The following is a 50,884-nucleotide window of genomic DNA, read 5'->3' on the forward strand; positions in this document are numbered from 1 at the left end:
GGCGGGCCAGGGTGCGCGCGGGGCTGGCGGCCATGTCGGAGGCGCGCTCCTGCAGGCGGCTCGGCGCGGCCTGCTCGGGCGCGTTTTCCAGGCTGGACAGCGTGTCTTCCGCCGTGGCCATGACTTCCACGCCATTGGCGGTGGGGCGGTTGGACAGGATGAGGGTGCCGTCCCCGAAGGCCATGCGCGCCTTGGCCAGGGCCTCACGCGAGGTGGGGGCGGTGAAGCGTTTGATGTTCATGCGGATGCACCTTTGAGGATCGGGCCAATGCGGATGGTGTGGGTTTCAGGGATCTCGCTGTGGGCGAGCACCTGCAGCCGGGGCGCGACGCGGCGCACCAGGCGGGAAATGGCGTTGCGGATGGCGTCGGGCACCAGCAAGCAGGCGGGCATGCCCAGTTCTTCCTGCTTCATAGCGACTTCGGCGGCCTTCTGCGTGAGGATGTCGGCCACGCCCGGGTCCAGCGAAGGGCCGGCGTTGTTGCTCAGGGCCTGCACCAGCAGGCGCTCCAGGCCAGGTTCGATGGCGATCACGTTCAGCTCGCGCGTCGGGCCGTAGATCTGCTGCACGATGGCGGGCGACAGCGCGATGCGCACGCGGCGGGCCAGTTCCACCGGGTCGGTGGTGGCGCCGGCATGTTCGGCCAGCGTCTCGATGATGGTGCGGATGTCGCGGATGTGCACAGACTCTTCCAGCAGCAGCTGGAGGACTTTCTGGAACGTTGCGATCGACACCATTTTGGGAACCACTTCCTCGATGAGCTTGGGGGCCAGTTTTGCCACGTGTTCCACGAGTTGCTGGGTTTCGGTGCGACTCAGGAGCTTGGCGGCTTGAACTTGCATCAAGTGTGACAAATGCGTCGCCATCACGGTTTCTGAATCAACGACCGTAAAACCCGCCATTTGTGCCGCTTCCTTCTGGTGTTCGTCGATCCAGTGGGCGGGCAGGCCGAATGCGGGGTCGGTCGTGGGCGTGCCGATCAGGGGGGTGGTGATGCCGCCGGGGTTGATCGCCAGGTGCATGCCGGGGAAGGCCTCGCCTTCGCCCACCACCACGCCGCGCAGGGTGATGCGGTAGGCGCTGGGCTTGAGTTCCAGGTTGTCGCGCACGTGCACGGCCGGCGGCAGGAAGCCCACTTCCTGCGCGAACTTGCGGCGCACGCCCTTGATGCGGGTGAGCAGGTCGCCCTGGCGGTTCTTGTCCACCAGGGTGATGAGCCGGTAGCCCAGCTCCAGGCCCAGCAGGTCCACGGGCTGCAGGTCGTCCCAGCTGGCTTCGCCGTCGTGCGCGGGCGGGGGCGCTTCCACCACCGGCTGCGGGGCGTTGGCGCGCTTCATCAGCGTCCAGGCGGCGTAGCCCAAGCCTGAGCCCATGATGAGGAACACGGCGTGCGGCATGCCCGGGATCAGGCCCAGCAGGATCAGGATGCCGGCCGTCACGCCCAGCACGCGGGGCGACATGAAGAGCTGTTGCACGATCTGGTGCCCCATGTCCTCTTCCTTGCCCACGCGCGAGATCACCATGCCGCGGCCACCGAGATCAGCAGGCCCGGGATCTGCGCCACCAGCGCGTCGCCGACGGCCAGCAGGATGTAGCTGTTGGCCGCCTGGCCGGCCGACAGGTCGTGCTGCAGCATGCCGATGGCGAAGCCGCCGACGATGTTGATCAGCAGGATCAGGATGCCGGCGACCGCATCGCCGCGCACGAACTTCGAGGCGCCGTCCATCGAGCCGAAGAAGTTGGCTTCTTCCGCCACTTCCAGGCGCCGGCGCTTGGCTTCCTTCTCGTCGATGAGGCCGGCGTTCAGGTCGGCGTCCACCGCCATCTGCTTGCCGGGCATGGCGTCCAGGGTGAAGCGGGCCGACACTTCGGCGATCCGCTCGGCGCCCTTGGTCACCACCACGAAGTTGATCACCACCAGGATGGCGAACACGATCAGGCCGACGGCGAAGTTGCCGCCGATCAGGAAGTGGCCGAAGGCCTCGATCACCGCACCCGCCGCGCCCGGGCCGGTGTGGCCTTCCAGCAGCACCACGCGGGTGGAGGCCACGTTGAGCGACAGCCGCATCAGCGTGGTCAGCAGCAGCACCGAGGGAAACGCCGCGAAGTCCAGCGGCCGCAGCATGTAGGCCGCCACCATCATCACCATCAGCGCGACGGCGATGTTCAGCGTGAAGAAGGTGTCCAGCAGCCAGGCGGGGATGGGCAGCACCATCAGCGCCAGGATGGCAACCACCAGCAGCGGGGCGGACATGCCCTGCACGGCCGAGGCGTTGGTGCCGGCCCACTGCCGGACGGATTTCATGGAGGGCGTCATGGGGCGGTCCCTGCGTCGGTGGTGCGGTTCAGCGGATCAAGTTCGGGCGGCACGAACGGGTCGGGCTGGGCCTCGGGCATGCGGCCTTCGCCGCGCATCGCGGCCTTGAGGCGGTAAACGTAGGCCAGCACCTGCGCCACGGCGGCGTACAGCGTGGCGGGGATGGCCTGGTCCAGCTCGGCATGCGCGTAGAGCGCGCGGGCCAGCATGGGCGACTGCAGCACCGGTACCGAATGCTGCGTGGCCATTTCGCGGATCTTGAAGGCGAGCAGGTCGGTGCCCTTGGAGATCACCTGCGGGGCGCTCATCGTGCCTTCTTCGTACTTGAGGGCCACGGCATAGTGGGTCGGGTTCATCACCACGAAGTCGGCCTTGGGCACGGCGGCGATGCTGGCGCGGTCGGCGATCTCGCGGGCGCGCTGGCGCTGGCGGCTCTTGGTCTCGGGGCTGCCCTCGGATTCCTTGTGCTCCTGCTTGATTTCCTCGTGCGACATCTTCTGGCGCGACTTGAAGAAGAACGCCTGCAGCGGCACGTCGACGACCGCCGCGAGAAACACCACCAGCAGCATGAGGCTCACGCCCGAGGTCATCCATTCGCCCACCCAGCGCAGAGCCACCGGCGAGGGCTGCAGCACCAGCATGGACAGCTTCTGGATGCTGTTGCCCAGGAAGTTCCAGGCCACGGCGGTGATCACGCCGGTCATGAGCACCATCTTGCCCACGTTGACCAGCTGCTGTTTGGACACGAGGTTGGTGAACCCCGAGATCGGGTTCAGCCGGCTGAACTGGGGCGTGATGGGCTGGAAGCTGAACACCCAGCCGCCGGCGCCGATGGCGCTGACCACGGCGGCGGCGCTGGTGAGAACGGCGAAGACGAGGCTGGCGACCACGCCGATCAGCGCCATCTGGTGCAACCGGGTGACCATGCTGCCCGTGGCCTGCACCGTGGCGGCGTTGAACACCAGTTGCTCGCGCACGGCCAGCTGCAGGTGTTCGGTCAGCATGGGCGCCAGCACGAGGACGCTGCAGGCGCCCATGCCGAGGACGGCGATGTGGGACAGGTCCCGCGAGCGCGCAGCCTGGCCGTCCTTGCGCGCTTTCTGGAGCTTGTGCTCTGTCGCGGGGAGGTCTTTGTCTTGGCTGGAGTCCATGGTGGCATGACGGCTGGTGGTCATGCCATTGTCGTGAGCGCCCCGGAAACCTAAAGCGCGAATAGACGGCTTGTCGGGCGGCTATTCAGGGTGGCGGCCGGTGGGGTGGGCCGGCAGGGGCGGGGCGTCATGCACGCCGTTGCATCAAAAATGATAGCAATATGCCCTAGTACTTACTGCCGTTGCATGCCAAAAGGCCATGAAATCCCATGTGGATATGCGGTGGACGCTCCTTTTTCAGGAGCGCCAGCGCCCGCCCGGCATCAGAAGCCCAGGCTGGCCAGCAGATCGTCCACTTGCGACTGGTCGGTGACCACATCGGGCGTGCCTTCGGGATCGACCACCGGGCCGGCCAGGTGTTCGTGGCGCGCTTCCACCACCGGGGCGACCTGCGCCTGCGCGGCCGGTGGGGCGGTCTGGATGAGCAACTGCACCAGCTGCTCTTCGATCGTGGCCGCCAGGTTGACCACACGGGCGATCACCTGGCCGGTGAGGTCGTGGAAGTCCTGCGCCATCATGATTTCGGTCAGGTGGCCGTCGGCTTCCTTGGTGACGCGCTCCACGTCGTGCAGGAAGTTCATGATCTCGCCCTTGGCGACGGCCGCCACGGGGTCCTTGACCAGCGAGGAGACGACGCGGCGGGTTTCCTCGGCGATGAAGTCGTGCTGGGCCTTGGCCTGCTCCACCCGGCTCAATACCTTCTCTGCCGCTTCTCCCGTGAGGCGCGCGATGTAGGAAAGTCGGCTTTGCGCATCGGGCAACTCGCCCATCGTGCCGCGCAGCTTGTCGGCGTAGCCGAGTTCGTTCAGCGAGTCGTGCAGCTGGCGGGTCAGCTGGCCGATCTTGTTGTGAACGGCGCCGGCTTCCGGAAGGTTGTTGTCCGAGGTATCCATGATCACAGGCCCATTTTCTTGAGGATCAGGGTGACTTTCTCTTCCAGCGTGGCCTTGGTGAACGGCTTGACGATGTAGCCGGCTGCCCCGTTCTGGGCGGCTGCCACGATGTCTTCCTTGCGGGCTTCTGCCGTCACCATCAGCACGGGCAGGTGCTTGAGCTTGTCGTCCTTCTTGATTTCAGCCAGCAGCTGGAATCCGTTCATGTTGGGCATGTTGATATCGGTGACGACGAAATCGAACTTGCTGTTGCGCAGTTTGTTCAGCGCCACCACGCCGTCTTCCGCCTCGTCGGCATCGGCAAAGCCGCTTTCCTTGAGCAGGTTGCGCACGATGCGTCGCATGGTGGAGAAGTCGTCAACGATCAAAAAGCGGAGTGCAGTGGTCACGTGGGACCCTTTCGGTCGGAAATTGCAGTGTGTATTGTCATGGGCCGCAGGTTTGGTGACAAGACGTTACGGCCGAGGGGCGGATGCCGGATTCTCGCGCTTTTCGGCGGTGAACTCCGTGGAAGTGATGGTGGCAGATTTCTTTCCGAGCAGCCGTTCCTCGGCTTCCTGGGTCAAAACCGTGATCGTGATGCGCCGGTTGGCGGGCGCGCGCGGCTCCTTGGGTTCCAGCAAATCGCTGGCCGCCAGCCCGACAACGCGGCCCAGCTTGGCATCCGGCATGCCGGCGGCCACGAGTTCGCGGCGCGAGGCGTTGGCCCGGTCGGCCGACAGTTCCCAATTGCTGTAGCCGCGGTCGCCGTTGCCGTAGGGCGTCGCGTCGGTGTGGCCTGCCAGGCTGATGCGGTTTTGCACGCCGCCGAGCGCGGTTCCGATTTCTCGAAGAATGTCGCGCATGTAGGGTTTTACCAACGCACTGCCGCTGTCGAACATGGGCCGGTTCTGGTCGTCCACGATCTGGATCTGCAGGCCATCGGGCGTCACATCCATGCGGATCTGCGAGCGATATTCATTCAGCTTGGGCGTTTCGGTGATCAGCGCATCGATTTTGGCCTGCAGCGCCTTGATGCGCATCTCGTCCTGGCGGGCGCGCTCGGCGCGTGCGGCTTCGAGGTTGGCGCGGCGGTTCGTCGACGTCTCCGAGTCGGAGCGCCGCACCTGTCCGTGCACCTTGGACAGGTCGTTGCCGCCGCCGGGAATCACGCTCGAGCTGTTGCCCGCACCGTCTCCCCCCTGCATGGACACCTTCAGCGGCGAATTGAAGTAGGCGGCGATGCCCTGCAGTTCGCCCTTGGCGGTGGAGCCCAGCAGCCACATCAGCAGGAAGAACGCCATCATGGCCGTCACGAAGTCGGCATAGGCGATCTTCCAGGCGCCGCCATGCACGGCATGGCCGCCCTTCTTGACGCGCTTGATGATGATCGGCTGGAGTTTCTTGTCGGCCATGGGGGCGTCTTCAGCCTACTTCTTGCCCTTCACGTGGCTTTCCAGTTCGGAAAAGCTCGGACGGTCGGTGGAGAACAGGACCTTGCGGCCGAATTCGATCGCGGTGGCGGGGTTGTAGCCCTGCATGCTGGCCAGCAGCGTGGTCTTGATGCATTGCAGTTCCTTGGCGGCATCTTCCAGCTTCTGCTCGACCAGGCCACCGAGGGGTTCCACCACGCCATAGGCCAGCAAGATCCCGAGGAAGGTGCCGACCAGCGCCGAGCCGATCATGCCGCCCAGCACGGAGGGAGGCTGGCCCACCGAGCCCATGGTGTTCACCACGCCCAGCACGGCGGCGATGATGCCGAAGGCCGGCAGCGCGCCAGCCAGGCGGGCCAGTGCCGCCACGGGGGCGTGTGCTTCCTGGTGGTGGGTTTCGATCTCGCTGTCCATCAGCGCCTCGATCTCGTGCGCGTTCAGGTTGCCCGAGACCATCATGCGCAGGTAATCGGTCATGAACTCGATCACATGGTGGTCGCTGCCGACCGTGGGGTATTTCTTGAAGATTTCGGATTCGTGGGGCGTCTCGACATCCTTTTCGATGGCCATCAGCCCTTCCTTGCGGGCTTTCTGCAGGATGTCGTAGAGCATCGCCATCAGTTCCATGTACCGTGCCTTGGTGTACTTGGACCCCTTGAGCGCCATGGGCAGCGCCTTCAGCGTGGACTTGAGCACCTTCGGCTGGTTGTTCACCACGAACGCGCCCAGCGCGCCGCCGAAGATCGTGATCATCTCGAAAGGGAGCGCTTTGATGATCACGCTCACATTCCCGCCGTGTACCACGTACACGCCGAAAATGCACCCGAGGCAGACCAGGTAACCGATGATTACAAACATGGGGCCATTCTGGCAGAGTCTTTTTGAAGCGCAAAAACGGAAATGCAGGCGGGATACACCCCAATTCGTTCCCCTTGACAAGTCCCGTTGCCCTGTTGGTGAAACCGGCCGCCCACCGCCAAAACAGGCGGGCAAACCATGGTTTATTGGGGCCACCGCAGGGGCCGGGAGCCCCTAAGATGGACCCCGGCCGTTTCGATCCACTGCCCCGATCCCACCCTTTTCCATTGCCTGCCGCCGATGTGCTCCATGCCCACTTCCACCGACGATGCTGATGTGCAAGAGCATGCCGACCTGCTGATCGCGCTCTTTCAGGCCGAGCAGTGCCTGGCGCAGCAGGATCTGGTGGGTGCCCTGACGAAATTCGCCACCGCCCTGGCTTTCGATCCACAGCGTGCGGACGTCTGGATGCATGTCGGGCGCACCTACCTCAAGATGGAAAACTGGGCGCAGGCCATTCCGGCGCTGGAGACCGCCCTGAACCTGCAGCCCGGCATGCCGGATGCGCAGCATGGCCTGTCGTTCGCATTGTTCAACCTGGGCCGGCACGCCGAAGCGTTGCAAATGATCGACGATGTGTGTCGCCGCGGCAACAACCCGGCCATGTGGGTCATGCGCGCCTTCCTGCATGACCAGATCGAGGGCAGTCCCGTCAAGACGCTGGAGGTCTACAGGGACTGGGGCCGGCGCTACGCCGATCCGCTGACGCGCAAGGCCGCTCCCCTCGTCGTGACCGATCGCCGCCCGAAGAAACGCCTCAAGGTGGGCTATGTCACGGCCGATTTCCGGGAGCACTCCATCGCGTTCTTCATGCTGCCCGTGCTGCGCCACCATGACCCGCAGGAGGTCGAGGTGCATGTGTACTCGGGCGGGCGGCGCGACGGCATCACCGATGCCCTGCAGCAGTGCGTGCCCCATTGGCACGAGATGATCCACCTGTCCGACGATGACCTTTACACGCTCATCCGCTCGCACGGCATCGACGTGCTGGTGGACCTGTCGGGCCACACCGCCGGCAACCGCCTGTTGGTCTTCGCGCGCCGCGCGGCGCCCGTGCAGGTGACGTGGCTCGGATTCATGAGCCCGCTGGGCATGAAAGCCATGGATTACCGCCTGACCGATGCGGCCATCACCCCGCCGGGCCATGAAGTCTTCTACAGCGAGCGGCTCTTTCGCCTGGCCTGCATGGCGAGCTACGCACCGCCCACCTATGCGCCGCTGTGCGAAGAGCCGCCAATGCTGCACAACGGCTACCCCACGCTCATCTCGCTGAACAATTCCGCCAAGGTCACGGACCGCATGCTGGGTGTCTGGGGGCGCATCCTGAAGGCGCGCACCGATGCGCGCCTCGTCATCATGGTGAAGGAGCGGTCTGCCGAGGCCGCCCAGGCCAACATGCAGATGCGGGTCGAGGCTCAGGGCCTGCCGCTGGACCGCGTGTTCGTGATGCACCAGCAACCGCTCAACCAGTTCATGGAACTGGGACATATTGCCGACGTGGCACTCGACACGGCTCCGATCTCCGGTGGCACCACGACGCTGCATGCCCTCTGGATGGGACTGCCGATCGTGTCGCTGGACGCCGAGCGCGGTGTGGACGCGAGCACCGCGCGCACGCTGCAGGGCGTGGGCTATCCCGATTGGGTGGCGCGCAGCGACGACCAATACGTCGAGCGGGCTCTGGCGTTCATGGCCGATCCGGAAACCCTGGCCCGCCTGCGCCACGAAACACGGCAACGCTTGTCCGCCTGCGCACTCATGGACTATGCCGCCCGCACGGCCGAGCTGGAAAAGGCGTTCCGGCTCATGTGGCTCAATTACCTGGAAGGCCGCGACCGTTTCCTGGATGTGTTCGCCGATCCGGAGCCGGTCCTGGCACGCCTGGGCGGCGGCGAGAAGCGTGCGCACGGCACGCCCTCCGTATGACCGCCGGCGCTCCCACCGATCCCATTCCTCTGCTGGTGCCGGATGTGCCGGACCCGGTGTCCCTCCTGCCCTATCTGCAGCGCATGCATGCCGCGCGCTACTACTCCAACGGCGGCCCACTGGTGCGCGAACTGGAGGACCGCTTTGCCGAGCGCTTCGGCCTGGGCGCAGAGCAGGTCACGACCGTGGCAAGTGCGACGCTGGGCCTGGAACTGGTGCTGCAATCGCTGGGGCTGCGCGCCGGCTCCCGGGTGCTCATGCCCACCTTCACGTTCGCTGCCACGGCGACGGCCGTGCTGCGTGCCGGCCACGTGCCGGTACTTTGCGATGTGGATGCCGACAGCTGGCTGCTGACGCCCGACATCGCGCGCGCGGCCCGTGCCACCGGTGCCGTGGATGCCGTACTGCCCGTGGCGGCCCTCGGCATGCCGCACGACATGGCGGCATGGCAGCGCTTCGAGGACGAAACGGGCCTCCCGGTGGTGATCGACGCCGCCGCCGGCTTTGGCAGCCAGTGGCTGGCAGGCGCTTCGGGCACGCTCGTGTTCAGTCTCCATGCCACCAAGTCGCTGCCGGCGGGAGAGGGCGGTTTCGTGGTCTCGTCCCGTCCCGGGTTGGCGGCGCGAGTGCGTCAGCTGGCCAATTTCGGCATCAACCTCGACCCGGCCAGCCACCTGCCGGTCGGTGCCCTGGCGGCAGTGGGCACCAACGCCAAAATGAGCGAGTTGCACGCTGCCGTGGCGCTGGCATCGCTCGCTTGCTGGGAGCAGGGCGCGCAGGCCCGGCGCGCGTTGCAGCGGGAAATGCAGGATGCCCTTGCACGCGCGGCGGACGGTCGGATCGCATGGCAGATGGCGGGCCCGGCCGGTGCCATTGCAGCACCGACGCTGTTGTGTGCACGGATGCCCGACGCTGCCTGCCGGGGACGGCTCGAGGCACTGTGTGCCGCGCAGGGCATCGCGACGCGTCGCTGGTACCAGCCTCTCATGCACCGCATGGAAGCCCTGTTGCCCTTCTGTACGCTATTGCCCACGCCCCAAGCGGATGCGCTCGCCGAGACCCTGATAGGCCTGCCGTTCTTTCCGAAGATGGATCCTGCGCAGATGCAGCGGCTCACCCGTGTGATGGAGCAGGCAATGCGCAGCTAGGAAGGGGCCCATTTCAGATCACTGTAGAGACAATGGGCTGTACGAGCCGCCGCTGGCTCGGCAGGCCCCAGACCGGTACCGAACTCGGGGCCGCGGTCCTTGCAACATCCATCCAGAAGAGTCGATCCATGCCGACCAGTGTCGTTTCCCCCCACTTCTATCGAGATCCCGATCACCACGCCCGCGAACTGGAGGGGCTGTTCCGCGAAAGCTGGGTTTTCGTCTGCATGCGCTTCGAACTCGACGGTCTCGTGCACCGCGGTGTGCAGGTGGGCGGGGTGTCGTTGTTGCTCCAGTGTGACAGCCAGGGGCGGCCGCGTGCCTTTCTTAATGTCTGCTCCCACCGACATGCCCAGTTATGCGAATCGGGCACGCACCGCGGGCCTGCGCGCTGCCCCTACCATGGCTGGGTGTACGACCGGGAGGGCGTTCCGGTCGGCATTCCGGCGAAACACTGCTTTCCCGAGGTGGTGGCCGAACCTGCGCGCTTTCGCCTGCAGGAATTCAACTGCGAGGCGGTAGGGCAGTTCGTGTTTGTCCGTATTTCCGAAAGCGGCCCGGCACTGCGCGAGTATCTGGGCGAGCAATACGCCTTTCTCGAGCGTGCCAGCGAGGGAATGCAAGGCTTGCTGGACGAGTTCCGAGAGCCGGTGGACGCCAACTGGAAAATCGTGATCGAGAATGCCCTCGAGGGGTATCACGTCCCTGCCGTGCATTCGCGAACCTTCATGCAGGTCGACGGCATGGACCGGGCCGAAACGGCACCCCGCTTCTTCCTCGAGGATCGCCGGCACAGCCACCTGGAGCATGCCGCCGATGCGCAGTGGGTAGCGCGGTTCGCCCGCATGGAGAGCAAGATCGGGCAGTGGCCCTGGCGCTTCGCGCATTACACCCACCACCATATTTTTCCGAACCTGACTGTTACGTCGTTCATGGGTTACAGCTTCCATGTCCAGTCGTTCGAGCCGACCGCGCCCCGCCAGACCACGGTTCACTCGAGGACTGTGGGCGTGGAGTTCACCGGGACCACGCCTGCCGGCGCCAAGATGATGGAACACATCCATGCCGACGGCCACGCCTTCACGCGCAAGGTGTTCGCGGAAGACGGTGGTATTTGCATTAAGGTGCAGGCGGGCGTCGATCAGGCGCAGCGCCCGGCCCTCGTGGGCGCCGGGATCGAGGACCGTGTGGCGCATTTCCAGGCGGCCTATGCCCGGGCGCTTCAGGGCTCCGAAACACCGATGGGCGGAAAAGCATGAAGGCCATCATCCTGGCGGGGGGGCTGGGTTCCCGCCTGAGCGAGGAGACGCAGCAAAAGCCCAAACCCATGGTGGAGATCGGCGGCCGCCCGATTCTCTGGCACATCATGAAGATGTATTCGCACCATGGCATCCATGACTTCGTGGTGTGCTGCGGCTACAAGGGCTACGTGATCAAGGAGTACTTCGCGAACTATTTCCTGCACATGTCCGATGTGACGTTCGATCTGGTGAACAACCGCATGGACGTTCACGAGCGGTATGCCGAACCCTGGCGGGTGACCCTGGTGGACACCGGCGATGCCACCCAGACGGGTGGCCGCCTGCGCCGTGTGCGGCGCTACGTGAGCGAGGAAGAGGCCTTCTGCTTTACCTATGGCGATGGGGTGGGCGATATCGACATCACGGCGCTCATCCGGTTCCACCGGGCGCATGGACGGCAGGCCACGCTCACCTCCACCCGGCAACCCGGCCGCTTCGGCGCGCTGGACATGGAGGGCGACCGCGTGCTGTCGTTCCGCGAAAAGCCCGATGGCGGCGGCGGCATGGTCAACGGCGGGTTCTTCGTGCTGTCTCCTGCCGTCTTCGATCTGATCGATTCCGACGAGACGGTTTGGGAAGGCCCTCCGCTCGAGGCGTTGGCGCGGTCTGGGCAGTTGCAGGCCTATCGGCACGAAGGCTTCTGGCAACCCATGGATACGCTGCGCGACAAGAACTATCTCGAACAGCTTTGGCAGGGGGGCTATGCGCCCTGGAAGTCATGGTGAGCGGTCCCGACAGCGGTTTTTGGTCCGGACGCAAGGTGTTCGTCACGGGCCACACAGGCTTCAAAGGCACCTGGCTGTCGCTTTGGCTGCAGCGTTTGGGCGCGCAGGTGACGGGGTATGCGCTGGACGCGGATTCCATGCCCGCGATGTTCGCGCTGACCCGGGCCGCGCAGGGCATGCATTCGGTCATCGGCGATGTGCGGGATGCGGCGTTGCTTGCGGGCGCGCTGGAGGCGGCGGCGCCGGAGATCGTGATCCACATGGCTGCACAGCCCCTGGTGCGCAAGTCCTACGCCGATCCGGTCGGCACCTATTCGACCAACGTCATGGGTACCGTGCACCTTCTGGACGCCGTCCGTCGCGTGCCGTCGGTGCGCGCCGTGGTGGTGGTGACGAGCGACAAATGCTATGAGAACCGCGAGTGGCTCTGGGGCTATCGCGAGGACGACGCATTGGGCGGGTTCGACCCTTACAGCAACAGCAAGGCATGCACCGAGCTGGTGGCCGCCTGTTACCGCGACTCGTTTTTCGCCCCGGCAAGGCATGCGGATCACGGTGTGGCGCTGGCCACGGCGCGGGCGGGCAATGTGATCGGCGGCGGTGACTGGTCCCGCGACCGGCTGATTCCGGACTTCCTGAGAGCCTCCTGCGGCGGCGGTCCGCTGGACGTGCGCAATCCCGCTGCCGTACGGCCATGGCAACATGTGCTGGAGCCCCTGGCCGGGTACCTCCAATTGGCGCAGAGACTCGTCGAGAAGGGTCCGGTGGCATCGGGCGCCTGGAATTTCGGGCCCGCCGAGCAGGACGTGCGAAGTGTCGGCGACGTCATTCGGCAATTGGCTGCCGCGTGGCCTGGCCCTGTCGAATGCCGTTTCGCGGCCGTGCCCGAGGGCGTGCACGAGGCGCAGATGCTCCGGCTCGACAGCAGCAAGGCCTGCTCTCTGCTGGGCTGGGGATCTCGGTGGTCGCTGGCGCAGGCCGTGGAGAGCATTGCCCAATGGCATTCCGCACACGCTCGCGGCGAAGACATGCGCCAGGTGACCGAGCGTCAGATCGAATCGTATTGCGCCGCTGAGCGCTGAAATTCTATGGACAAGTTGCACCACATCCGCGAGCAGATCGCCGCGCTCGTTGGCGAATACGCGGCCCACGCGTATCGCGCCCAGCCATTCCTGCCGGGCGCCACGGCCATTCCGCCCTCCGGCAAGGTCATCGGGGAGGCCGAACTGCAGAACATGGTGGCCGCGTCGCTCGACGGATGGCTGACCACAGGGCGTTTCAACGATGCGTTCGAAAAGCGCCTGCGCGAGTACCTCGGGGTGCGCCATGCGCTCACGACGAACAGCGGCTCGTCCGCGAATCTGCTCGCCTTCTCGGCGCTCACGTCTCCTGCATTGGGCCAGAGGGCCATCCGCCCGGGCGACGAGGTGATCGGTGTGGCGGCGGGGTTCCCCACCACCGTCAATCCCATCCTGCAAAATGGCGCGGTGCCGGTTTTCGTAGATGTGGAGCTCGGCACGTACAACATCGATGTCGCGCTGATCGAAGCTGCGATCTCGCCGCGCACCAAGGCCATCATGCTGGCCCATACCCTCGGCAATCCCTACAACCTGGAGGCGGTGCAAGCGCTGTGCCGCAAGCATGGACTGTGGCTCGTCGAGGATTGCTGCGACGCCCTGGGGTCCACCTACGGCGGACGGCTGGTAGGCACCTTCGGAGACATCGGGACCCTGAGCTTCTATCCGGCCCACCACATCACCATGGGCGAAGGCGGCGCGGTCTTCACCAACGACGATGAGTTGGCACGCATCGTCACGTCATTCCGCGACTGGGGACGGGACTGCTATTGCGGGCCCGGCAAGGACAACACCTGCGGAAAGCGGTATGGCTGGCAACTGGGCGATCTGCCGCCAGGCTATGACCACAAGTACACGTATTCGCACGTCGGCTACAACCTCAAGATCACCGACATGCAGGCGGCCTGTGCCCTGGCGCAGATGGACCGTTTGCCCGGCTTCATCGCGGCGCGGCAGCGAAATTTCGAGCACCTCTCCGGCCGGCTGAAAAGCTGCGAGGAGTTCCTCGTGCTTCCCCGGGCCACGGAAAATTCGCAGCCTTCGTGGTTCGGGTTCCCGCTCACGCTGCGCGAAGCGGCCGGTACCCGCCGCGTCGATCTGCTGGAGTACCTGGAGCAGAGCCGCATCGGCACGCGGCTGCTGTTCGCCGGCAACCTGACCCGGCAGCCTTCGATGCAGGGACAGACGTACCGTGTGGCCAGCAGCCTGGCGAATACGGACACGGTCATGGAGCACACGTTCTGGCTGGGCATCTATCCCGGATTGAGCGAGGCCATGATCGACTTTGTGGCCGATCGCATCGAAACCTATTTCGGCGTCAACTTCTAGCACCCACCATGCGCTTCGAAGAAAGCCCTTTGCCGGGCTGCTACCTGATCCAGCCCGAAGTGCGGCCCGATGAGCGCGGGCGATTCGTGAAGACCTTCAGCCGCGAGGCGTTCCTTGTCCGGGGGCTCGACTGCGACTGGGTAGAAGGCTTTTACAGCGTATCGCGGCGTGGCGTGCTGCGCGGGCTGCACTTCCAGTTGCCGCCGCACCACCATGCCAAGCTGGTGCATTGCAGCCACGGCCGCCTCTTCGATGTGGTGGTCGATCTGCGCCGCGGCTCGCCGACACAGGGCCGCTTTGCCACCTTCGAGCTGGACGCCGAGCTTGGCAACCAGGTCTACATTCCGGCGGGGTGTGCCCACGGCTGCTATGCACTGACCGAAGGCGCGACCATCGTCTATCACGTCACCTCGGCCCACGCACCTCGGCATGATGCCGGCATCCGCTGGGACTCTGCCGGCATTCCCTGGCCCGATGAGCATCCTGTGCTGTCGGTGCGCGACCGCGAGCACCCGCGGATGGAGGATTTCGCCAGCCCCTTCGAGATGCCGGAAGGACCGCCGAATGACCACTGAACGGCATGTGTTCCTGACGGGAGGGACGGGGTTCATCGGCCGGCACGTGCTGGCGTCTCTGCTGGAGGCGGGCCATCGCGTCACCGTCCTGAGGCATCCGGCCGACGCGCCTGCGTCGGTGCACCCTCGCCTTGTGTGGCTCAGCCGCGCCATGGACCAGTTGGCACCCGCCGATCTGGCCGGGGCGGACGTGCTGATGCACCTGGCGTCGCCCGGCGTCCCGCCGCAGCAGGCCGACTGGCAGACCCTATTCTACTGGAACGTCACCGTTTTGCTGCAACTGCTCGATACGGCGCGTGCCGCTGGCGTGAAGCGGTCGGTCCTCGCGGGTACTTTCGCGGAATACGGTCGCAGCGCGGATGCCTTCGACTTCATTCCGGCCAGCGCACCGCTGGCACCCGCGTATGGCTACGCGGCATCCAAGGCCGCAGGTTTCCAGGCTGCGCATGCGCACGCGATCGAACACGCCATGGAACTGTGCTACCTGCGGATCTTCTCGGTCTTCGGCGAAGGCCAGTACGCCGGGAACTTCTGGCCCGCGTTGCGTCTGGCCGCGTCGCAGGGACTTGATTTTTCGATGACCCCGGGTGCGCAGGTGCGCGACTACGTCCCCGTGGAAACGGTCGCCCGGGCATTCCGGCATGCGGCTGAGCGCCGCGATGTCGAGACGGGCAGGCCCTGGGTGCGCAATGTGGGATCGGGCAGGCCGGTATCGATGCAGGATTTCGCGCAGCACTGGTGGTCTGTCTGGAAGGCGTCGGGCCGGCTGCTCGTCGGCGCCCTGCCGTACCGGCCCAACGAGGTGATGCGCTGCGTCCCCGAGATGGAGGCCGATCTGTTCCTGTCTGGATCTGAGCATGAGGGGCAACGATTTGCTTGAATTGAACGAACTGGCCGCCCTGGAGGGCTCGCGCATCCTGATCACGGGTGCGGGCGGAATGCTCGGGCAGGCTTTCGCTCGCCGCTTGGCTGAGCAGGTACCCACTGCCCTGGTCGCGGCCCTCGACCGCCACGCGCTCGATGTGCGCCAGCGCGAGCAGGCCCAGGACTTGCGCGCCTGGCGGCCCGATATCGTGATCCATTGCGCCGTGTGTTCCGACGTCAACTGGTGCGAGGATCATGCGGACGCGGCGGCGCAGGTGCAGATCGAAGGAACCCGCCACGTGGTCGAGCTGGCCCGCGAATGCGGAGCCCGGTTTTTTTACCCGCAGACTTTCCTGATCTACGACGGAAGCCAGCCGGTGGACGAGGCCACGCCCCCCCGTCCTTTGAGCGTGTACGGACGCCTCAAGCTGGAGGCGGAGCACATCGTGCTGGAGGCGTCGCCGCAGGCGCTCACTGTGCGCATGGGCGGGTTTTTCGGAGAGCATGCGCGCGACAAGAATTTCGTCGGCAAGCTGATTCCGCACCTCGCGGGACTGCTGCGCTCCGGCGTGGACCGCATGGAGATCGGTGACCGCATCTGGCAGCCCACGCTCACGGACGATCTGGCCTACAACAGCCTGCTGCTGCTGGCGCGCGGCGAGACGGGCCGTTTCTGCATGGCTTCCCATGGGCAAGCCTCTTTCTTCGAACTGGCGCGGGAGATCGTGCTCCGATTGGGTCTGGACCGCCGCATCGAGATCGCGCGTGTTCCTGCGGAAACCATGGCCCACAAGGAAAAAGCCGTGCGCCCCGATGCGGTGGTGATGCGCAACGCCGCGCTGCAGGCCCGCGGGCTGGATCGTCAGCGCACATGGCAGGACAGCCTGGCCGCCTATCTCGACCACCCTTATTTCACTGGAATGTTCGCCCCATGAGCCTGCACCTGCTGAGCCCCTTCGTTCACCACGACATGTTCGGTCCGATGCGCAACCGCGTCGCCATGGCGGCCATGACGCGTGGTTTTGCCGATGCGCAGCACCGCTGCACGGCCGAAATCGCTGCCTACTACGCGCGGCGTGCCGCTGCCGGCGTATCGCTCATCCTGACGGAAGGCATCGTGGTCCATCCTTCGGCGGATGGTTACCGGAACGTGCCCCACCTGCAGAACGACGAGCAGGCCGACAGCTGGATCCCGGCCGTCCGGCAGGTGCAGGAGGCCGGCGGGCGCATCGTGGCGCAACTGTGGCATTGCGGGCGGATCTCGCACCCGGACTTCACTGGCGGGTTGGCGCCGGTCAGTTCCACGGACCGGCCAGCGGCGGGCATCAACCGCCAGAACGGCCAGCCCTACGGGCAGCCCCGTGCACTGCATGCGTCGGAGATGCCGGGCATCTACCGTCTTTTCGAGGAGGCCGCGCAGCGGGCCCTGAATGCGGGCTTCGACGGCGTGCAGGTCCATATGGGACATGGATACCTGATTGACCAGTTCCTGGATGCACGCATCAATGACCGGACCGATGCCTATGGCGGATCGGTCGGAAACCGCTGCCGCATCGTGCTGGAACTGGTGGAGCGCCTGTTGCCCATTTGCGGCCCCCAGCGCCTGATGATCCGCCTCTCGCCCGCACGGATGATGGGCGGACTGTACGAGTGGCCGGACCTCGACGACATGCTGCACCATCTCATCCCCCGGCTGGATCGCCTGGGGCTGAGGCAGCTGGACATTAGCTGCGCGGATGCGCCCTATGCCGAAACTTCCGGCAGGATCGTGCGCCGCGTGCGTCCCCTCTGGCCCCACTTCCTGATGGGTGGCGCGTCGCTATCCGCTGCGGAGGCCGAGCGCGAAATCCAGGAGGGGCATCTGGACATGGTCACCTGGGGCCGCGCACTCCTTGCGAACCCGGACTTCGTGCGAAGGCTGGAGCGTGGAGAAGCCCTCGAGCCCATGACGCCCGAGCGGCGCGCCGTGCTCTATTGATCAGATGGAGGTGCGGTCAGCCGACCCGGCCACTGAAGAATTCGGCGATCGTGAAGTCCTGAGCGCTTTCCTCGTGCGCCTGCCGCATGGCCGAGGGCAGATCGGCATAGACCTCCCGCCACCAGGCGGGCGTGCCGACGAAGCCCTTGTTGAGGGTCAGATTGAAGAGCGGGACGCTCTTGATCGACAGGACATCGGCGTACTCGTCCATCGGCAGAAGATGGTTCGCGGCGAACCGGTAGCCATCGGCGAGGTCCCGGGCCGGCTCACCCCACTTGCGTGCCAGGCTCTGCCACAGCAGGCATTCGACGGCCGCCTTCTGGATCTGCTGGTAGGGCTCGTCGGTCCGGTGCTGGATCTCGGACGCACCGCGCAGGTCTTCCGGCAGCGCCCACAGCTCGCACATGTCCTGGGTGCGGCTCACGAGAAAACGCTCGGAGAAATGGAAGGGAATCTGCTTCCAGGACGAATGCGCCAGGAAGCCGAATTTCCCCTCGTTCCTGCTGCCATCGTCGAACAGTTCTTCCACCGCCCGGTAGAGCGATCCGGTGACGACCGTATCGCTTCGCATGCGCACCGAGTACGGCACGCCCACTTCGGCCAGATGCCGGGCGCCGCCTTGGCCGAGCGAATGATGGCATTGCGGCTGTCCACCATGTTCTGGGGCTGGGGAAGCGTGATCACGGCGTCCACCCATGGCCGGCAGGCATCGAGGCTGGCGGCGGACTGGTGATCCCAGGTGACGAAGCACAGATGCGCCTCGGGACACGCCATTCGCTGCCAGGCCAGTGCCATGGGGGTATAGGGAAACACCGGGCCCTGCACGAAGATGCCAAGTGAAGGCGTTCGCACGGGCGGTTTGCGCTGCAGGGACAGGCCTTCGAACACCCTGGAGAACGCCTGGAGCTGGTCGATGTCTCCATGCCGGCCGCTGTGGGTGAGCGCCGGCACGCAGCGGTAGTCGCCCCACAGGTTGCGGATCTGGTTCATGATTTCCGCCGAATGCGCTGCGAAGATCACCAGAAGCACATCCTCGTGCGGTTCTTTCATGAGCGCTTCGGGGCTGCGGACGGGAACACCATGGATCTGCCTGTCCTGGTGAGCGGTGAACGGGCACACGGTGTATTCCACCGGCAGGCCCAGCAGCGGATAGTAGTCCGTGAACGCCTGTCCAGCGCCCCAGCCGATCAGCCGGACCTTGGCCGGGTCGATTTCCGGATATTTCAGTAGAACGCGGTCGAGGCCGCCCCGAATCTTGGCCATCCTGCGGTGTCCTCTGGATAGTGGAGTGAATGCCTCTGCAGAGGCGCTTCAGCGATGAAAATACAGGCAGGTATCCCAGCGATCTTCGGTGTGGTGCTGCAGCCCGATCGAGTAGCCGGGGGCCACGGCATCCACCAGCGCCGGGATGTCCAGCAGGTCGGTCGCGCGGTGATAGGCGGAGATCGCCATCTTGGGCAGGCCGGCGCGGATGGCCGCCTGGGCGCCCCGCAGCGCCGGAATCTCGAAGCCTTCGATGTCCATCTTGATGAAGGTCGGAGGCGCATCGATGAGATCGTCGATGCGCCGGATGCGCACGGTCTCCAAGGGCGCGCTCGGATCGACGGCGATGCTGCCCCCATGCCCCCCCAGATGGTGGAACGGGGCTTCCGCGTCGTTCTCCCCGACGGCGAAGGGATGCAGCGAAATCCGGGATTCGAGCGCGGTGCCTGCGTAGCCCTGCTGCAGCTTGCGCAGCACCTCGATGTTCAGCCGGTCGGGCTCGATCATCCAGGAGTGTTCGATGCGATCGCCCGTGAGGCCCAGCAGCCCGGTCGTGGATTCGCCGATGGAGGCGCCGCAATCGACGAACCTCTCGTGGTCCGAGAACGTCAGCAGGCCCGAGCGGAAGTACAGGGTCGAGTAGGGCCTGGCCACAGTGAGATACCACTCGGGATTGCAGCTCAGGTGGAACAGAAGCACGCTGCGCAACGTGTTCACGGAGTGCGCATCCGCAAGCCGCCGCTCCAGCGCCAGGAATTCATCGAATCTGCTGCTGATGGCGGGGGCCCAGTCGGCCGTGCGGTAGTCCACCCGGTCATTCATGCCGAAGAGCCGGGTGACCTGCTCATGGTTCAAATGGGCGATGCCGTGGCGGGTACAAAGCCGGTCGAAGAACCGCCGTGAATAGTCCGTTCGGCAGCAGTTGATGGCGATGATGTCCGGGTCCTCGCGCAGCATCGCAAGGAAACGGTCGGTGGAAATGATGTCCACGCCGTAGTAGTCCTCGCCGCTGGCGTATTTGAAATCGTCGACCACGGCCAGTGCCCAGCCTTGGTCACGGGTCGCACGGATGAAGACTTCCGCGAAGGTCTTCGTTCCCAGCAGGATGAAGCGTGTCCGGTCCCCGCGCCGGGCGAAGATCTCGCGCGCCTGCTCAGGTATGCAGAAGTGCGGATCGCGGCGGTAGAGGTCCAGCATGGCGAGCAGCGCTTCATCCAGCTGGAAGCGATCCAGGTTGATGCGGCTGACCAAGGCGTCGGGCAGGAAGGAAGGGGGCATGGAGGCCATGGTGGGTTGCTCGCGGTCGGGCATGCGGAGACTGGGGAGACGTTCAGCTCCAGGAAAAGCGCCGGGCCGGATTGCCCATGATGGTGATGTTGGGCGGGATGCGGCCATACACCACGCTGCCGGCACCGACCTTGACGTGGTCGCCAATGACGGTGCCGCTGGTGATGACGCAATTGGGATGGATCGACACGAAGTTGCCGATCTTCGCGCCACCACCGATGGAGCAATGGCTGTTGATCTGGCACCAATCCCCGATGCGAACGTCGTGCCCGATGACCGTGTATTCCTGCACGCAGACGAAATCGCCCAGCTGGACATCCACCGAAATGCCCACACGGGGACCGATGATGCAGCCGCGGCCCAGCCGGGCATGCCGTGTCACATGGGCCTGCGGATGCACGACCGTGGCGAAGTCGACGTCGTGGACCGACCGCAGCACTTCGGTGTATTTGTGCCGCGCCATCGGATCGCCCAGTGCCGCCATGAAGACGTCGCCATGTTCCGGAACATAGGTCAGGGGATCACCCACGATCCCGATCGAGCGCTGCATGCCGTTCAGGGCCGACGTGCGCGAATCCAGAAAGCCCTTGGGTCGGAACAGCGGGTTGTCGTCTTCGATGTACGTCAATACTTCGCGGCCGAAGCCGCCGGCGCCCACGATGAGCAGGTTCCGATGCGGGGAGGACGTATCCGTGCAGGGTGCAGCCATGGTGGTGGATCAACTGATGGTGAGGCCGCCGTCCATCACCAGCGTCGTGCCGGTGATCCATCGGCTGGCCTGGGACAGCAGGAACACGGCGGCATTGGCCACGTCTTCCGGTTGGCCGAAACCGAGCGGGTAGTTGCCCCGCTCTTTTTCCATCGAACCCACGAGCGTGGCGGTGGCATCGAGCAATGGCGTTTCAACCAGGGCGGGCGAGAGGCAATTGGCCCGGATGCCCCGCTTGACGACTTCCATCGCGAGGCAGCGCATCATCGCAATCAGTGCGGCCTTGGTGCCCGAATAGGCGGCCACTCCCGGCACGCCGATGTGTGCGGCGATCGATGCGATGAACACCATCGATCCTCCCGGCGCGATCAGATTGCGCTTGAGAAGTGCCTGCGTCAGCAGCATCGGGGCGTCCACGTTGATGCTCTGGACTTCGCGCAGATGCTGTTCGGTGATCATCCGCACGGGAGACAGGCGGGAGATGCCTGCGCTGTGAACGATGCCGTTCAACGGCACGGAAGCGATCTGCTCCACCAACTCGGAGCGATCGGCAGACTGGGTCAGATCCGCTCGCACCACGAGGTGGCCGGCTGCCGGTGCCGCGGATTGCAGTGCCTGCAGCGTGCGAGCGAGCCGCTGCTCGTCGCGGCCCACACCGATGACCTGGGCTCCCATGCGTGCGCAGGCGAGGGCGGTGGCGTGGCCCAGGCCCGAAGTGGCCCCCGTGACGAGGATGCGCTGTCCCTGCAGGTGAAAAGGCGTGGGCGTTGCGTCCATCGGGTCAGGACTCCAGCATGGCCGGGAAGCGAGCCCCTGCAATGTCCAGGATGCATGTGCCCCAGGACAGGCCGATGCCGAAGCCGCTCAGCAGCAGCTTGTGCGTGCCGCTGGCCAGCGTTTCGTTCAGGCGCGCGGTCATGGTGACCGGCAGTGTCGCCCCACTGGTGTTGCCATAGTCGGCCAGCGTCGATGGGACTTTCTCAGGGGGGAGTGCCAGCTTCTTGCGGATGGTTTCGTTGATCATCCGGTTGGCCTGATGGAAGACGAAGTAGTCCACATCGTCCTTGGACACCCCTGCATATTGCAGCATGCGCTCCACGGCCGGAGGGATTTTCTGGGTGGAGAAGCTGAGCACGGCCGGTCCATCGAGGAGGAGGCGGTCTGGCCATTGCAGCTCCCCATCCTCGTCGCGCGTGGGGATGCTGTGATGAAAGGCATAGGGCTCTCGATGCCCACCCACCGGCTTGATGATGGCCTTGTAGCCACTGCCGTCGCTGTTGAGGTCGAAATACATGGGCGCGGCCGAAGGATCGAATTCCAGTGCGGTCGCCGTGCCGGCGTCGGAGAACAGCGGGTCCTTTTCGCTTGCGGAGCGGTCTCCCACCAGCAGCAGGCCCTTTTTCACCGTGCCGGACGCGATCATGCTGCCCAGCAGGTGCAACCCGAACGGGTAGCCAGAGCAGCCGAGATTCACGTCGAAAGCGATCGTGGACTGCGACAGCCCGAGCTTGTCCTGCAAGATGATGGCGGTGGAAGGAATGGGATAGTCGGGCGACTGCGTCACGACGATCAGCGCGTCCATTTCTTCGCGGGCCCACTGCAGTTCCTCCAGCAGCTTTTCGGTGGCGTCCTGCGCCAGGTCGGAAAAGCATTGCCACGACGCGCACAGGCGGCGCTGCTGGATGCCGATGTTGCGAACCAGCCTTTCCCGCTCCGAGCGGATTTTTGGAGGGCAATCCTCAAGGTTGGAAACCACGCGCTTGGGCACGCAGCTCGCCATGCCCGCAAAGCGCACGTTGTGCAGGGTGGACAGGCCCATGGTGTTTTACCCCAGCAGCTTGTAGAGGTCCGTGACCGTGGTGCAGTTCTTCAGGTCGTCGCCCACGATGGTTTTACCGTATTCCACGTCGAACATCACGATGACGCCCAGGGCGGCGAGGGAGTCCCACTCCGGCAGAGCACGCAGTTCGGTATCCGGGGTGACTTCCACTGGATCCTGGAAGTCAACAGCGGTCAGAAAGCTTTCGATGAATTGCTCGATGGAAGGCGAAGGCATGCGTACTCCAGAATAAAAATATCGCTGAGACCGAAGATTTCGGCCTCCACCGGCAGTGTATTAGCCCCGGATGCCTTCTTCTTCAGCCCTGCAGGAGTTTCAGCACCTGCTGGGGCAACTGGTTCGCCTGGGCCACCATCGCGGTTCCTGCCTGCTGCAGGATCTGCGTACGCGACAGGTTCGCCGTTTCCTTGGCAAAGTCGGCATCCACGATACGGCCACGGGCTGCCGCCATGTTCTCGCCCTGGATGTCGATATTGGCAATGGCGTTTTCGAAGCGGCTTTGCAGGGCCCCGAGGTCGGCGCGCGCCGAATTGACCTGATCGATCGCGCTGTCGATCTTCTTGAGGGCCACCCAGGCCTGGCTCTGCGTTCCGACATCGACGCTGTCGATGCCTTTCTGACCGGTGCCGGTGGCATTCGTCAGCGTGGGCGGGGTAAAGCCCGTGTTGGCCACGGTGAACCCGGTGGTGCCGCCGAACGTGATGGTCTCCGGCACGGGGGGAACGGCATTCGTCAGCTTCGAAGAGGCGAACTCGAGTCCGTAGCTGCCGTCATCGTTCTTGGTCAGGAAGGCGGTCACGCCCGTATCGGCCGTCTTGTTGTTGATCGCCGAGATCACCTGGCCGAGACGTTCCACGCCGGAGCCAGCGGCCTTGATGCTTCCCAGGTCGATGGCGGAACCCGAACCGACCTGGATCGTCAGTCCGCCCGCAGGAATCGCGCTGCCGAAGGCGGAGATCGACGTGTCCGACGCATCCACGGCGATCGCGGTGCTCGTGCTCGAGTACATGATGCTGGACAGGCCCGAAGCGCGGGTGTCTGCCAGGGCGCCGAGCGTGACGTTGTCGCCGGAGTTGGCGCCCACCTGGAACAGGGCGCCCGCGAAGCTGCCGTCCAAGATCTTCTGGCCGTTGAAGCTGGTCTGCTTGGAAACGCGGTCGATTTCGTCGGTGAGTTGCTTGACTTCGGATTGCAGCGCGGCCCGGTCGGCCTTGCTGTTCGTGGCGTTGCTGGCCTGAACGGCCAACTCGCGCATCCGCTGCAGCATGTCGCCGACCTTGCCCAGGGCGCCTTCTGCCGTCTGGGCCAGCGAGATGCCGTCGTTGGCGTTGCGGGAGGCCACGGCCAGGCCCTTGACCTGGGTGTTCATGCGCTCGGCGATGGCCAGGCCGGCCGCATCGTCCTTGGCACTGTTGACGCGCAGGCCGGAAGACAGCCTCTGCATGGTGGTCGTCAGCGAAGCTGCCGACATTCCCAGATTGCGCTGGGCGTTGAGTGAGGCGATGTTGGTGTTGATCGTCGAGGCCATTACGGAACTCCTTCGCAAAAGGGACAAGGCACAGCTGCCGTGGCCAAGGACACCACCATCAGCGGGCAACCCTAGCGTTGGGAGAATTCTCCTCAGGTGGGGTTTTCCTGGCGTGGGGAAAAAAGGGCGGAAAACCATCCATATCCACCCTTGTGGGAGCTGGCTGACTCGGGCGGTGCCGGGGAAAGCCGATTTTTTTGCATGGAGACGCTCAAGTTCTCCAGGGGCTGCCCGATAACCTAACCAACAGGTTCAAGCGAATTTGTTGACCGGCAAGCGATGGATGGGTTCACGTGACTGCCGCCCCGGTCTTGGCAGCTGGCCATGGGGGTCAGCGTTGTGATCGGCGGTCTAGCCGGAATTTAAGTTACCAAGGAGCATTTCAATGGCCTCTACCATCAACACCAATATTGCTTCGCTCAACGCACAGCGCAATCTGGGCATGTCTGCGAACTCTCTCACCACCTCGATGCAGCGCCTGTCTTCCGGCCTGCGCGTCAACAGCGCCAAGGACGATGCCGCCGGCCTGTCGATCGCCGAGCGCATGAACACCCAGATCAAGGGTCTGACCGTGGCAGCCCGCAACGCCAACGACGGCATCTCGCTGGCCCAGACGGCAGAAGGCGCCCTGGGCAAGGTCGGCGACATGCTGCAACGGATGCGTGAACTGTCGGTGCAGGCCAGCAATGCCACCAACAGCACCAAGGACCGCGCTGCACTGCAGTCCGAAGTCAAGCAGCTCACCGACGAAATCGACCGTGTGGCCAAGCAAACCAGCTTCAACGGCCAGAAGATCCTGGACGGCAGCTTTGCGGGCGCCCTGTTCCAGGTCGGTGCCAACTCCGGTGAAAACATCACCGTCGGCGCTCTGACCAATTCCTCGGCTTCCGGCCTGTCGAACATCGAATACTCCACGGGCAGCGTGACCGCCCTGAATGCTTCCGACACGACGGTCACGGGCTTCGGCACCAAGATCGCCGCCGGTGGCCTGACCATCCAGGTGGGCTCGGCATCCGCCATCGATCTGGGCGAAATCAAGGCCGCTGGCTCTGGTGTGGAACGCCTGGGCCAAGTGGTGTCCGCCATCAACAACAAGTCCGCCGACACCGGTGTGACCGCCTTCCTGACCAAGAAGGACGACGGCACGTACGACCTGGAATTTGCTTCGTCCAAGCTGACCAGCGCAACGCCTCCTGTGCCGGAAACCATCACCTTCGGCGGCACGACCGGCTTCTCCGTGGCGAACACGGGCTTCGCCGCCCCGACGCTGGCGGCCGCCACCGGTACCGACAAGAAGGGTATCGACACCGTGACCGTCGCGACGCAAAAGGACGCATGGGTTTCCCTGAAGAAGATCGACAGCGCGATCGACCAGGTGAACTCCGCACGTGCCGACCTCGGCGCTCTGCAAAGCCGCTTCGAAAACTCGGTGGGCAACATCGACATCCAGGCCGAAAATCTGTCGGCATCGCGTGGCCGGATCGTGGACGCCGACTTCGCCAAGGAAACGGCGAACCTGTCGCGCACGCAGATCCTGCAACAAGCGGGCACTGCGATGGTGGCCCAGGCCAACCAGCTGCCCCAGGGCGTGCTGTCCCTGCTGCGTTAATCGGTGGCTTATAAAGGGGATCGGAACGGTCCGAACCCTTTTAAGCGGCGACAGGGCCACTCCTGTCGCCGCTTTTCCTGCTTTTAGATCGAAGCGATTCTCGCCACAATCGTGTATTGATTGTTGATGGCGGCCCCGGCTGCCTGGGAGACCAAAATGGGTATTACCTCGATAGGCATTGGCAGCGGGCTCGACGTCGAAACCATCGTCACCAAGACGGTGGCGCTGGAAAAGCAGCCCCTCGTTCAGCTGCAGGCCAAAGCGGACACCATCCAGACCAAGATTTCCACGTTCTCCCAGGTGAAGTCGTTGCTCTCGACCTTGTCGGATGCCGCGGCCAAGCTGACCCGGGACAGCGCGTGGAACGGCATGGCGGTCAGTTCTTCCAACAGTGCGGCCGTCACGGCCACCGTGTCGGGGATTGCCAGCGCATCGTCGTTCGGCGTGAGTGTGCAGCAACTGGCCCGCGCGCAATCGAATGCGTCCACCGCCGTGGCCAAGGACTCCGTGATTGGCGCAGGCACCATGACCATCCAGCTGGGGACCTGGGACTCCACCGCGAATCCACCGACCTTCGGCGTGGGATCCACGAAGCCGATCAATGTCTCGGTCAGCGCGACCGACACGATCACGAACATCGCCGCCAAGATCAACGAAGGCGATGCCGGCGTCACGGCCACCGTGTTGCGCGATGCCTCCGGCGAGCGGCTCCTGCTGCGCTCCAAGACCACCGGGGAAGCGTCAGGGTTTCGCGTGCAGGTGGCGGAGGACCCGGCGGCGCCGGGCCTCTCCAAGCTCGCCTTTGATCCGCAGAACTCCCCAGGCGTGGGCCTGGCGGCCAATACCATCCAGTACGCACAGAACACGCAGGCCAAGATCAACGGCATCAGCGTGACGTCCAAGGACAACACGTTCACCGAAGCCATTCCCGGGCTGACCCTGACGGTGTCGCAAGTGACCACGACCGACGTGGAAATGGGAGTGAAGGCCGATACCGCGACGATGAAGAAGAACATCCAGGATTTCGTGGATGCGTACAACGCCGTCAATGACCTGCTGGGTTCCTCGACCAAGTACGACAGCGAGAGCAAGACCAAAGGCGTGCTGCAGGGCGACAGCACGGCGGTTGGGCTGCAGAACTCGCTGCGGGCGGCCATCGGTGCCGCTGCGGGCGGCACCGCTGCCCTGCAGACGCTGTCCGACATCGGCCTGGAAGTCCAGCGTGGCGGCAAGCTGACGGTGGACAACACCAAGCTGGACAACGCGCTGAAAACGCCCGACACGCTCAAGCAGCTGTTCGCTTCCGACCCAGCCTCGGGCGGTACGGGCACCGGCGCCGCGGTTCGCATGAAGTCGTTCACCTCCGGACTGCTGTCGCTCGACGGCCTCATGAATAACAAGGCCGATGCCCTGGACCTGGAAGTCAAGCGCAACACCTCCGACCAGGACAAGGTGAACAATCGCGCGGCCGTATTGGAAAAGCGCATGCGGGCACAGTACACGGCGCTGGATACCCAGATGGGCAATCTTTCGGCCCTCAACAGCTACATCACGCAGCAGGTCGCCCAGTGGAACAAGTAAGTCCGGCGTCCGGGCCACCCGCCCCCGCGCGGGCTGGCCTGAACCCTGGATAAATCACCGCTGCGCCACTCTGTCAGAACGCCAAAACACCTCGTAAATGTCCTTGAGTTCCTTCTTGATCTGCCGATATTGAATGTAAGTAGCATGAAGGAGTTCTCGATGTACACGCCAGTCAGTTCCCGCGCCGCCTCGGTCTATCGGCAGGTCGGTGTGCAATCCAGTGTGGATGGCGCCTCGCCCCATCAATTGATCCAGATGTTGTTCGATGGCCTGGTGCAATCGCTCAACGCCGCCCGTGGCTCCATGCAGCGCGGCGACGTGGAAGAAAAGGGCCGCCACCTGGGCAAGGCCGTGCGCATCATCGAAGAAGGCCTCAAGGGCGGCCTCAACCCTGTGCAGGGTGGTGAGCTGGCTGCGAATCTCCGTGCGCTGTATGACTACTGCGTGGGCCGGCTCACCATGGCCAACCTGCGCAACGACGTCACCCTGGTGGAAGAAGTGGTCAACCTGATCGTGCCGGTGGCGCAGGGTTGGGGCGAGATCGGTGCCGGCGGCCGTCCTTCGGCCTCCGGTGGGAGAAACTAAGAATGTCTGAAATGCTCATCGATTACTACAAAGCCATCGAAGACAGCAGTGCCAAGATGTTGGAGGCTGCCAAGCTCAAGGATTGGGACGGCGTGGTTCGCTATGAAGGCGCCTGCGCGGTGCTCATCGAGCAACTGCGATTCAAGGCCCAGGAGCACGATCTGTTGCCGGAGCACCGCCGGGAAAAGACGCGCATCATGCAGCGCATCCTGAGCAACGATGCCCAGATCCGCTGCCTGGCGGAACCCTGGCTGTCGCAGTTCGAGCATTTGCTGGAGCGCCAGCCGCAGATGATGCATTGAGGAGGGGTGGGGCCCGCCCTTCGCCGGGCTGTCTGCCCGGCCAGTGCCTCCCGGCGCCACCGCGCAGCGCAGCGCAACGAACGGCAAGCCGGCATGCCTGGCGCGCAGTGCGCCTTCAGCCGTGTTGTTTTCAGGATCGCCGCCGCCGAGAGGGTTTGATGTGGGCGGTTCAGGGAATCGAAAACCCATGCGGCGCCGCTGTATCAGCCGCAGCGGTGCAAGGTATTACCAGTCAAATGGCCTTCCAGTGCAATAAGCACTAGGGCATTAAGCTATAAAAATAATAGCAAATGATGGGTTGGATGTTGCGGGCTGGCGTCAAACCTGCATGTTCATGATGTCGGTGTAGGCCTGAACCATGCGGTTGCGCACGTGCAGCGTGGCCTGAAAGCCGATCTGGGCCTTCTGGATCGCCACCATGGTTTCTTCCAGGCTGACGGCCGGATTTTCCATCTGCACTTCCTTTTGCAGGTCGGCCGCCCGGTTCTGGGAGGCGCTGACCGACTGCAGTGCGCCCTTGAGCGCCGAGGAAAACCCCACTTCCTGCGAGTCCTGCGGTGCCGCGGCACGGCGCGCAAGGCCGGCGCCTGCAAGTGGCGTGGTGGGGCTTGATATGCGGAGGTCCATGGCTGTGTCCGAAGGAATGGCGGGATGGTGCAATCCTAGGGGGCCGGCGCCGCGCCATCCTGGGGAATAGATGGTGAAACGACGGCCTTATCTCGGCTACGTCGGCAAGGGGCTCGTCCAATAATCGCCCCACGCCAACCCTCTGCCGGGTCGGACCTTTTGGAAAGCACCATGTCCGCAGTTGCTGAAGTCCCTGTCATCAGTCCCGCCAACCCCTCGTGGATGCAGCGGTTTTCCGCGCTCGAACGGGGCCAGCGGATGCGCCTGGGCGCAGGCATGGTCTTGCTGATCGCTGCCGTGGTCGCCGCGGTGGTCTTCAGCCGCCAGCCGGACTACCGGGTGCTGTTCGCCAACCTGAGCGACAAGGATGGCGGTGCCATCGTGGCCCAGCTGTCCACGATGAACGTGCCCTACAAATATGCCGAGGGCGGCGGCGCCATCCTGATTCCGGCCGAGCGCGTGCACGACGTGCGCCTGCGCCTGGCCACCCAGGGCTTGCCCAAGGGCTCGGTGACGGGCTTTGAGCTGATGGAGACGAACCGGTTCGGCGTCACCCAGTTCCAGGAGCGGCTGAACTTCCAGCGCGGCCTGGAGGGCGAGCTGACCCGCTCGATCCAGGCGCTGTCTTCGGTGCAAAGCGCACGCGTGCATCTGGCACTGCCCAACCAGAACGGGTTCTTCCGCGAGCAGCAAAAGCCTTCCGCGTCGGTGCTGCTGAGCCTGTTCCCCGGCCGTTTCCTGGACCGCACGCAGCTGGCTGGGATCGTTCATCTGGTGGCCTCCAGCGTGCCGGAGCTGTCGCCCTCCGCCGTGAGCGTGCTGGACGATACCGGCAAGCTGCTGTCGCAGTCCCCCGACACGGCCGCCGGTTCGGGCGTGGACGCACAGCAACTGAGCTACGTGCAGCAGATCGAGCAGCAGTACACGCGCCGCATCCTGGACATCCTGGAGCCGGTGGTGGGCAAGAACAACGTCAAGGCGCAGGTGACGGCCGAGGTCGATTTCAGCCAGACCGAATCCACCTCCGAGCAGCACCGCCCCAACCAGACGCCCGACGCCAGCGCCGTGCGCAGCCAGCAGGTCGTGGAAAGCGCCGGCACCCAGGGCGCCCAGCCGCCCAGCGGCGTGCCCGGCGCCACCAGCAACCAGCCGCCCCAGCCTTCGACCGCGCCCATCAACGGCGCCAACCCCGCACCGACGGCCGCCGGTCAACAGGGCGCGCAGGGCACGGGCAGCAAGCGCGAATCCATCACCAACTACGAAGTGGACAAGACCGTCCGCGTGACGCGCGGCGGCAGCGGCGCCCTCAAGCGCGTGAGCGCGGCGGTGGTGGTGAATTACCAGGCCGTGGCGGAAGCCGCGGGCAAGGCGCCCACCAACAAGGCCTTGTCGCCCGAGCAACTGGAGCAGATGACGGCGCTGGTGCGCGAAACCATCGGCTTCAACAAGGAGCGTGGCGACTCGGTGAACCTCATGAACACGCCGTTCCTGGTCGATTCCACGCCCGTGGTGGACCTGCCGCTGTGGAAGCAGCCCGAGATGATCGAGCTGGCCAAGAGCCTGGGCTGGCCCGTGGGCATGTCCCTGTTCGCGGCCATGGTACTGCTCGGCTTGGTGCGCCCTGCCATCAAGGGCATGGGCAAGCCCCGGGCGATTCCGGTGGCCCAGGGCGGCCAGCTCGACGCCATCGAGGCGGAAGAGCCGCAGCGCCCGGCGCTGGCCGCGCCGTCCAAGCCCGAGGAGGTCGCCCAGACGCCCGAGCAGCTGCGCCTGGAAGAGGCCCGTGTGCTGGCCAAGGAGAACCCGATGGCCGTGGCGAATATCCTCAAGACGTGGGTCAACGGCGAGTCGTGACGCGGCGCCGTGCGATGATTTCCCACCGACGCATGAAACCACGAGCTTTCCATGGATGATCAAGGCCTGAACGATGCTGCGATTTTGCTGATGTCCCTCGGCGAAGAGGAAGCCGCCGAGGTCTTCAAGCATCTGTCGCCGAAGGAAGTGCAGAAACTGGGCGAGACCATCGCCCGCATGCGCTCGGTTTCGCGCGAGAAGGTCGATTCGGTCATCAACCGCTTCTCCGGCGACGCCGCGGCGCAGAGCCTGCTGGTGTCCGACACCAGCAACTACGTGCGCTCGGTGCTCAAGCGCGCGCTGGGCGACGACAAGGCCGCGTTGCTGATCGACCGGATTCTCCAGGGCGGCGACGTTTCCGGTATCGAAAGCCTGAAGTGGATGGACCCGCTGTCGGTGGCCGAACTGCTGCGCAACGAGCACCCGCAGATCGTCGCTGCCATTCTGGTGCACCTGGATTCCGAGCAGGCCGCAGCCGTGCTGATGCAGCTTACCGACCGCCAGCGCAGCGAGGTGCTGCTGCGCGTGGCCACGCTGGAGGGCATCCAGCCCACTGCGCTCAAGGACCTCAACGAGGTGCTGTTCAAGGTGCTGGCGGGGGGCGACAAGATCCGCAAGAGCTCGCTGGGCGGCGTCAAGGCGGCGGCCGAGATCATCAACCTGCTGGGCTCCAACATGGACAGCGTGGTGCTGGAGTCGATCCGGGGCTACGACCCCGACCTGGCCCAGAAGATCATGGACAAGATGTTCGTCTTCGACGACGTGGCCAAGCTCGACGACCGTGCGATCCAGACCGTGCTCAAGGAAGTGGCGTCCGAAACGCTCATCGTGGCGCTCAAGGGCGCCGTGCCCGAGCTGCGCGAGAAATTCCTGGCCAACATGTCGTCGCGCGCCGCCGAGGCCATGCGCGAAGACCTGGAGTCGCGTGGCCCGATGCGGCTGTCCGAAGTCGAGGCCCAGCAAAAGGAAATCCTCAAGACCGTTCGCCGCCTGTCGGATGAAGGCCAGATCGTGATCGGAGGCGGCGGTGATGACGCATTCGTATAACCCGCGCAGCTACACGCGGTTCATCCCCAGCGAAGAGGTCGGGGAGGTGACCCAGTGGCAGTTCGGCGCCGTGGACGGATCGGACCTGCTGCCCCCGGCGCCAGAGCCCGAACCGGAACCCCTTCCGGTCGTCTTTGACGAGGCCACGCACCTGAGCGCCCTGGAAGCAGCGCGGCAGGAGGGCTTCGAGCAGGGCCAAGCCCATGGCGAGGAAAAGGCCGGGCTGGAATGGCAGCAGCGCATGGACGACTACATCGCCGGCCAGGGACAGGAGGTCGCGCAGCGGATGGACCAGGTGGTGCAGGCGGCCCAGGCCAGCCTCGTCCACATGCAGCAGCATGTCGCGCAGGAAGTGCTGCAGCTGGCCTGCGACATTGCTCGCCAGGTGATCCGCCAGGAACTGTCGAGCCAGCCGCAGGCCTTGCTGCCCGTGGTGCGCGAAGCCCTGGGCATGCTGATCGCCGAAGGCCGCCCGGCCACGGTGCGCATGAATCCCGCCGACTGGGAGGTGCTTGAAAAACCGCTGGGCGAAGCCTATGCGGGGGCCAAGGTTCAGTGGCTGCCCGATGCGGCCGTGGCCGCAGGCGATTGCTTCGTGGAGTCGGCCGGGACGGTGATCGATGGCTCGCTGGGCCGGCGCTGGGAGCGTGCGATCGCCGCGCTGGGCCTGGCGTCCGCCTGGGATGCCGAAGGGGAGAAAGCCCATGGCTGACACCCTCCCTGAAACTTCGCTGTTGCCGGATGCACCCGCTGGGGCCGATGTCCAGAGCCCGGCGGACACGGCCTGGGGCCGTTTCATGGCGGATGCGCGGGCCCGCGTCGCGCAGGGCGCGCCCCTGGAAACCCGCGGCACGCTCACCCGATTGACGGGGCTGGTGCTGGAGGCCGTTGGCATCCGCGCGCCCGTGGGGTCGCAGTGCATGGTGCAGATGCCTGGCCACGAGCCGGTGCTGGCGGAGGTCGTCGGGTTCTCGGCCGACCGCGCTTTCCTGATGCCGGCGGGGGACATCCACGGGCTGTCCAGCGGGGCCAGCGTGGTGCCTGCGGCGGCATATGTGCCCCAGCCGAGGCTCGGCGAGGACGCCCGGCCATCGCCGGCCGCCGGCGTGCTGCGGCTGCCGATGGGTGACGGGCTGCTGGGGCGCGTGATCGATTCCCAGGGCATTCCGCTGGACCATGGCGGTGCCGTGGTCAACGTGAATTCCGAGCCCATGGACCGGCGCCAGATCAACGCCATGGACCGCGATCCCGTGCGCGAGACCCTGGACACAGGCGTGCGTGCCATCAACGCCCTGCTCACCGTGGGGCGCGGCCAGCGCCTGGGGCTGTTCGCCGGCTCGGGCGTGGGCAAGAGCGTGCTCCTGGGGATGATGGCGCGCTACACGCAGGCCGATGTGATCGTCGTCGGCCTGATTGGCGAACGTGGCCGCGAGGTCAAGGAATTCGTGGAAGACATCCTCGGAGAGGAAGACCGGGGTCGCGCCGTCGTGGTGGCGGCGCCAGCCGATGCGCCGCCGCTGCTGCGCATGCAGGGCGCCGCGTACGCCACGGCGATTGCGGAGCACTTTCGCGACAAGGGCAAGCACGTGCTGCTGCTGATGGATTCGCTCACCCGCTATGCCATGGCGCAGCGCGAGATCGCGCTGGCCATCGGCGAGCCGCCCGCCACCAAGGGTTACCCGCCCAGCTGCTTTGCCAAGCTGCCGGCGCTGGTGGAGCGCAGCGGCAACGGATTGCACGGGGTGGGCTCCATCACGGCCTTCTACACAGTGCTGTCCGAAGGCGATGACCAGCAGGACCCGATCGCCGATGCGGCGCGCGCCATCTTGGACGGGCACATCGTGCTGTCCCGCGCGCTGGCGGAAACGGGGCACTTTCCGGCCATCGACATCGAGCAGTCGGCCTCGCGCGTGATGCACAACGTGGTGTCGCGGGAGCATTTCGAACTGGCCCGGCGGTTCCGCGCGGTGTATTCGCGCTACCAGAAGAGCCGTGACCTGATCCAGGTGGGCGCCTACATGAGCGGCTCCGACCCGGCGCTGGACGAAGCCATCCGGCTGCAGCCCGCCATGGCGGACTTTTTGCAGCAGAACATGTTCGAAGCGGCGCCCATGGGCGAAAGCCTGGGCTTCATGGGCGCGGTGCTCAACCATTGATGGGCCAGGGGTGAACCGACCATGTCTTCGCTGAATGCTTTTCTGGTGGCCGTCGAAATGGCCGAGCGCAAGCGCGACGAGGCGCGGCAGGTGCTGCAGGACGCGCAGCGCGCGCGCCAGGCATCGCAGGCCCAACTGCAGCAACTGGAAGGCTACGCGCTGGAAACCCAGGGACGCTGGGGCGCGCAGGCCGACACCACCGTCAAGCCCGAAGTCATGTACCACCACTACCAGTTCATGGACCGGCTCGCCCATGCGGTCGGCCTGCAGACCGGGGTGGTGGGCGACCAGGCCGGGCGCGTGGAACATGCCACCCGTGCCGTGCTGGCGGCCGAGTTGCGGCTGTCGGCATTGAGGAAAGTGGTCGAGAAACGGCGCCGCGAGATGGACAAGCTTCAGGCGCGTCGCGATCAGAAGCAAACCGATGAGCGCGCTGCGCTGCAATTCGGCAAGGAAAACGCAACCCAGGGCCAGCAGGGGCCGAAGGAGTGGTGAACATGGAACCGACACGCATCAACAGCTCGCACACGACCCACGAGACGCGCGGCGCGCGTGCCGCCGGCAAGGCCAGCTCAGCGCAGGATGCTACGCAGCAGGCCGCGGGGCAGGGTGGCTTCTCCCTGCTGCTGGCCGCTATGGATACCACTGCATTCGGGGATGGCACCGCAGGGGCCCTGCCGGCCGATCCAAGCGCGGCCCAGGCCAGCTGGCTGCAGGCCGGCGAAGCCGGTGCACTGCCGTTGGACCCTGCCGCACTGGCGGCGCTGCAGGGGGGGCAATTTCCTACCCAGCTGCCCCAAGGCCAGGGGCAGATCCTGGCACAGGCTGGTGCGCAGCAGGGCATGCTGGGCCAACCGCTGGGCCGGGTGTTGGGCGACAACGCTGGAACGGGCGCCTGGGCCAATGGATTCAACGGCCTGATGGACTCGGGCAGCCTGGTCGGACAGACGGCCTGGATGGACCGTGCAACGGATCTGTCCGATACGGCTGCACCGGTGGTCCCTGGCAGCACGCCTCATAAGGGCCTGCAGGCGCGCCTTTCGGCGGCTGCGGGTTCCTCCGCTGCCGGTTTGGGCGTGGACCCATCCGCGGCAGGAACGGGTGCTGCCGGCCTGCGCAATGCGCTGGGCAAGGAAGACAGGAAGCCGGCTTCGGCAGAGATGCCTGGCGCATTGACCGCAGCGGTCGCTGCCTTGGCGCCGGACCGACGCGATGGAGCGGGCGCCGCCGGGGGGCCAGCATTGGCGCGGGCACCGCAGGATGCCCTGGGTGCGGCTGTGCCGGTCGCTGGCGCGCTGGCCGAAGCGGTGGCGTTGCGCTCTTCGGAGCGTGGCATGGAGTCCGGGGCCTCCGATGGGCAATCGTCACGGGGTGGCGCTTCCGGAGCGGAGTCCGGAATGGGCTTTTCCCTGAGCGACGCGCCGGTGGCCAACGATGGCTCAGGTGTGCTGGCCGACCCATCCCAGGTGGGGGTGGAGGACCAGATCGCCGAACAGGTCGCCTACTGGGTGCACCAGAAAACACAGAACGCCGAACTCACCATCGATCGTGAAGGCCAGCCCGTGGAGGTCATGGTGTCGCTGTCGGGCAATGAAGCGCATGTCACGTTCCGCAGTGACCAAGCCAACACCCGCGAATGGCTGGACTCCAGCGCGGCGCAACTGCGGGATCTGTTGCGCAGCGAGGGGCTGGAGTTGTCCGGTGTCACCGTGGGGCAGTCGGGTAGCGACGGTGCAGGGGCTTCGGGCAGCGACGGCCGCCGCCCCGCTTCGGACCGCGACGGACCGGCACGGCACGCCCAGGTGCAGGCCGCCGCCGGCGTGGGCTCGGGAGCGGGCTTGGCCGTGAAGAGCCCTTCGGGTTCCGCCCGCGCGCTGGACGTCTTTGCCTGAACGCGAGCCGGCCCAGGCGCACCGGGCCGAAGAATGGCCGCAGGCGGCATGTCCGGGTGGGCCGGCATCCCGCATCGGTTCTGGACGAAGCGCCGCCCTAGGAGGCTGAAAGCCATGGTTTTGGGCTTTTATTCTGGCTATTATCGAAAGCCGGGACGCCCAATAATGGGGACATCGAATGAGGTGTGCCGCCTGTGCGGCCCTCGCTGTGCCGCCCTGTCCTGAATTTGTTGCGCAAGGAATCCCAACGTGTCTGCCAATCCTGCCGCCGCAGCGCCACCCAAGGCCAAGAGCAAGAAGATGCTCATCATCGGTGTGGTCGTTGCCCTGCTGGTCATCGCTGGTGCAGGCGCGGCCTGGTTCATCATGAGCAGCCGCAGCCATGCCGAAGACGAGGAGGGCGCAGAGGCCCGCCCCCATGCCCCGGCAGCGCCCAAGGTGGCTCCCACCTTCCTGCCCATCGACAACATGGTCGTGAACCTGGCCGATACTGGTGGAGAGCGATTCGCCCAGATCGGTCTCACCTTGGAACTGGCCGATGCGAAAACGGCAGAGCAGGTCAAGCTCTACCTGCCGAGCATCCGCAGCGCCATCCTGATGCTGGTGTCCCAACGCACCTCCGAGGAGCTGCTGGGCCGCGAAGGCAAGGAAAAACTGGCGACCGATATCCGGCGCGAAGTCTCCAAGCCCTTGGGATACACGGTGCCCAAGCCCCGCAAGCGCCCCGCCAGCCAGGAGGTGGAGGACGAAGAAGAGGCACCGCGTGCCAAGCCTGCCGCCGATACGAATCCTGTGCGGCAAGTCCTTTTCTCCAGTTTCATCATCCAGTGACGGCGACAGGAGACTGCCATGAGTGATTCATTTCTGTCGCAGGAAGAGGTCGATGCCCTTTTGGAGGGTGTCACGGGTGAGAGCCAGAAGTCGGTCGAGGAAGTGGCCGAGACCGGAGCGGTCCGCAATTACGACATCTCCAGCCAGGAGCGCATCGTGCGCGGCCGGATGCCGACGATGGAAATCGTCAACGAGCGGTTCGCGCGCAACTTCCGCATCGGCCTGTTCAATTTCATCCGGCGCAGCCCGGAAATCTCGGTGGGCACGGTGTCGGTGCAGCGTTACAGCGCTTTCCTGCGCGAGCTGGCGGTGCCGACCAACTTCAACATCGTCGCCATTCGTCCGCTGCGCGGCAGCGGGCTGATCGTGTGCGAGCCGTCCCTGGTGTTCGGCATCATCGACACGCTGTATGGCGGCGTGGGCAAGTTCCAGACCCGCATCGAAGGGCGGGATTTTTCCCCGACCGAGCAGCGGGTCATCAACCGCCTGGTCGATGTGATCTGCGCCGAGTACAAAAAGGCATGGCACGGCATCTATCCGCTCGAACTGGAGTACCAGCGGTCGGAAATGCAGCCACAGTTCGCCAACATCGCGACCCCCAGCGAAATCGTGGTCTCCACGGCGTTCCAGCTGGAGATCGGGGACCTGTCCGGCGCAATTCATATCTGCATGCCCTATGCGACGCTGGAGCCTATCCGCGACGTGCTGTATTCGTCCACGCAGGGCGACTCCATCGAAGTGGACCGCCGGTGGGTGCGTGTGCTCACGCGGGAAATCCAGGCCGCGGAGGTGACGCTGGTGGCTGAACTGGCCAAGGCCGATGCCACGGTGGAGCAGTTGCTGGCCATGAAGCCCGGCGATTTCATCGAACTCGACCGCGAACCCCGCATCCGTGCCTCCATCGGAGGCGTGCCCATTTTTGAGTGCCAGTACGGCACGCACAACGCGAAATACGCCATTCGAATCGAGGAATGCCTGCGCAATTCCGATCTGAGCTGGCTGGGAGAAAAGAATGTCAACTGAAGGCGACAACGACAACAAGGACGCCAGCGCGGACGATCCGTTTGCCGGCTGGGCCGAGGCGCTGGAGGAGCAAAAGCGCACGGACGAGCCTGCTGCGGACCAGGGCGGCCCCCTGGCTGGCGACCCGGTGCGGCCGTTCTCGGCCAACTCGGACTCTCCGGTCAACGACATCAACATGGTGCTGGACATTCCGGTGCAGCTGTCGGTGGAGCTGGGCCGGACCAAGGTGCCGATCAAGTACATCCTCCAGCTGGCGCAAGGCTCGGTGGTCGAACTGGACGCGTTGGCCGGCGAGCCCATGGACGTGCTGGTCAATGGCTATCTCATCGCCCAGGGCGAGGTGGTGGTGGTGAACGACAAGTTCGGTATCCGCCTGACCGATGTGGTCACGCCGTCGGAACGCCTGCGAAGGGTCAGCCGTGGATAGCGCGGGCGGCAACATGACGCAGACGCTGGTCATCGTCGTGCTCTTCGTGGCGGCCATTGCCACGCTGCCCTGGTGGATCCGGCGCATGCAGCAACGCCAGGGTGGCGGGCCGGGAGTGGCGGCGAGCGCCGCGTCCAAGGTGGTCTCCACCGTGGGTATCGGGCCGCAGCAGCGCGTGATCACGGTGGAAGTGGGGCCGGAGCACCAGCGGACCTGGCTGGTCCTGGGGGTCACGGCGCAGCAGATCCGGTGCCTGCATGTGATCGACCCTTCCGTGTCTGCCGGAGCGCCCCGGGGCGCGATTCCTGCGCCGTCCTTTGCCGATGAGGTGGCCGCAGCCAGGTTGCGGGGGCAAGAGGCGCCCCATGGCTGATCGCCGGCGCGCCTGGAGCGGGTGGGCGTTGGCGGTTGCCGCCACGGTTTTCGCTCCGGCGGCACTTGCACAAGCGGCACCGGGTTCGTTGCCCGTGCTGGTCGGCTCGGGCAACGCGGGCGCGAGCTTTTCGGTGCCCATTCAGACGCTGCTGTTCTTCACGGCCCTGTCATTTTTGCCGGCAGTGCTGCTCATGATGACGGGCTTCACCCGTATCGTGATCGTGCTGTCACTGCTGCGCCAGGCCATCGGCACCCAATCGGCACCGCCGAACCAGGTGATCGTGGGCCTGTCGCTGTTTCTCACGTTCTTCGTGATGGGACCCACCTTTGATCGCGTGTACCAGGACGCCTACGTGCCCTATACATCGAACACCATCACGTTCGAGCAGGCGCTGGAGAAGGCGGAGGCCCCCATGCGCGGCTTCATGCTCAAGCAGACGCGCCAGTCCGACTTCGCACTGTTCGCCCGCCTGGCCAAGCTCGATGCAGGGGCGACTGCGGAAACCGCGCCCCTTCGCGTACTGGTGCCGGCATTCGTGACCAGCGAGCTCAAATCGGCGTTCCAGATCGGGTTCATGATCTTCATACCGTTCCTGGTCATCGACATGGTGGTTTCCAGCATCCTGATGTCCCTGGGCATGATGATGCTGTCGCCCGTGCTGGTCGCATTGCCGTTCAAGCTCATGCTGTTCGTGCTGGCGGACGGCTGGAATCTGCTGATCGGTTCCCTGGCCGCCAGTTTCGCCACCTGAGGAGCCCGCATGACCTCGCAAATGGTTTTGACGATGGGGCGAGACGCCCTGACCTTGCTGCTGATGATTTCGATGCCGGTGCTGGGCGTGGTCATGGTGGTGGGGCTGCTCGTCAGCATCTTTCAGGCGGTGACGCAGATCAATGAGGCCACGCTCGCCTTCGTGCCCAAGCTGATTGCTGCCATGGTGGTGTTCGCCATCGCCGGCCCCTGGATGATCACTTCGCTCGTGGACTTCATCCGCAGAACCATCGAATCCATTCCGTCGGTCGTGTCGTGATCACGTTTTCAGAGGCCCAACTGGTGGCTTGGCTGTCGCCGATCCTGTGGCCTTTCCTGCGCATCCTGGCCATGTTCATGGTGGCGCCAGTATTCTCCATGCGCGTGATTCCGATGCGGGCCAAGATCGGGCTGGCCTTCCTCATTTCGGTTTGCGCGCAGGCCGCTCTACCGGATCAGCCCATCATCAACATCAACGGGCGCGAGGCATTGGGTGCCGTGGCCCAGCAACTGGCCGTGGGGGCCGCCATTGGCTTTGCGGTGCGCCTCGTATTTACGGCGGTGGAACTGGCGGGCGAGGTGATCGGACTGCAGATGGGTCTCAACTTCGCATCGTTCTTCGATCCCTCCAGCAACACGCAGGTAAGTGCCGTGGCCCGGTTTTTCGGGCACATGGCCATGCTGCTCTTCGTTGTCATCAATGGCCACCTGATGGTGCTGATGGCGGTGGTCAAGAGCTTCGACAGCTTTCCTGTGAATGGCCATTTCATGCAGGCCCTGGGCCAGTTGCGATTGCATGATCTGGGTGCTTCGCTCTTTTCCAGCGCCCTGTGGATCGCCTTGCCCATGATTGCCCTGTTGCTGTTCGTGAACATGGCCATGGGCATCATCTCGCGCGTGGCGCCGCAGATGAACATCTATGCGGTGGGCTTTCCCGTGACGCTGACCGTGGGCCTTCTGGGCATCGCGGCGACCCTGCCCATGCTCGAGCAGCCCGTCATGGCGTTGATGCAGCAATCCATCGATCTTTTCGCTTCACAGCGGTAGGCGGACTGGCCTTCAGACCAGCTGGTTTCGAATGGCGTACACCGTCAGTTCCGCGTTGTTGGTGAGCTTGAGTTTTTCCAACACGCGAGACCGGTAGACACTGACCGTTTTCGGGCTCAGCATCAGTTCTTCCGCGATGTCCGACAGGCGCCTTCCGGACGCTATCTTGACCAGGGTCTGCAATTCCCTCTCCGACAACGCTTCGTGGGGCAACTCGGGACTCGGCTGCGCCAGGCTGTCCGCCAGCATCTGCGCCACTTCCGGGGTGAGGTACTTGCGGCCTTTCATCACGGTGCGCACGGCTTCGATCAACTCCACGGGATCGCCCGCTTTGTTGGCATAGCCCTGTGCGCCCGCTCGCAAGCACCGCAGCGCATACTGGTCCTCGGGATACATCGATACAACCAGTACCTTGACGGCGGAGTCCGTCTCGCGCAGGCTGGCGAGCACCTCCAGGCCACTGCGGCCGGGCATGTTCAGATCAAGCAGCAGCACGTCGCAGGGCGCGGTGCGCAATACCTCCCTCAGTTCGGAGTAGCCGCCGGCCTCGCCGGTCACCTGAATGTCCGGTGCTTCCGAGAGCGTGTCACGGATGCCCCGCCGCAGGACCGCATGGTCATCACACAGTACGACCTGGATCATGGTGCCTCCTCTGAAATATTTTGGGGTGTCAGCGGCACCGACAGGATGACGGCGGTTCCACGGCCGGGATGGCTGCTGATGTCGAGCCATCCTCCCACGGTGCGCGCTCGCTCTTGAAGGCCCTTGAGACCGAATGATTTGGGCTTCTCCCGCATGGCGGGCTCCATGCCTCGGCCGTCGTCGGTGACTTCTAGTGTCAGCACGCCCTCACTGTCCGACAGGTCGACAGAGACATGCCGTGCTTCGGCATATTTGAAGACATTGGTCAGGGCTTCCTGTGCCGCGCGGTAAGCCACCAGCTGAATGGCTGCGTCCACGTGGATTGTGTCCTTGTTGGTAAGAACCCGGGTGGGAATACCAGTGCGCCGCTCGAAACTTTCCGCCAGCCATTGCACTGCAGCCACCAAGCCCTGGTCCAGGATGGGGGGGCGCAGGTTCATCATGATGCGCTGACTTGCCTCAATGGCGTGCTGCAGCATCTCGGTGGCGGCCGCCGCGTGGGCCTGGGTCCCGTCGTCCTTGGCATGCCGGCTGATCCAGCCCACATCGAAGCGAACGGCACTCAGTGCACCACCAATGTCATCGTGGATCTCGCGGGCAATGGCGGCCCGTTCTTTTTTCGATCGAGCTTTGCAGATGCTCGGTGAGTTCTGCCAGCCGCCGTTCGGACGCAGCCAGATCCGCCGTGGCTTTCTCCCTCGCGCGCCGAGCCTCGTGCACTTCGATGGCGCGGTCAATGACATGCGGCAACCTCGCCATGTCGTCTTTGAGAAGGTAGTCCGCAATGCCCAGCCGCATTGCATCCACGGCCGCTGCCTCGCCGATGGCGCCAGACAGCAAAACGAAGGGCGGGTGGGGCTCCCGCTGTGCCACCACACTCCAAGCGTCCAGCGCAGTGAAGCCAGGCAGGCGGTAGTCCGCAAGGATCAGATTGAAAGGCTCTGCATCGAGTTGCGCTATGAACGATGGCAGTGTGTCCACGTGGTGGATTTCATACACCACGTTGGCGCGGCGCAACGTAATGCAAGCCAACTCATGATCCGCTACAGAATCTTCTAAATGCAGGATGCGCAAGGGTTGATCCGTTACTCCTGATGGCATGGGGAACGCTATCATAGGATACATATTGGAACAAACAAGGGTGTTTGTCCCGTGCGGCGGTGATCGAGGAAAGTCGAGAGAATGGTTTGCATGGGACGTCTTTGCCAGTGGATTGCGCCACCAGCGTCTTGCCGAATTGGAATTTGTTTGCCCTGCAGCCGCTTGCAGTTCTGGAGAAACGATGCAATCTACGCTAACTAGCCCTGGCGGCCCAGGGGTTCAAGTGCCAGTCATGGTTGCTGCAGAATTGCAAGACTCCTTGTTGGTCGTCATGCATGATCTGCACCGCCTGGAGGGCTTGCTCAGCCATGCGACCGACAACCTGCTGGCACGCTTCGGCGAAGCCAACGGTGCGTTGACCGACGATGTGGTTGGCGATTCGGCGGAACTCGCCGCGCTGCGGACGGCATTGCGCAGTGCCGTCACTGAGCTGCAATTTCAGGACATGGCCTCCCAGCTGATTTGGCACACCACAAAGGTGCTCCAAGGATGCGCTTTCCGTCTGGCCTCCGAAGCCATGGGCACCGAAGAGGGCGAAGAAGCCGCGCCCTTCGCTGAAATGGCCCCCGACCGTCCCAATCCTGTCACGCAGAGCGAAATGGATGCAGGATCAATCGACCTGTTCTGAGCACGCGCCCGTAATTGGTTACCTTATATATTCAAGTGAGTGGAGCCCTACATGCAATCGATTCTTGCCGTTGATGATTCACCGTCCATGCGAAAGATGGTGTCCTTCACCCTGACCGGGGCGGGGTACCACGTGGTGGAAGCGGTCGACGGGCAAGACGCGCTCGAAAAGGCCGAAACCCACGATATCCATCTGGTGCTGGCCGACCAGAATATGCCGAGGCTCGATGGAATCGGCTTGACCCGCAAGCTGCGTGAGCACCCCCGGTTCAAGACCATACCCATTCTGATCCTCACTACCGAGTCAAGCGATCAGATGAAGCAGGCGGGACGTTCCGCTGGCGCCACAGGCTGGTTGGTCAAACCTTTCGATCCGAACCGTTTGATCGAAGTGATTCAAAAAGTCATTCGCTAACGCCATCGCGTGCAGATAACCTAAGTACTGGAGCCCCTAATGGCGGATACCTATCAAGAAGGCGCGGGCGGTGGCGCGGACTTCGATCTCAGTCAGTTCTATCAGATCTTCTTCGAAGAGGCGGGCGAGAACCTGGACCAGATGGAGCACATGCTCCTGGACCTGGATCTGAGTGCGGCCAATGACGAAGAGTTGAACGGTATTTTCCGTTGCGCGCATTCCATCAAGGGAGGGGCTGCAACCTTCGGATTCTCCGATGTTGCAGAGCTGACCCACCAAATGGAATCGCTGCTGGATCGCTTGCGGCGCCATGAATTGCAGCCTATTCCCCAAATGGTGGATGTGCTGCTGGAGTCTGCCGATGCGTCCCGCAGTCTGCTGGCCAGGCACCAGGCGGGAGGACAAGGCGAAGCCGTATCCACTGCAGAACTGGTTCGCCGAATCAGTGAATTGGCTGCCGGCAATGTTCCTGCCGAACCTGTGGCGGCCGTGGCGCCTCCCCCCCCGCCGCCAGCGCCGGCTCCTGTGCCTGCGCCAGCTCCGGTCACGCCTGCCCCATCCATTCCCGCTGCGGCAGCAGCACCGGGCAGCGCGCGCTCTCTCGAGATCCGTATCGGTCCGCTGGAGCGTTTGGAACAGGCTGACGCGATCAAGGAATTGTTCCGCGATATTCCCGGCCTCGGTTCCATTCGTGACGTTCCTTCTGAAGAGCAGGGTGTCCGGCTGTTCGCGGTCGAGACGACTTCCACCAACGACGACCTGCTGGATCTGTTTGCCTTCCATGTGTCGAAAGACCAGGTCAGGATCGGTGCAGAAGACGGTTCGGCCAGTGTGGAAGCTGATCCGGAAGCAGCCCTGCTGCAAGCGGGCGAGGTGTCCACGGAAGCACCCTATGGATTCTTCAATGGGTCCCCTGGTATGCCGAGCGATCGGACGGAGGTGGCCGTTGCAAATGTGTCGGATGCCCCGTCTGCCAAGCAGCCTGCAGCCGCAGCCCGCGCCGCGGAGCCCAAGGCGGTCAGCCAAGCGCAGATGGAGTCCACCACCATTCGTGTGGCAGTGAACAAGGTTGACCAGTTGATCAATCTGGTCGGCGAATTGGTGATCACCCAGGCCATGTTGGCGCAGAACAGCCGCGGCCTTGATGCGGGGGCCTATCAACAGTTGCTGGCGGGGTTGGCCGATCTGGATCGCAACACACGGGATTTGCAAGAGTCCGTGATGTCGATCCGCATGATTCCCATGTCGATCGTGTTCAGCCGCTTTCCTCGGATGCTCAGGGACTTGGCCAACAAGCTGGGCAAGAAAGTCGAGATGGTCACCTTGGGTGAAGCCACCGAACTGGACAAGAGCCTGGTCGAAAAAATCACCGACCCATTGACGCATTTGGTTCGGAACAGCTGTGACCATGGCATTGAAATGCCTGCTGACCGGCTTGCTGCAGGGAAGTCCGAGCATGGAACGATCACGTTGTCCGCCTCGCATCAAGGCGGCTCCATCGTGATTGAAGTGCGCGATGATGGTCGAGGTCTTTCTCGCGAGAAAATCATGCGAAAAGCCAGAGAGCGGGGGCTGGATGTCTCTGACCAGATGACCGATGCGGATGTGTGGGGACTGATTTTCGCGCCAGGCTTCTCCACTGCTGATGAAGTGACCGACGTCTCGGGGCGCGGGGTCGGTATGGATGTGGTAAAGCGGAATATCGCTGCACTCAACGGGTCGGTGGAAATCGATTCTGCCGAAGGGTATGGCATGCGCGTGTCCGTGCGGTTACCGCTGACGCTGGCGATCATGGATGGCATGTCCGTAGGGGTGGGTGAAGAGGTCTACATCCTTCCGCTGTCTTCTGTCGTGGAGTCGTTCCAGGTCAATCCCGACGATGTCAATACAGTTGCGCAAGGATCTCAGTTGGTCAAGGTGCGGGATGAATACATGCCCGTCATTGCCCTGGAGAAAACATTTCAAGTCCCCCGCCTGGACCAAAGCAAATCCAGCAACATCATGGTGGTTGTCGAGGCAGATGGCAGCCGGGTTGCATTGTTGGTGGATGAGTTGCTCGGTCAACACCAAGTCGTTGTGAAGAACCTGGAAACCAACTATCGCAAAGTGCCCAATGTTTCCGGCGCCACCATTCTCGGGGACGGAACTGTGGCACTCATCCTGGACACAGGTGCTTTGGTGCGGCGCGCTCGCCACTGAGCCCGCGACCCGTTGATATAAGGAGAGCCCTATGGCTGGAGTGATGGAAAAAACCAATGAAGCGGCTGTCTCTGGCGCCCGGGAGTATTTGACTTTCCGGCTGGATCAAGAGGAGTATGGGATCGACATCCTGAAGGTGCAGGAGATCCGCGGCTATGAGCCGCCGACACGCATTGCCAATGCGCCAGACTTCATCAAGGGCGTGACGAATCTGCGCGGCACCATCGTTCCCATCGTTGACATGCGGCTGAAGTTCAGCTGTTCCAAAGCGGAATACAACAGTTTCACGGTGGTCATCATCCTGAATCTGCGTAACCGGGTTGTCGGGATCGTGGTGGACTCGGTGAGTGACGTCATGGAACTGAATTCCGATCAGATACGCGTTGCTCCGGAGGTGGAAAGCACCATCGACACCAACTGCATCGTCGGCCTGGGCTCGGTGGGTGAGCGCATGCTCATCCTGTTGGACATCGAGAAACTCATGGCTAGCATGGACATGGGTTTGGTCTCCGCCAACGAGTGAGACCGACATCTCGCCGCCACGCAACGGTTTAGGAATCGACGTGGCTGCATCTGTAACCACTGGCCTGTGGACCACCGACCTCTCGAAGTGAAAAGCAACATGCGCCAGACCTCCAGTCATCCCCCTTCTGCGCGAGGCGTGGCGGAATCACCAGCGGTTTCGCCTACATCGGGGCCTTTGGCCCAAGGGAGAGAATTCGTCTGGACCAACGCAGATTTTTCACGTGTCCAAGCGCTCATTTATCAGCGAGCTGGCATCAGCTTGCACGATGGCAAACATGCAATGGTCTACAGCCGCTTGTCGCGGCGGTTGCGCGATACCGGGCATACAAGCTTTCACGAATATCTGAGCTGGCTGGAAACCCATGATGGCCCAGAGTGGCAGGAGTTCGTGAATGCGCTCACGACCAATCTGACTGCGTTCTTCCGGGAGCAGCACCACTTTGAGATTCTGGCCAATCTCCTGCGCACACGGCCTGCTGGCCCGTGGAGTGTGTGGTGCAACGCTGCATCCACCGGGGAAGAACCATATTCCATCGTGATGACAGCCATGGAGTCGTTGAGCAGTAACGGCTCGTTCAAATTAACGGCCAGCGATATCGATTCCCGGGTGTTGGCTACGGCAGCCGAGGGGGTGTACCGCCTGGACAGCGTGAAAGGGTTGAGTCCTGAACGCCTTCAACGATTCTTCTTGCGGGGCAAGGCCTCAAATGCCGGGTTTGCACGTGCAAAACCTGAGTTGCGCCGAAGCATCGATTTCCTGAGCGTGAATCTCATCCGCGACGACTGGCCTTTTCGGGAGCCGTTCGATGTCGTTTTTTGCCGTAATGTCATGATCTATTTCGATGCGCCCACTCAGCGCAAGGTTCTGGAGCGCATCCATCGCGTATTGAAACCGGGCGGCATGCTGTTTGTCGGGCATGCTGAAAACTTCAGCGAGTCCCGTGACCTTTTCACTTTGCGCGGCAAGACCGTGTATGAGCGCCGTTGACCGATAGTCTTCCGCAAGAGTCCACATGACCAATACCCGCCCTGGCTTTCCCCCTCCGTCTGGCGCACCTCCGTCCGCCTATGGTGGAACAGTAGAGCGGCGTCGTGCGCCGCGAATTGCGCCGCTCAGTGCCGATATTTACACTGGCGCTCCGGCCGCCGCCGCGAGGCAATCAACGTTGCCAGAGCTGAAGGCGCAGGCCCGTCGTCCGGGAGAGGCCTCATTTTTCTTTTTTGATCATCATTTTCAGCACAATGCGGTCAAAGTGCTCCCGGGGGAGTATTTCGTCTCGGATGAAAATCTGGTGATCATGACCGTGCTCGGCTCATGCATTGCAGCTTGCCTGTGGGACAGCCGCAGCCGCGTCGGCGGTATGAATCACTTCATGTTGCCCGATGGCGATTCGTCCGATGTATCCGGCCGCTATGGCTCGTATGCCATGGAGTTGCTGATCAACGAAATGCTGAAACTTGGAGCTCGCCGGGAAAGCATGCAGGCCAAGATATTTGGTGGGGCGCAGGTGATGCATAACTTCACCACGATGAATGTGGGGGAGCGCAACACCAACTTTGTGCTCAACTATCTCCAGACAGAGCGAATCCCGATTGTTTCGGAAGATGTGCTCGATATCTATCCACGCAAGGTCGTTTTCTTTCCGGTGACAGGAAAAGCGATGGTGAAGCGGCTCGCCCATGCGCATCCAGAGACACTGGTGGAGCAGGAAGTTCGCGGCAACGCTGCGACGGTTGCCAAAGCGACTGCAGGTGGATCAGTGGACCTCTTTTGAGAAATGAACAAGGACATGAGGGAATGAGCAGGAAGATCCGGGTGATCGTTGTGGATGATTCGGCGTTGGTGCGCAGTCTTTTGGCCGAAATCATCAATCGCCAGCGGGACATGGAGTGCATTGGAACCGCCAACGATCCTCTGATTGCGCGCGAAATGATTCGCGAAATGAACCCCGATGTCATTACCCTGGACGTCGAGATGCCGCGCATGGACGGGATTGATTTTCTGGGGCGCCTGATGCGACTTCGGCCCATGCCCGTGGTGATGATTTCCACGCTCACGGAGCGAGGGGCTGAAGTCACTATGAAGGCGCTCGAACTGGGAGCGGTTGACTTCGTTGCCAAACCCCGGGTCGGCCTTTCCAGTGGTCTGAATGAATTGGCGACCCAGATCGTTGAGAAGATTCGGGTGGCCGCTGTCGCGCAGGTCCGAAGAGCTCCGGTGCAGAGCCCAACCCGTCCGCACTCTCCAGCAACTGGTTCTGTAGAGGGGGCACATGCTCCGACGCATACGACCACATTGCTGGGCCGCTTGTCGACGGAAAAGCTGATTTGCATCGGTGCATCCACTGGTGGAACAGAGGCTATTCGCGAAGTGCTGATGCAGATGCCTGCAGACTCGCCCGCGATCGTGATCACACAGCACATGCCTCCAGGTTTCACCACAAGCTTCGCAGCCAGACTCAACGGCTTGTGCCAGATCACAGTAAAAGAAGCAACCAATGGAGAACGTATCTTGCCCGGTCATGCCTACATAGCGCCGGGAGGAAAGCAGTTTCATATCGCCCGCAGCGGAGCCAACTATGTGGCCGTGGTGGACGATGGTCCTCCCGTCAATCGGCACAAGCCTTCGGTGGAGGTTCTGTTCAAGTCGGCTGCCGGGGTCGCGGGGCGCAATGTTTTCGGCATCATGCTGACCGGCATGGGAAATGATGGCGCCGCCGCGATGCGCGAGATGAAGGATGCTGGCAGTTACAACTATGTGCAGGACGAGGCAAGTTGCATCGTTTTCGGTATGCCAAGGGAAGCCATTGCACATGGCGCTGCAGATGAGGTTTTGCCTTTGACGCAGATTGCACCGGCTTTGATCGCCAAGCTGCGTGGCGCAACCGATCGATTGCACCATCGCATCTAGGTATCGGTGCGTAAGAAGACAGGGAGTCAGGACGACAAAGCGGTCCAGCGCTCCAGCGCAATCATTAGTTGATTTTCGATTTCTCCCTCCCTTGCATGGAGGGCTGCTGCTCGCGCACCATCTTTGGCATACAAGGAACCGTCAGCCAGTGCTGACTGAATTGACTGTTGCTCAGTCTCTAGTGTCGCAATTTGAGTTGGGAGCTGTTCAAGTTCCCGTTGCTCTTTGTAGCTCAACTTCTTCTTGGGAAGATGTGCGGGCTTTTCCTCTAAATCCACCTTGTCATTGCGCTCAGCTGCCGCCTTGGAGGGGGGCAAAGACGTGGGATTGAGCTGCCCACTGCGTCGGGACTGGATCAGCCAGTCTTGAACACTGCCTTCGTACTCACGCCAGAGCCCATTTCCTTCATATGCAATGGTGCTGGTCACCACATTGTCAAGGAAGGTCCGATCGTGGCTTACGAGGAAGACGGTGCCGTCATACGTCTGAAGCAATTCCTCCAGAAGATCCAGCGTGTCAATATCTAAGTCATTCGTGGGCTCGTCGAGCACCAGCACATTGGCAGGGCGGGCGAAGAGGCGGGCCAAAAGCAGTCGGTTGCGCTCTCCTCCTGAAAGTGAGCGGACGGGTGAGTGAGCTCTGGCAGGGGAAAAAAGAAAATCGCTGAGGTAACTTTTGACATGCTTGCGTTGCTTGCCAATCTCGATCCATTCGCTGCCAGGGCTGATGAAGTCTTCAAGGGTCGCGTCGAGGTTGATCGCATGTCGCATCTGATCAAAATACGCTACCTGCAAATTGCTTCCTCGCCGAACGGTACCCTCATCTTGAGCTAGTTCACCCAAGATGAGCTTGAGTAACGTGGTTTTTCCTGCACCATTGGGGCCAATCAAGCCCACTTTATCGCCGCGGAGGATCGTTCCAGAAAAGCCTTTGACGATAACTTTGTCTCCGAAAGATTTGCTGACGTCAGACAACTCCGCAACGATCTTGCCTTGATAGCCATTTTGGGCACCGGAGGCAATATCCATCTTGACGCTGCCTAGGACCTCTCTCCGAGCACTGCGGTCAGCCCTGAGGGCCTCAAGGCGTCCGATGCGGCTTTGACTGCGAGTTCTTCGGGCTTCAACACCCTTGCGTACCCAAATTTCCTCTTGAGCGAGCAACTTGTCGGCCTTGGCCGATACAACGGCCTCCTGTGTAAGCTGCTCACCCTTTTGGAGCACGTACTGAGCGAAATTTCCCGGATACGATCGGAGTTGACCTCGATCGAGCTCCACAATCCGTGTGGCCACTCTGTCCAGGAATGAGCGATCGTGGGTGATCGTGATGACGCTGCCTTTAAAATCAATCAATAGATCTTCTAGCCATTCAATGGAGTCCAGGTCGAGGTGATTGGTTGGCTCGTCCAGTAGCAGAACATCCGGTCTTGACACCAAAGCCTGTGCAAGAGCGACTCGTTTTTTCGTACCGCCAGACAGAGTGCCTACGATCGAGTGGGGGTCTAGCCTAAGTCGCTGCAAGGTTTCTTCGACCCGCTGCTCCCAGTTCCAAGCGTCGTACGCCTCGATCTGCGACTGCAGCGCATTGAGGTCCAATCCTGGCTCGCCAGAGAGGTAAAGATCTCTTATCTCTGCTACTTCGCGCAGCCCTTCTGAGGCCGCAGCGAAAACACTGGCCTCCATCTCTAAGGCCGGTTCCTGAGCTACGTAGGCGATTCGAATTCCCTGTTGGATTTGTAAGGAGCCATCATCGGGCTTGGCAAGACTGCCCAAGATTTTCAGTAGCGATGACTTTCCTGCTCCGTTACGCCCTATCAGTCCGACGCGTTCGCTGGCTTCCAGGGAAAATCCAGCGTGATCTAGCAGTGCAACATGACCGAAAGCCAGTTGGGCGTTAATTAAGGTGAGAAGTGCCATATCGGCGGAATTATCCGGCTTCGCGCTCACGAAGCGCAGACAGCTGCGACAAGGCACGTTGCAATTTTTTGTCATCTTTCTCCTACGGGGGTGAGGAAAAGTGGTCTATACTTGCGGGTTGGCAGGTGAGACGGATGACTGAGTTGTCGGAGAGTCTGACAAGGAAGGTTGGTTTTGGGTTGTGGCCGGGTTGAAATTCGGTATATAATTCGAGGCTTCGCTGGTTGGATTGATTGCTGGAAGCGGTGATCGATAAAACG

50 protein-coding genes and 3 pseudogenes are annotated in these 50,884 nt (G+C 63.4%); 34 read left to right on the forward strand and 19 right to left on the reverse strand.

Annotated features, from left to right (window positions below; genetic code table 11):
• From AC27KI_RS02925 to motA, 7 genes and pseudogenes are all read right to left on the reverse strand, one after another.
• A pseudogene (locus AC27KI_RS02925) lies at positions 1-241 on the reverse strand (flagellar biosynthesis protein FlhF); the annotation flags it as partial.
• Positions 238-2,318, reverse strand: a pseudogene (gene flhA, locus AC27KI_RS02930) (flagellar biosynthesis protein FlhA). The pseudogenes flhA and AC27KI_RS02925, both read right to left, overlap by 4 nt.
• Complete coding sequence (locus AC27KI_RS02935; RefSeq protein ID WP_272569821.1) at positions 2,315-3,469, reverse strand: EscU/YscU/HrcU family type III secretion system export apparatus switch protein; 1,155 nt, start codon at positions 3,467-3,469, stop codon at positions 2,315-2,317. Before AC27KI_RS02935 ends, flhA begins: the two are co-directional and overlap by 4 nt.
• A 263-nt stretch (positions 3,470-3,732) precedes the next feature.
• The gene (locus AC27KI_RS02940) at positions 3,733-4,362 is read right to left on the reverse strand and encodes a protein phosphatase CheZ (protein WP_487089060.1); all 630 of its coding nucleotides are present in this window, start codon (positions 4,360-4,362) and stop codon (positions 3,733-3,735) included.
• 2 nt (positions 4,363-4,364) lie between these two features.
• The gene (gene cheY / locus AC27KI_RS02945; RefSeq protein WP_092745669.1) at positions 4,365-4,751 is read right to left on the reverse strand and encodes a chemotaxis response regulator CheY; all 387 of its coding nucleotides are present in this window, start codon (positions 4,749-4,751) and stop codon (positions 4,365-4,367) included.
• 66 nt (positions 4,752-4,817) lie between these two features.
• Positions 4,818-5,756 (reverse strand): flagellar motor protein MotB, encoded by a 939-nt coding sequence (motB, locus tag AC27KI_RS02950; protein ID WP_272565427.1) that lies wholly within the window; start codon positions 5,754-5,756, stop codon positions 4,818-4,820.
• 15 nt (positions 5,757-5,771) lie between these two features.
• A complete protein-coding gene (motA, locus tag AC27KI_RS02955) occupies positions 5,772-6,632 on the reverse strand; it encodes a flagellar motor stator protein MotA (protein WP_284431688.1) in 861 nt (286 codons plus the stop codon).
• Positions 6,633-6,881: 249 nt separating this feature from the next.
• Between motA and AC27KI_RS02960 the strand changes: the two genes are divergently transcribed.
• The 10 genes from AC27KI_RS02960 to AC27KI_RS03005 all read left to right on the forward strand — a co-directional run bounded on the left by AC27KI_RS02960 (position 6,882) and on the right by AC27KI_RS03005 (position 17,554).
• Complete coding sequence (locus AC27KI_RS02960; RefSeq protein ID WP_487112537.1) at positions 6,882-8,558, forward strand: O-linked N-acetylglucosamine transferase, SPINDLY family protein; 1,677 nt, start codon at positions 6,882-6,884, stop codon at positions 8,556-8,558.
• Positions 8,555-9,706, forward strand: coding sequence for a DegT/DnrJ/EryC1/StrS family aminotransferase (locus AC27KI_RS02965; RefSeq protein ID WP_487112539.1), 1,152 nt, complete (start codon positions 8,555-8,557; stop codon positions 9,704-9,706). Before AC27KI_RS02960 ends, AC27KI_RS02965 begins: the two co-directional genes overlap by 4 nt.
• Positions 9,707-9,834: 128 nt before the next feature.
• Positions 9,835-10,965, forward strand: coding sequence for an aromatic ring-hydroxylating oxygenase subunit alpha (locus AC27KI_RS02970; protein ID WP_487112541.1), 1,131 nt, complete (start codon positions 9,835-9,837; stop codon positions 10,963-10,965).
• Positions 10,962-11,732, forward strand: coding sequence for a glucose-1-phosphate cytidylyltransferase (gene rfbF / locus AC27KI_RS02975; protein ID WP_487112543.1), 771 nt, complete (start codon positions 10,962-10,964; stop codon positions 11,730-11,732). Before AC27KI_RS02970 ends, rfbF begins: the two co-directional genes overlap by 4 nt.
• Positions 11,726-12,814 (forward strand): CDP-glucose 4,6-dehydratase, encoded by a 1,089-nt coding sequence (gene rfbG / locus AC27KI_RS02980; RefSeq protein WP_487112545.1) that lies wholly within the window; start codon positions 11,726-11,728, stop codon positions 12,812-12,814. Before rfbF ends, rfbG begins: the two co-directional genes overlap by 7 nt.
• A 6-nt stretch (positions 12,815-12,820) precedes the next feature.
• The gene (gene rfbH, locus AC27KI_RS02985) at positions 12,821-14,137 is read left to right on the forward strand and encodes a lipopolysaccharide biosynthesis protein RfbH (RefSeq protein ID WP_487112547.1); all 1,317 of its coding nucleotides are present in this window, start codon (positions 12,821-12,823) and stop codon (positions 14,135-14,137) included.
• 8 nt (positions 14,138-14,145) lie between these two features.
• Positions 14,146-14,712 (forward strand): dTDP-4-dehydrorhamnose 3,5-epimerase, encoded by a 567-nt coding sequence (rfbC, locus tag AC27KI_RS02990; protein WP_487089053.1) that lies wholly within the window; start codon positions 14,146-14,148, stop codon positions 14,710-14,712.
• On the forward strand, positions 14,702-15,592 hold the full coding sequence (locus AC27KI_RS02995; protein WP_487089052.1) for an NAD-dependent epimerase/dehydratase family protein: 891 nt from the start codon (positions 14,702-14,704) through the stop codon (positions 15,590-15,592). The genes rfbC and AC27KI_RS02995 overlap by 11 nt, the downstream gene beginning before the upstream one ends.
• Positions 15,570-16,511 carry an SDR family oxidoreductase gene (locus AC27KI_RS03000; protein ID WP_487089051.1) on the forward strand — a complete coding sequence of 314 codons (942 nt, stop codon included), beginning with the start codon at positions 15,570-15,572 and terminating at the stop codon, positions 16,509-16,511. Before AC27KI_RS02995 ends, AC27KI_RS03000 begins: the two co-directional genes overlap by 23 nt.
• Positions 16,508-17,554, forward strand: a complete 1,047-nt coding sequence (locus AC27KI_RS03005; RefSeq protein ID WP_487112549.1) for an oxidoreductase — start codon at positions 16,508-16,510, stop codon at positions 17,552-17,554. Before AC27KI_RS03000 ends, AC27KI_RS03005 begins: the two co-directional genes overlap by 4 nt.
• A 16-nt stretch (positions 17,555-17,570) precedes the next feature.
• Here the strand turns inward: AC27KI_RS03005 and AC27KI_RS03010 are convergent, their stop codons facing one another.
• The 8 genes from AC27KI_RS03010 to AC27KI_RS03045 form a co-directional block, all read right to left on the reverse strand.
• A complete protein-coding gene (locus AC27KI_RS03010; RefSeq protein WP_487089050.1) occupies positions 17,571-17,978 on the reverse strand; it encodes a hypothetical protein in 408 nt (135 codons plus the stop codon).
• Positions 17,975-18,817, reverse strand: coding sequence for a hypothetical protein (locus AC27KI_RS03015; protein WP_487112551.1), 843 nt, complete (start codon positions 18,815-18,817; stop codon positions 17,975-17,977). The genes AC27KI_RS03010 and AC27KI_RS03015 overlap by 4 nt, the downstream gene beginning before the upstream one ends.
• Before the next feature lie 48 nt (positions 18,818-18,865).
• A complete protein-coding gene (locus AC27KI_RS03020; RefSeq protein WP_487089048.1) occupies positions 18,866-20,095 on the reverse strand; it encodes an FkbM family methyltransferase in 1,230 nt (409 codons plus the stop codon).
• A 52-nt stretch (positions 20,096-20,147) separates the two neighbouring features.
• A complete protein-coding gene (locus AC27KI_RS03025; RefSeq protein ID WP_487089047.1) occupies positions 20,148-20,813 on the reverse strand; it encodes a NeuD/PglB/VioB family sugar acetyltransferase in 666 nt (221 codons plus the stop codon).
• A gap of 9 nt (positions 20,814-20,822) precedes the next feature.
• Positions 20,823-21,590, reverse strand: coding sequence for an SDR family NAD(P)-dependent oxidoreductase (locus AC27KI_RS03030; protein WP_284427254.1), 768 nt, complete (start codon positions 21,588-21,590; stop codon positions 20,823-20,825).
• A gap of 4 nt (positions 21,591-21,594) precedes the next feature.
• Positions 21,595-22,632: a ketoacyl-ACP synthase III gene (locus tag AC27KI_RS03035; RefSeq protein WP_487089046.1), complete on the reverse strand. Its 1,038-nt coding sequence runs from the start codon at positions 22,630-22,632 to the stop codon at positions 21,595-21,597.
• Between the two features lie 6 nt (positions 22,633-22,638).
• Positions 22,639-22,869, reverse strand: coding sequence for an acyl carrier protein (locus AC27KI_RS03040; protein ID WP_284431703.1), 231 nt, complete (start codon positions 22,867-22,869; stop codon positions 22,639-22,641).
• A gap of 82 nt (positions 22,870-22,951) precedes the next feature.
• The gene (locus AC27KI_RS03045; protein WP_284431704.1) at positions 22,952-24,181 is read right to left on the reverse strand and encodes a flagellin; all 1,230 of its coding nucleotides are present in this window, start codon (positions 24,179-24,181) and stop codon (positions 22,952-22,954) included.
• Between the two features lie 385 nt (positions 24,182-24,566).
• On the opposite strand from AC27KI_RS03045, the gene AC27KI_RS03050 reads away from it, so the two are divergent.
• From AC27KI_RS03050 to AC27KI_RS03065, 4 genes are all read left to right on the forward strand, one after another.
• A complete protein-coding gene (locus AC27KI_RS03050) occupies positions 24,567-25,790 on the forward strand; it encodes a flagellin (RefSeq protein ID WP_284431705.1) in 1,224 nt (407 codons plus the stop codon).
• A gap of 156 nt (positions 25,791-25,946) precedes the next feature.
• Complete coding sequence (fliD, locus tag AC27KI_RS03055; protein WP_284407482.1) at positions 25,947-27,371, forward strand: flagellar filament capping protein FliD; 1,425 nt, start codon at positions 25,947-25,949, stop codon at positions 27,369-27,371.
• 159 nt (positions 27,372-27,530) lie between these two features.
• Positions 27,531-27,956, forward strand: coding sequence for a flagellar export chaperone FliS (gene fliS / locus AC27KI_RS03060; protein WP_284431706.1), 426 nt, complete (start codon positions 27,531-27,533; stop codon positions 27,954-27,956).
• Positions 27,957-27,958: 2 nt separating this feature from the next.
• The gene (locus AC27KI_RS03065; protein ID WP_092745692.1) at positions 27,959-28,258 is read left to right on the forward strand and encodes a flagellar protein FliT; all 300 of its coding nucleotides are present in this window, start codon (positions 27,959-27,961) and stop codon (positions 28,256-28,258) included.
• 318 nt (positions 28,259-28,576) lie between these two features.
• Here the strand turns inward: AC27KI_RS03065 and fliE are convergent, their stop codons facing one another.
• Positions 28,577-28,885: a flagellar hook-basal body complex protein FliE gene (gene fliE / locus AC27KI_RS03070; RefSeq protein WP_272565395.1), complete on the reverse strand. Its 309-nt coding sequence runs from the start codon at positions 28,883-28,885 to the stop codon at positions 28,577-28,579.
• Between the two features lie 171 nt (positions 28,886-29,056).
• Here fliE and fliF point away from each other — a divergent pair, with 171 nt between their 5' ends.
• The 13 genes from fliF to fliR all read left to right on the forward strand — a co-directional run bounded on the left by fliF (position 29,057) and on the right by fliR (position 40,288).
• A complete protein-coding gene (gene fliF / locus AC27KI_RS03075) occupies positions 29,057-30,739 on the forward strand; it encodes a flagellar basal-body MS-ring/collar protein FliF (RefSeq protein WP_284402654.1) in 1,683 nt (560 codons plus the stop codon).
• Positions 30,740-30,790: 51 nt separating this feature from the next.
• Positions 30,791-31,786 (forward strand): flagellar motor switch protein FliG, encoded by a 996-nt coding sequence (fliG, locus tag AC27KI_RS03080; protein WP_272565391.1) that lies wholly within the window; start codon positions 30,791-30,793, stop codon positions 31,784-31,786.
• Positions 31,770-32,498: a FliH/SctL family protein gene (locus AC27KI_RS03085; RefSeq protein ID WP_284414736.1), complete on the forward strand. Its 729-nt coding sequence runs from the start codon at positions 31,770-31,772 to the stop codon at positions 32,496-32,498. Before fliG ends, AC27KI_RS03085 begins: the two co-directional genes overlap by 17 nt.
• An 85-nt stretch (positions 32,499-32,583) precedes the next feature.
• The gene (gene fliI / locus AC27KI_RS03090) at positions 32,584-33,942 is read left to right on the forward strand and encodes a flagellar protein export ATPase FliI (protein ID WP_487089151.1); all 1,359 of its coding nucleotides are present in this window, start codon (positions 32,584-32,586) and stop codon (positions 33,940-33,942) included.
• 21 nt (positions 33,943-33,963) lie between these two features.
• Positions 33,964-34,437 (forward strand): flagellar export protein FliJ, encoded by a 474-nt coding sequence (gene fliJ, locus AC27KI_RS03095; protein ID WP_284414737.1) that lies wholly within the window; start codon positions 33,964-33,966, stop codon positions 34,435-34,437.
• Positions 34,438-34,439: 2 nt separating this feature from the next.
• Positions 34,440-35,834, forward strand: a complete 1,395-nt coding sequence (locus AC27KI_RS03100; protein WP_487089148.1) for a flagellar hook-length control protein FliK — start codon at positions 34,440-34,442, stop codon at positions 35,832-35,834.
• A 249-nt stretch (positions 35,835-36,083) separates the two neighbouring features.
• The gene (locus AC27KI_RS03105; RefSeq protein WP_272565383.1) at positions 36,084-36,665 is read left to right on the forward strand and encodes a flagellar basal body-associated FliL family protein; all 582 of its coding nucleotides are present in this window, start codon (positions 36,084-36,086) and stop codon (positions 36,663-36,665) included.
• Between the two features lie 18 nt (positions 36,666-36,683).
• Complete coding sequence (gene fliM, locus AC27KI_RS03110) at positions 36,684-37,688, forward strand: flagellar motor switch protein FliM (protein WP_272565382.1); 1,005 nt, start codon at positions 36,684-36,686, stop codon at positions 37,686-37,688.
• Entirely contained in the window at positions 37,678-38,115 is a 438-nt protein-coding gene (gene fliN / locus AC27KI_RS03115) for a flagellar motor switch protein FliN (RefSeq protein WP_284407477.1), read from the forward strand. The genes fliM and fliN overlap by 11 nt, the downstream gene beginning before the upstream one ends.
• Positions 38,116-38,128: 13 nt before the next feature.
• Positions 38,129-38,488 (forward strand): FliO/MopB family protein, encoded by a 360-nt coding sequence (locus tag AC27KI_RS03120; protein WP_284431717.1) that lies wholly within the window; start codon positions 38,129-38,131, stop codon positions 38,486-38,488.
• On the forward strand, positions 38,481-39,242 hold the full coding sequence (gene fliP / locus AC27KI_RS03125) for a flagellar type III secretion system pore protein FliP (RefSeq protein ID WP_284431708.1): 762 nt from the start codon (positions 38,481-38,483) through the stop codon (positions 39,240-39,242). The genes AC27KI_RS03120 and fliP overlap by 8 nt, the downstream gene beginning before the upstream one ends.
• Before the next feature lie 9 nt (positions 39,243-39,251).
• Positions 39,252-39,521, forward strand: coding sequence for a flagellar biosynthesis protein FliQ (fliQ, locus tag AC27KI_RS03130; protein WP_272565375.1), 270 nt, complete (start codon positions 39,252-39,254; stop codon positions 39,519-39,521).
• A complete protein-coding gene (gene fliR, locus AC27KI_RS03135; RefSeq protein WP_272565373.1) occupies positions 39,518-40,288 on the forward strand; it encodes a flagellar biosynthetic protein FliR in 771 nt (256 codons plus the stop codon). The genes fliQ and fliR overlap by 4 nt, the downstream gene beginning before the upstream one ends.
• A gap of 12 nt (positions 40,289-40,300) precedes the next feature.
• Here fliR and AC27KI_RS03140 read toward each other — a convergent pair whose 3' ends face one another.
• Positions 40,301-40,930, reverse strand: a complete 630-nt coding sequence (locus AC27KI_RS03140; protein ID WP_284431709.1) for a response regulator — start codon at positions 40,928-40,930, stop codon at positions 40,301-40,303.
• Positions 40,927-42,046 (reverse strand): annotated as a pseudogene (locus AC27KI_RS03145) (hybrid sensor histidine kinase/response regulator). Before AC27KI_RS03145 ends, AC27KI_RS03140 begins: the two are co-directional and overlap by 4 nt.
• 166 nt (positions 42,047-42,212) lie before the next feature.
• Between AC27KI_RS03145 and AC27KI_RS03150 the strand changes: the two are divergent.
• The 7 genes from AC27KI_RS03150 (at position 42,213) to AC27KI_RS03180 (ending at position 48,708) form a co-directional block, all read left to right on the forward strand.
• The gene (locus AC27KI_RS03150) at positions 42,213-42,659 is read left to right on the forward strand and encodes a hypothetical protein (protein ID WP_272565370.1); all 447 of its coding nucleotides are present in this window, start codon (positions 42,213-42,215) and stop codon (positions 42,657-42,659) included.
• A gap of 51 nt (positions 42,660-42,710) precedes the next feature.
• Positions 42,711-43,073, forward strand: a complete 363-nt coding sequence (locus AC27KI_RS03155) for a response regulator (RefSeq protein WP_092745705.1) — start codon at positions 42,711-42,713, stop codon at positions 43,071-43,073.
• Positions 43,074-43,112: 39 nt separating this feature from the next.
• Positions 43,113-45,272, forward strand: coding sequence for a chemotaxis protein CheW (locus AC27KI_RS03160; protein WP_487089149.1), 2,160 nt, complete (start codon positions 43,113-43,115; stop codon positions 45,270-45,272).
• A 31-nt stretch (positions 45,273-45,303) separates the two neighbouring features.
• On the forward strand, positions 45,304-45,795 hold the full coding sequence (locus tag AC27KI_RS03165; protein ID WP_284431712.1) for a chemotaxis protein CheW: 492 nt from the start codon (positions 45,304-45,306) through the stop codon (positions 45,793-45,795).
• Between the two features lie 99 nt (positions 45,796-45,894).
• Complete coding sequence (locus AC27KI_RS03170; protein ID WP_284431713.1) at positions 45,895-46,785, forward strand: CheR family methyltransferase; 891 nt, start codon at positions 45,895-45,897, stop codon at positions 46,783-46,785.
• 25 nt (positions 46,786-46,810) lie between these two features.
• The gene (gene cheD, locus AC27KI_RS03175) at positions 46,811-47,572 is read left to right on the forward strand and encodes a chemoreceptor glutamine deamidase CheD (RefSeq protein ID WP_284431714.1); all 762 of its coding nucleotides are present in this window, start codon (positions 46,811-46,813) and stop codon (positions 47,570-47,572) included.
• Positions 47,573-47,595: 23 nt separating this feature from the next.
• A complete protein-coding gene (locus AC27KI_RS03180) occupies positions 47,596-48,708 on the forward strand; it encodes a protein-glutamate methylesterase/protein-glutamine glutaminase (protein WP_487089150.1) in 1,113 nt (370 codons plus the stop codon).
• A gap of 26 nt (positions 48,709-48,734) precedes the next feature.
• Here the strand turns inward: AC27KI_RS03180 and AC27KI_RS03185 are convergent, their stop codons facing one another.
• The gene (locus AC27KI_RS03185) at positions 48,735-50,624 is read right to left on the reverse strand and encodes an ATP-binding cassette domain-containing protein (RefSeq protein ID WP_487089152.1); all 1,890 of its coding nucleotides are present in this window, start codon (positions 50,622-50,624) and stop codon (positions 48,735-48,737) included.
• Between the last annotated feature and the right edge of the window lie 260 nt (positions 50,625-50,884).

This window comes from Acidovorax sp. KPB24-03, assembly GCF_057546605.1.

Excerpts from the sequence above, each read along its gene's own strand:
- fliM (WP_272565382.1), top strand. The coding sequence starts at position 36,684 with ATGAGTGATTCATTTCTGTCGCAGGAAGAGGTCGATGCCCTTTTGGAG.
- AC27KI_RS03185 (WP_487089152.1), bottom strand. The coding sequence starts at position 50,624 with ATGGCACTTCTCACCTTAATTAACGCCCAACTGGCTTTCGGTCATGTT.
- rfbF (WP_487112543.1), top strand. The coding sequence starts at position 10,962 with ATGAAGGCCATCATCCTGGCGGGGGGGCTGGGTTCCCGCCTGAGCGAG.
- AC27KI_RS03035 (WP_487089046.1), bottom strand. The coding sequence starts at position 22,632 with ATGGGCCTGTCCACCCTGCACAACGTGCGCTTTGCGGGCATGGCGAGC.
- AC27KI_RS03170 (WP_284431713.1), top strand. The coding sequence starts at position 45,895 with ATGCGCCAGACCTCCAGTCATCCCCCTTCTGCGCGAGGCGTGGCGGAA.
- fliQ (WP_272565375.1), top strand. The coding sequence starts at position 39,252 with ATGACCTCGCAAATGGTTTTGACGATGGGGCGAGACGCCCTGACCTTG.
- AC27KI_RS03120 (WP_284431717.1), top strand. The coding sequence starts at position 38,129 with ATGACGCAGACGCTGGTCATCGTCGTGCTCTTCGTGGCGGCCATTGCC.
- rfbH (WP_487112547.1), top strand. The coding sequence starts at position 12,821 with ATGGACAAGTTGCACCACATCCGCGAGCAGATCGCCGCGCTCGTTGGC.
- AC27KI_RS03150 (WP_272565370.1), top strand. The coding sequence starts at position 42,213 with ATGCAATCTACGCTAACTAGCCCTGGCGGCCCAGGGGTTCAAGTGCCA.
- AC27KI_RS03030 (WP_284427254.1), bottom strand. The coding sequence starts at position 21,590 with ATGGACGCAACGCCCACGCCTTTTCACCTGCAGGGACAGCGCATCCTC.
- rfbG (WP_487112545.1), top strand. The coding sequence starts at position 11,726 with ATGGTGAGCGGTCCCGACAGCGGTTTTTGGTCCGGACGCAAGGTGTTC.
- AC27KI_RS02965 (WP_487112539.1), top strand. The coding sequence starts at position 8,555 with ATGACCGCCGGCGCTCCCACCGATCCCATTCCTCTGCTGGTGCCGGAT.
- AC27KI_RS03050 (WP_284431705.1), top strand. The coding sequence starts at position 24,567 with ATGGCCTCTACCATCAACACCAATATTGCTTCGCTCAACGCACAGCGC.
- AC27KI_RS03025 (WP_487089047.1), bottom strand. The coding sequence starts at position 20,813 with ATGGCTGCACCCTGCACGGATACGTCCTCCCCGCATCGGAACCTGCTC.
- AC27KI_RS03020 (WP_487089048.1), bottom strand. The coding sequence starts at position 20,095 with ATGCCCCCTTCCTTCCTGCCCGACGCCTTGGTCAGCCGCATCAACCTG.
- motB (WP_272565427.1), bottom strand. The coding sequence starts at position 5,756 with ATGGCCGACAAGAAACTCCAGCCGATCATCATCAAGCGCGTCAAGAAG.
- AC27KI_RS03045 (WP_284431704.1), bottom strand. The coding sequence starts at position 24,181 with ATGGCCTCGACGATCAACACCAACATCGCCTCACTCAACGCCCAGCGC.
- fliG (WP_272565391.1), top strand. The coding sequence starts at position 30,791 with ATGGATGATCAAGGCCTGAACGATGCTGCGATTTTGCTGATGTCCCTC.
- AC27KI_RS02970 (WP_487112541.1), top strand. The coding sequence starts at position 9,835 with ATGCCGACCAGTGTCGTTTCCCCCCACTTCTATCGAGATCCCGATCAC.
- AC27KI_RS03160 (WP_487089149.1), top strand. The coding sequence starts at position 43,113 with ATGGCGGATACCTATCAAGAAGGCGCGGGCGGTGGCGCGGACTTCGAT.
- AC27KI_RS03085 (WP_284414736.1), top strand. The coding sequence starts at position 31,770 with ATGACGCATTCGTATAACCCGCGCAGCTACACGCGGTTCATCCCCAGC.
- fliD (WP_284407482.1), top strand. The coding sequence starts at position 25,947 with ATGGGTATTACCTCGATAGGCATTGGCAGCGGGCTCGACGTCGAAACC.
- AC27KI_RS03005 (WP_487112549.1), top strand. The coding sequence starts at position 16,508 with ATGAGCCTGCACCTGCTGAGCCCCTTCGTTCACCACGACATGTTCGGT.
- fliP (WP_284431708.1), top strand. The coding sequence starts at position 38,481 with ATGGCTGATCGCCGGCGCGCCTGGAGCGGGTGGGCGTTGGCGGTTGCC.
- AC27KI_RS02940 (WP_487089060.1), bottom strand. The coding sequence starts at position 4,362 with ATGGATACCTCGGACAACAACCTTCCGGAAGCCGGCGCCGTTCACAAC.
- AC27KI_RS02935 (WP_272569821.1), bottom strand. The coding sequence starts at position 3,469 with ATGGACTCCAGCCAAGACAAAGACCTCCCCGCGACAGAGCACAAGCTC.
- AC27KI_RS03165 (WP_284431712.1), top strand. The coding sequence starts at position 45,304 with ATGGCTGGAGTGATGGAAAAAACCAATGAAGCGGCTGTCTCTGGCGCC.
- rfbC (WP_487089053.1), top strand. The coding sequence starts at position 14,146 with ATGCGCTTCGAAGAAAGCCCTTTGCCGGGCTGCTACCTGATCCAGCCC.
- AC27KI_RS03155 (WP_092745705.1), top strand. The coding sequence starts at position 42,711 with ATGCAATCGATTCTTGCCGTTGATGATTCACCGTCCATGCGAAAGATG.
- fliN (WP_284407477.1), top strand. The coding sequence starts at position 37,678 with ATGTCAACTGAAGGCGACAACGACAACAAGGACGCCAGCGCGGACGAT.
- fliE (WP_272565395.1), bottom strand. The coding sequence starts at position 28,885 with ATGGACCTCCGCATATCAAGCCCCACCACGCCACTTGCAGGCGCCGGC.
- AC27KI_RS02995 (WP_487089052.1), top strand. The coding sequence starts at position 14,702 with ATGACCACTGAACGGCATGTGTTCCTGACGGGAGGGACGGGGTTCATC.
- motA (WP_284431688.1), bottom strand. The coding sequence starts at position 6,632 with ATGTTTGTAATCATCGGTTACCTGGTCTGCCTCGGGTGCATTTTCGGC.
- AC27KI_RS03000 (WP_487089051.1), top strand. The coding sequence starts at position 15,570 with ATGAGGGGCAACGATTTGCTTGAATTGAACGAACTGGCCGCCCTGGAG.
- AC27KI_RS03140 (WP_284431709.1), bottom strand. The coding sequence starts at position 40,930 with ATGATCCAGGTCGTACTGTGTGATGACCATGCGGTCCTGCGGCGGGGC.
- AC27KI_RS03180 (WP_487089150.1), top strand. The coding sequence starts at position 47,596 with ATGAGCAGGAAGATCCGGGTGATCGTTGTGGATGATTCGGCGTTGGTG.
- AC27KI_RS03040 (WP_284431703.1), bottom strand. The coding sequence starts at position 22,869 with ATGCCTTCGCCTTCCATCGAGCAATTCATCGAAAGCTTTCTGACCGCT.
- AC27KI_RS03015 (WP_487112551.1), bottom strand. The coding sequence starts at position 18,817 with ATGGCCAAGATTCGGGGCGGCCTCGACCGCGTTCTACTGAAATATCCG.
- AC27KI_RS03065 (WP_092745692.1), top strand. The coding sequence starts at position 27,959 with ATGTCTGAAATGCTCATCGATTACTACAAAGCCATCGAAGACAGCAGT.
- fliF (WP_284402654.1), top strand. The coding sequence starts at position 29,057 with ATGTCCGCAGTTGCTGAAGTCCCTGTCATCAGTCCCGCCAACCCCTCG.
- fliS (WP_284431706.1), top strand. The coding sequence starts at position 27,531 with ATGTACACGCCAGTCAGTTCCCGCGCCGCCTCGGTCTATCGGCAGGTC.
- fliI (WP_487089151.1), top strand. The coding sequence starts at position 32,584 with ATGGCGGATGCGCGGGCCCGCGTCGCGCAGGGCGCGCCCCTGGAAACC.
- AC27KI_RS03100 (WP_487089148.1), top strand. The coding sequence starts at position 34,440 with ATGGAACCGACACGCATCAACAGCTCGCACACGACCCACGAGACGCGC.
- cheD (WP_284431714.1), top strand. The coding sequence starts at position 46,811 with ATGACCAATACCCGCCCTGGCTTTCCCCCTCCGTCTGGCGCACCTCCG.
- fliJ (WP_284414737.1), top strand. The coding sequence starts at position 33,964 with ATGTCTTCGCTGAATGCTTTTCTGGTGGCCGTCGAAATGGCCGAGCGC.
- AC27KI_RS02960 (WP_487112537.1), top strand. The coding sequence starts at position 6,882 with ATGCCCACTTCCACCGACGATGCTGATGTGCAAGAGCATGCCGACCTG.